This is a genomic window from Terriglobia bacterium, assembly GCA_035712365.1.
GTDB lineage: Bacteria > Acidobacteriota > Terriglobia > UBA7540 > UBA7540 > SCRD01.
This window is the reverse complement of sequence record DASTAW010000024.1, coordinates 1-44,236: the sequence shown is the minus strand read 5'-3', so window position 1 is coordinate 44,236 and position 44,236 is coordinate 1. Positions and strand designations below refer to the sequence as shown.

At 58.5% G+C, this 44,236-nt stretch carries 31 protein-coding genes and 1 CRISPR repeat array; of the genes, 11 read left to right on the top strand and 20 right to left on the bottom strand.

Going from position 1 to position 44,236, the window contains the following annotated elements; translation table 11 throughout:
• The 7 genes from VFQ24_06965 to VFQ24_06935 form a co-directional block, all read right to left on the bottom strand.
• Positions 1-591: sodium:solute symporter (locus VFQ24_06965; GenBank protein ID HET9178083.1), on the bottom strand; the 591-nt coding region annotated here is incomplete at its 3' end.
• A 124-nt stretch (positions 592-715) separates the two neighbouring features.
• Positions 716-2,398: a hypothetical protein gene (locus VFQ24_06960; GenBank protein HET9178082.1), complete on the bottom strand. Its 1,683-nt coding sequence runs from the start codon at positions 2,396-2,398 to the stop codon at positions 716-718.
• Between the two features lie 140 nt (positions 2,399-2,538).
• A complete protein-coding gene (locus tag VFQ24_06955; protein HET9178081.1) occupies positions 2,539-3,600 on the bottom strand; it encodes a glycosyltransferase in 1,062 nt (353 codons plus the stop codon).
• A gap of 82 nt (positions 3,601-3,682) precedes the next feature.
• Positions 3,683-4,753: a glycosyltransferase family A protein gene (locus VFQ24_06950; protein HET9178080.1), complete on the bottom strand. Its 1,071-nt coding sequence runs from the start codon at positions 4,751-4,753 to the stop codon at positions 3,683-3,685.
• Positions 4,753-6,582 (bottom strand): glycosyltransferase, encoded by a 1,830-nt coding sequence (locus tag VFQ24_06945; GenBank protein HET9178079.1) that lies wholly within the window; start codon positions 6,580-6,582, stop codon positions 4,753-4,755. Before VFQ24_06945 ends, VFQ24_06950 begins: the two co-directional genes overlap by 1 nt.
• A 167-nt stretch (positions 6,583-6,749) precedes the next feature.
• The gene (locus VFQ24_06940) at positions 6,750-7,931 is read right to left on the bottom strand and encodes a carboxypeptidase-like regulatory domain-containing protein (GenBank protein ID HET9178078.1); all 1,182 of its coding nucleotides are present in this window, start codon (positions 7,929-7,931) and stop codon (positions 6,750-6,752) included.
• A gap of 199 nt (positions 7,932-8,130) precedes the next feature.
• On the bottom strand, positions 8,131-9,297 hold the full coding sequence (locus VFQ24_06935) for a class I SAM-dependent rRNA methyltransferase (protein ID HET9178077.1): 1,167 nt from the start codon (positions 9,295-9,297) through the stop codon (positions 8,131-8,133).
• A 245-nt stretch (positions 9,298-9,542) separates the two neighbouring features.
• Between VFQ24_06935 and queA the strand changes: the two genes are divergently transcribed.
• Positions 9,543-10,628, top strand: a complete 1,086-nt coding sequence (gene queA, locus VFQ24_06930) for a tRNA preQ1(34) S-adenosylmethionine ribosyltransferase-isomerase QueA (GenBank protein ID HET9178076.1) — start codon at positions 9,543-9,545, stop codon at positions 10,626-10,628.
• 150 nt (positions 10,629-10,778) lie between these two features.
• Here the strand turns inward: queA and VFQ24_06925 are convergent, their stop codons facing one another.
• Both VFQ24_06925 and VFQ24_06920 read right to left on the bottom strand, forming a co-directional pair.
• Entirely contained in the window at positions 10,779-11,240 is a 462-nt protein-coding gene (locus VFQ24_06925) for a GNAT family N-acetyltransferase (GenBank protein HET9178075.1), read from the bottom strand.
• A 38-nt stretch (positions 11,241-11,278) separates the two neighbouring features.
• On the bottom strand, positions 11,279-12,724 hold the full coding sequence (locus VFQ24_06920; protein ID HET9178074.1) for a DUF4139 domain-containing protein: 1,446 nt from the start codon (positions 12,722-12,724) through the stop codon (positions 11,279-11,281).
• Positions 12,725-12,879: 155 nt separating this feature from the next.
• On the opposite strand from VFQ24_06920, the gene VFQ24_06915 reads away from it, so the two are divergent.
• Positions 12,880-13,872 carry a YncE family protein gene (locus VFQ24_06915; protein ID HET9178073.1) on the top strand — a complete coding sequence of 331 codons (993 nt, stop codon included), beginning with the start codon at positions 12,880-12,882 and terminating at the stop codon, positions 13,870-13,872.
• 144 nt (positions 13,873-14,016) lie between these two features.
• On the opposite strand, the gene VFQ24_06910 is transcribed toward VFQ24_06915, so the two are convergent.
• On the bottom strand, positions 14,017-14,706 hold the full coding sequence (locus VFQ24_06910; protein ID HET9178072.1) for an HAD family phosphatase: 690 nt from the start codon (positions 14,704-14,706) through the stop codon (positions 14,017-14,019).
• Positions 14,707-15,089: 383 nt separating this feature from the next.
• Here VFQ24_06910 and VFQ24_06905 point away from each other — a divergent pair, with 383 nt between their 5' ends.
• The 6 genes from VFQ24_06905 to VFQ24_06880 all read left to right on the top strand — a co-directional run bounded on the left by VFQ24_06905 (position 15,090) and on the right by VFQ24_06880 (position 21,324).
• Complete coding sequence (locus VFQ24_06905) at positions 15,090-15,815, top strand: cytochrome c biogenesis protein CcdA (GenBank protein ID HET9178071.1); 726 nt, start codon at positions 15,090-15,092, stop codon at positions 15,813-15,815.
• 94 nt (positions 15,816-15,909) lie between these two features.
• Complete coding sequence (gene lgt / locus VFQ24_06900) at positions 15,910-16,755, top strand: prolipoprotein diacylglyceryl transferase (GenBank protein ID HET9178070.1); 846 nt, start codon at positions 15,910-15,912, stop codon at positions 16,753-16,755.
• A gap of 76 nt (positions 16,756-16,831) precedes the next feature.
• Entirely contained in the window at positions 16,832-17,656 is an 825-nt protein-coding gene (locus VFQ24_06895) for a TlpA disulfide reductase family protein (GenBank protein HET9178069.1), read from the top strand.
• Between the two features lie 86 nt (positions 17,657-17,742).
• The gene (locus tag VFQ24_06890) at positions 17,743-18,279 is read left to right on the top strand and encodes a protein-disulfide reductase DsbD domain-containing protein (GenBank protein ID HET9178068.1); all 537 of its coding nucleotides are present in this window, start codon (positions 17,743-17,745) and stop codon (positions 18,277-18,279) included.
• 296 nt (positions 18,280-18,575) lie between these two features.
• Entirely contained in the window at positions 18,576-19,439 is an 864-nt protein-coding gene (locus VFQ24_06885; protein HET9178067.1) for an MIP/aquaporin family protein, read from the top strand.
• 103 nt (positions 19,440-19,542) lie between these two features.
• The gene (locus VFQ24_06880; protein ID HET9178066.1) at positions 19,543-21,324 is read left to right on the top strand and encodes a hypothetical protein; all 1,782 of its coding nucleotides are present in this window, start codon (positions 19,543-19,545) and stop codon (positions 21,322-21,324) included.
• Positions 21,325-21,438: 114 nt separating this feature from the next.
• On the opposite strand, the gene VFQ24_06875 is transcribed toward VFQ24_06880, so the two are convergent.
• Entirely contained in the window at positions 21,439-22,986 is a 1,548-nt protein-coding gene (locus VFQ24_06875) for a sulfatase (GenBank protein ID HET9178065.1), read from the bottom strand.
• Between the two features lie 405 nt (positions 22,987-23,391).
• Here VFQ24_06875 and VFQ24_06870 point away from each other — a divergent pair, with 405 nt between their 5' ends.
• Entirely contained in the window at positions 23,392-24,450 is a 1,059-nt protein-coding gene (locus VFQ24_06870; protein HET9178064.1) for a membrane dipeptidase, read from the top strand.
• Positions 24,451-24,698: 248 nt separating this feature from the next.
• Positions 24,699-26,845: a CRISPR direct-repeat array (repeat unit 36 nt; unit sequence GCTATGGTTTGCCGGGAACCGCTTCTGAGATACACT).
• A 52-nt stretch (positions 26,846-26,897) separates the two neighbouring features.
• Here the strand turns inward: VFQ24_06870 and cas2 are convergent.
• The 6 genes from cas2 to VFQ24_06840 form a co-directional block, all read right to left on the bottom strand.
• The gene (gene cas2 / locus VFQ24_06865) at positions 26,898-27,203 is read right to left on the bottom strand and encodes a CRISPR-associated endonuclease Cas2 (GenBank protein HET9178063.1); all 306 of its coding nucleotides are present in this window, start codon (positions 27,201-27,203) and stop codon (positions 26,898-26,900) included.
• 146 nt (positions 27,204-27,349) lie between these two features.
• Positions 27,350-28,324, bottom strand: a complete 975-nt coding sequence (gene cas1, locus VFQ24_06860) for a type II CRISPR-associated endonuclease Cas1 (protein ID HET9178062.1) — start codon at positions 28,322-28,324, stop codon at positions 27,350-27,352.
• Positions 28,317-28,805, bottom strand: a complete 489-nt coding sequence (locus VFQ24_06855; GenBank protein HET9178061.1) for a four helix bundle protein — start codon at positions 28,803-28,805, stop codon at positions 28,317-28,319. Before VFQ24_06855 ends, cas1 begins: the two co-directional genes overlap by 8 nt.
• 293 nt (positions 28,806-29,098) lie before the next feature.
• On the bottom strand, positions 29,099-32,617 hold the full coding sequence (cas9, locus tag VFQ24_06850; protein HET9178060.1) for a type II CRISPR RNA-guided endonuclease Cas9: 3,519 nt from the start codon (positions 32,615-32,617) through the stop codon (positions 29,099-29,101).
• Between the two features lie 993 nt (positions 32,618-33,610).
• Positions 33,611-35,515, bottom strand: a complete 1,905-nt coding sequence (locus tag VFQ24_06845) for an energy transducer TonB (protein ID HET9178059.1) — start codon at positions 35,513-35,515, stop codon at positions 33,611-33,613.
• Between the two features lie 421 nt (positions 35,516-35,936).
• On the bottom strand, positions 35,937-37,010 hold the full coding sequence (locus VFQ24_06840) for a polysaccharide biosynthesis/export family protein (GenBank protein HET9178058.1): 1,074 nt from the start codon (positions 37,008-37,010) through the stop codon (positions 35,937-35,939).
• A 595-nt stretch (positions 37,011-37,605) separates the two neighbouring features.
• On the opposite strand from VFQ24_06840, the gene VFQ24_06835 reads away from it, so the two are divergent.
• Positions 37,606-37,821 (top strand): hypothetical protein, encoded by a 216-nt coding sequence (locus VFQ24_06835; protein ID HET9178057.1) that lies wholly within the window; start codon positions 37,606-37,608, stop codon positions 37,819-37,821.
• Between the two features lie 137 nt (positions 37,822-37,958).
• On the opposite strand, the gene VFQ24_06830 is transcribed toward VFQ24_06835, so the two are convergent.
• The 3 genes from VFQ24_06830 to VFQ24_06820 form a co-directional block, all read right to left on the bottom strand.
• Complete coding sequence (locus VFQ24_06830) at positions 37,959-40,577, bottom strand: ABC transporter permease (GenBank protein HET9178056.1); 2,619 nt, start codon at positions 40,575-40,577, stop codon at positions 37,959-37,961.
• 189 nt (positions 40,578-40,766) lie between these two features.
• The gene (locus VFQ24_06825; protein ID HET9178055.1) at positions 40,767-41,102 is read right to left on the bottom strand and encodes a PadR family transcriptional regulator; all 336 of its coding nucleotides are present in this window, start codon (positions 41,100-41,102) and stop codon (positions 40,767-40,769) included.
• Between the two features lie 200 nt (positions 41,103-41,302).
• Entirely contained in the window at positions 41,303-43,351 is a 2,049-nt protein-coding gene (locus VFQ24_06820; protein HET9178054.1) for a sulfatase-like hydrolase/transferase, read from the bottom strand.
• 438 nt (positions 43,352-43,789) lie between these two features.
• Between VFQ24_06820 and VFQ24_06815 the strand changes: the two genes are divergently transcribed.
• Positions 43,790-44,236 (top strand): PIG-L family deacetylase (locus VFQ24_06815; GenBank protein HET9178053.1); only part of this gene is annotated, 447 nt, incomplete at its 3' end.

Below are 44,236 nucleotides of genomic sequence, written 5' to 3'. Positions count from 1 at the left end.
GGCCAGCAGCAGAGCAATGACAGTTCCGGCAATATAGATGGAAAGCTGCGTAACATCGGTCCAGATAACCGCCGTCAGCCCGCCTTTGAATGTGTAAAACAGCGTCAGCGCGGTGATAATCAGGACGGCGGTCAGGACCCCGGTCCTGAAAATCACTTCGATAACGATTGAGATCGCAAAGACCCTGACGCCTTCCGCAAGCGCACGGCTGCCAAGAAACAGTCCAGCGGTGAAGACCTTGAGCCCGCGCCCAAAGCGGCGCTCGATCAACTGATAAGCGGTGAAAAGCTCGCCTGCGAAGTATTTCGGAATCAGAATAAAGCTGACGACCACCCGCGCCACGACGTAGCCAAAGACGAGCTGGAGAAAACCCATGTCGCCGGTATAGGCGATCCCAGGAGTGCTGATGATGGTGAGGATGCTGGTCTCGGCGGAAACAACGGACAGGGCAATCGCCCACCACGGAAGCTGTCGCCCGCCCAGGAAGTAATCGTGCAGCGTCTTCTGGCGCTTGCCGAAACGGGCGCCCAGCAGCGTGACTGCTGCCAGGTAAACGACGACAACCACCAGGTCGATCCAACTGAATGCCAATCACGCCTCGCTGATTGTGAATTGATCGGCTGCCCGCAGCGCGCTCCTCCTTTTGGGCGTCAAACATGGGTCCGCCGGAAAGATCGGCACAAACAGAGACAGAGATGCAGAAGACACGGCGAGTCTAAGGAGCTTGTGCCGGGGTGTCAAGAGGAGGCGCCTGGGGGGCTTGCGACCCGCCGTTGCTGCCCGTGCCTCCTGGAGCTTCTCCGGCTGGTGCGGGAGGCGGGGACGCGATGCGGCGTCGAAGTGGACTCGGAGCCGACATGCCGACTTTTTCCCAGAAACTGCGGGCAAAGTCGTCGCCTTCAACGGTCCTGACAATCAGATAGTTCGATGCCAGATATTCGCGCAGAGGGCGCAGGTGATTGGCTCCTCCGCCGGCCTCGGGTGGCATGTCGAAAATGGACTCCCAATAAACATATTTCACCGGATGTTTCTTGAGGGCGGCTAGAGTTTCCTCGACCTGCTCGGGGCGGGTATAGTCGGATGGGGTCACGCTGGGGACGGGCGAGGGATTGCGCAGATCGAGCAGATAAGTGAGTTCCGGGCTTCCGAAGAAGTAATCGCCCGGTTTTGTGTGGTCAAGCAGGAAGCTGATTTCCTGGTACTGGACAGGATTGAACACCGCCATTTGGCCAATGGGCAACCTGACCACTTGATGAGGTACCGCCCATCGTTCACCAACCTCACCGAGGGCAAGCGCCAGGACGATGACCCAGGCGGCCCCGGTGCGGATGGAAATAAAGCGTCCGCGCGAGCTGAGGAACCAGACGAAAAGAATAATCCCGGGAGGGGCCGCAACGCACAACCGCAGCCATGTGGGGGCGGCTGCCACGCCGAGGAACAGCATCGCCCCCATGATGGCGATCAGTACCAGCCGGTCCCAGGGCTCCGAAGGCCTCTCGTCTTTCTCGTCCTTGTACCGCACGAACAACAGAATGTAAATGAGCGGCGCCAGCAGATAAACGGAAGCCCAGATGGCGAGCGCCGGCAATCGGTACCAGGGATGAAAGGTTGGCATATCGGTCATGTAGGCGTGAAACGTGTTCCATTGACCATAAGGCCAGTATCGAAAGCCAAACACGATGGTGTCATGCACGAAAGTCGAAAGTCCCGCGCGGATAATGAAGTAAGCATTGAACACAACAACCACGGTCCAAAAAGGAACCCAGATATACGATTGGGCCCTGCGAAAACTCGCCCAGTCCATCTGGTGTGTCCATGCCGCCCACAGCAAAAACAGAGCGAGGCCAATCTCCCCCGGCAGTCCGGTTGACTGCGTAAAGCACATCGCCACTCCGCAGAGCGCTCCGGCGCCCACCAGCCGCAGCGCAGAGGCATGTTCCACGAGCAGAGCGAGTGCCGCCATCACAAACAGAAGGCTGAACCAATGGTGCGTGGGGTCGAGCTGGCTGCGAAATGGGACCACAAGGAAGAGCGCAGCCGGTAAATAAGCTGCCCAGCCGTGAATAACCTGCTTCGAGATTACGATTAACAGCCATGCAATGCCGAGCCCTAGTCCAATCAGGACCACGTTGGGAATCCACGCCCGGATACCGGCGATTTTGAACAGTAGAAAGTAAAATACCTCGGTCGCCGGCGGGGTAAACTGGAAGAAATCGCGGTAAATCACCTCCCCGCGCAGCATGCGGCTGGCGTTTAACAGATAGGTTGGCGCGTCGCCCCCGACAAAGCGAAAAGGGGTCGCCGGCAATGAAAAGAGGCTGAGGTAGAGAAAAATATAACCGCCGAACAGAATGACGCCGGTTAGCAGAAAAGGATGGTCTTCGTTGAAAGGATCCATAGGGAGCTATTAACCCAACGACGTCAGCAAGCCATTCGCCCGAAGAAACTGCACACTTGTGACCGCCGCGCAAGCCGCCACGCGGACTACGAGATTCTAATGGATGCGAGCGTGTGCGATCAAGCTCCAAAGCGAAGCCGTCATGCGGGCTGGCGGCCTGAAGTTCTTCCCTCGGCGGCTGGTTTCACCAACCGATCATTCACCGCCGTAAAAACCGATTCGGAAGGCGAGATCAGATCAATCGCGAGTTTCTTTCGAAATGCGCCGCGCAAGAGCTGCCTGAACTGCTTGAGAATTTTCAGCAAGCTGACCAGTCCCAGATAAGTCCCGAAGTAATAGAGCGTGATCAAGGGTTCGCCATCCAGCGTCTCGATTGCGCGCTTCAGCAGAAGTCTGCCTTCGGAAGTTGAACACGTCGGCAGAAAGCGCAACGCCCGTGACCTGATCGCCCTTCGCGCCAGCGCCTCGATTCGCGGATCCTTCCGGCTTTGTTTCAGCGTTCCGGAATACAGCGCCAGCCACGAACGGAAAGAGTCACTGGCCTTTTCAGTCAGATTCCCGCCGTGGCGCCGGTAAAGGTAAAGCCTCTGTTTCAGGCAGACGCAAAATGCTCCCGCCTCGAGCGCCCGGAACACCCAGTCGATGTCTTCGGAGAACCATCCGAAGGTCTCCACATCGAAAGGGCCGGCACGGTTGTAGAGGTCCCGTGAGAACACCATGCCCGAGGGCGAGAATGCCTGAACAATGCCAAAGACTTCGCCGGGCGAACGGGCAAACCCGCACAGCGCAGGCAGGCCTCGATGCAAGACGGCCTCCGTGATCATCCCGTTCTCGCTACGGACAATAATCCCCTCGCACAGAATCAGGTCTGCCTGCGGATGGGCGCTGAGGACCTTGCCAATCTCGCACAGATAGTGCGGCGACCACAGATCGTCCGCGTCAAGAAAGGCGATGTGCGTGCCCCGGGCGGTGCGCACGCCGGCGTTCCTGCTGTCGGCGGGGCCTGAGTGAGTTTTCTTCAAATAGCGGAAGGCCTGAAATTGCGGGCGAAACTGTTCCGCCACCTCTTCGGTGTTGTCCGTCGATCCGTCGTCAATGATCACGAGTTCAAAGTCAGGCGCGGTCTGCGCGGCAAGCGTCCGCAATGTGTCCGGCAGAAGGTGCCCGTAGTTGTAGGTGCAGACCACCACTGACAGTTTCATATCGGTCGAACCGGCAAAAACTTGTGCTGTTCAGGCAATCCCGGTGAACGGCCGCCGCAGTAAACGAAGGCATTGCAGCTCTTCATAGACTCTGAAAGATTATTTCAGGCGGCGCAGTCAGATCAACCCGCTGCGCGGCGCGGCGCTTGCGCGTCATGCGTTTTGCCCATTTCAGCAGCCCCAAAGCATAGGTCAATCCGAAATATGTGAAGAAGTAAGCACAGCGGAGGATGAAGTCGCCGCGCAGGGTCTCAAGGGTCCGTGCAATCATCGAGCGGCCTGCCTCCAGCGGGTAATTCGCCACGAGTCGCAGAACATATTCGCGTGTAAAGCTTCTGGCTGCGACTCCATACGCCGGGCCAAGGGGTCCGCGATCTATGCGTTCGGTATAGATCCTTAGCCACGGTTCAAGAAAGTTCGCCGGGTTGGCCGTCAAGTTGCGGCCGTGGATTCGGTAGAGAAAAAGTTTCTGGTAGATGGGCAGACAAAAAGCGCCACTGATGACAGCCCGGATAAACCAGTCAACGTCGTCTCCCAGCCGGTCCTGATCAAACCGCGTGTCGAACGGGCCAATGCGGTCATAAAGTGATTTCCGGATCACCATTCCGGAAGGCAGGAAGTGGGTGCAGAGGAAAAGAAGGACCTTCGCGGCGTTCACCGGGCCTTCGGAGACTTCGATTCCCGGGGGGAAAACGGGGCCAAGAACGGCGCCGTCGTAGCGGATGCGCAGGCCATTTGAGAGCGCCATGTCGGTTTGCGGGCTTTTAATAAGCCTGTCTCGAACAGTCTGAAGATACAACGGCGACCACAGATCATCAGCATCGAGAAAAGCAATATGCGTGCCCTGCGCTTGCTGCACGCCAAAGTTTCTGGCATCTGCCGGGCCGCCGTTGGGCTTTTTCAAATAGCGGCAATCCTGAAATTGAGGGAGAAACCGCTCCACCACTTCTTCGGTATTGTCGGTCGAGCCGTCGTCAATGATCAGCAGTTCAAAATCCGGCAGTGTCTGCGCGGCAAGCGCGCGCAGCGCGTCGGGCAGCAGGTGAGCGTAATTGTACGTTGTGACAACCACCGTGAATTTCATGCCAGCCTGTGACGGCTCCGCCTTTGCGTTCCACCCGCGCCCGCTCACCATTTCCTCGTCAGCCAGCATCAACGTCCGGGGCCTGAGGCTCGTGGCATCACGACGCCGGCGGAATCCTCCGATGCTTTTGCCTCATCGCCGTGACGGCTGGCCGCTTTGTCCCGCTCGGTCTGTTCTGGCCTGCGGTAGAGCCCTTTTTTCACCAGGTATGCTTTGGCCATCTGGCGCACATCCCTGCCGGTTGCCAGTTTGAAGGCGAATTCCGGCAGCGTGTCAACTTCGGCCACATTGGTCCGCTTCAGCGCCAGCGGATCTTCCGACCAGTTCAGACCTTCCTGTGTCGTCAGCGCCGTCTTATACCCGGCACGCGCCACGGCGCCGCGGACGCGCATGTCGGCAACGCCCCAGGGATAGGCAAAGGATGACACCTCCGCACCCAGCAGGTCTTCCAGTTTGCGCTTCGAATCTCCCACTTCTCGCTCGAGATCATGGTCAGATGCGCTGGTGAGCCAGGCGTGCGTCAGCGTGTGCGACCCGAACTGCACTCCAAGGCGGTGCAGTTCGCGGACCTGGTCGAGCGAGAGCAGCCGCCGCGACTGGAAGCCCCTCGATTCATCCCACTCATTCGTTTTTCCAATGCGGTCAACCACCACAAAAACCGTTGCCGTAAAACCCAGGCGGACGAGAACGGGGAAAGCGTTGCTCATGAAGTCATCATAGGCGTCATCGAAGGTCAGAATCACGCGCCGCCTGTCGGCCGTGCGTTTATCCCAGTCAGTGGGGAAGGCGGAGGTGTAACCTGACTCTTTCAGCCACTCCATAAACCGTGCGAAGCGCCCGGGCGAAATATACAGCGATTTCAGGCGCCGTTCGGTTGGCGCGGAGACGCTGTGCAACATCAGGATCGGCGTTCGCGGAGGGTATAAATCGCGCAGGGAATCGATGGTTTCTCCCGCCGCGCGAAGGCCCTTCCAATACTCCGCCGCAGTCGCGCGGCGCCAAAGGCGAAAGCTGCGCCTGGAGCCGGTGAGGTCGGTAGTCTTCCTGGCGAGTGCATCCGCCAGTTGGAACGCCCACGGAAAATGCCAAGCCGCGCGGTGGACCAGCTTGCGTAAAGGGCTGCCGCAGTGCATCTGGGCCAGCAGTTGGAGCCGTCCGTTGCACTGCTTCTTTTCGCGCCTGCGATAAACGTCCAGCTTTCCGGCACTCCGCAGGATGGCATAGTGCTGCGCGACGGCGTCCTTTGTATCGTGGTGAATCACGAGCGCTTCGGGCTCAAATATGAACCGGACGCCGTGGTTGTACAGGCGGGCCCCGAAATCCGTATCCTCGTCAAGCGAGCTCAGCTTCGGATCGAAACCGCCGACGGCGAAAAACAGCCTGCGCGAAATTGAGGTGTTGAGACCGAAGGCCGCGACTTTGCCGAACTCGAGCGACTGGTTTTTCAGGCAGCCTTCGAATTCTGCTAGGACGGGATTGCGCCACTCGCGCAGATACTGCTCCGTGCGTGAGCGCGGCGGGTTGGCATGGAGGTCGGCCACTTTCCCCAGTACGCCAATCTCGCTCGCGGCAGTGTTGGCACGGTGATGCTTCAGGTGGTGGCGGGCCCAATCAGGGACGGGCTGAGTGTCATCGTCGAGAAAAATCAGGATTTCGGATTCTGCCTCGCCTGCGCCTGCATTCCGGGCCGAAGCCTGGCCCTGGTGTTCGGACACAAAAATCCAGCGCAGGGGGAAGGTTGCCTTGTAACCATCAGCCATCGCGCGGGTTTCCGGGTCCTCGCCGTCCACAACCACGATGACCTCGAATTCCTTGTCCGTTTGCCGGCAGAGCGGACCCAGTGTTTCGCGCAGTGGGCCGGCCCGATGCCGGGTGGGAATGATCACGCTGCATTTCACAGGTTAAAGACCACCCTGCATGAAAGTATCAATTGCGGCGGAAGCTCACGCACGCGCTTGTGTGGCGTCGTACGTTGTCATTCCGAGGGCCGGTGCTCTTCCGGCCCGAGGAATCTGCTTCTCAGCAAGCCAAAACCAGATTCCGTGCGGATTCTAGCCTGAGACCCTCAATTGCCGGAGCAGTCATAAGAGAATTTGAATCCGTCCACTCCGGGCCCGGGCGCCACGTCGGCCTGCCGCTCTTCTTTTTTGCATCCTGCCGTCTGGAGCGTCACATAAATTGTTCCGGGAATCAAGCTGAGGGTCGCAAACCCGTCGTCCCCCGTTTGCGCCTTCTGGTTTTCCACCACGTTTCCGGCCGAATACAAAACTTCAATCCTGCCATTTGCCAGAGGATGATCCTGGCTATCGACAATGTGGTATAGCACCGGCTTGTGCAGAAGGCGATCAGGTTTGTTGGGATCGAGCGGCAGCATCATGATGTCCGCCGCAGCGGGCGAACCACTCTCGTCCACTTCGACGCGGCGAAATACGGATGTATCGTGCTCAGAGGCGGGCGCGCGAACCGCCAGCCAGTAGCTGCCTGGCGACAGGTGAGTGAACGAGAAGCGGCCTTGGCCATCCGTGAAGGCTTGATCGAGCGAGTTTTCGTTGTCGTCGCTCAGAGTCACCAGCGCGTCGCCATAAGGACGCTGGAAGGAGTCAACCGCCGTTCCCTCGATCGATCCCTTGCCCGCCGGCGGCCGCAGCTCCAGAGTTACCGTGTTGCTGCTTGCCTGGCCATGCCAGAGGTTGACGCCGATATTGCGGGCCAATGAGTCTGCGTTCGAGTAGTCCGCGGAATAGACCACTGAAAATTGATACGGTCCCCAGACCGGCTGATTGCCCGCTCCTGCCTTAGTCTCGGCGGGCTCAATATGGATGCCGACTTTTTCTTCGTAGTCTCCTCCCGGCGCCAGGCGCACCAGTCTGGGATGGGGCAGAGCGTCAGGGGCCAGGGCGAACCCGCTGCCCGCCGCTGCGGTTTGGTTGCTTCCCTGGGCCGGCCCGCTTTGTGGCACGAGGTGGACTTCAAGCCGCGACCCGCCCCAAGTCTCTCCCGGACGGAGCCCTTCTGGCCGGGGCGCAACCGAGCCGAGGCGGTCACCTGGAATTTCGCTGACCACCGGCCGGTAAAGCCAGAGCGCCTGACTGCCCGAATTGTGGAAATGCAAAGTGGCTCGCACCGGATTGGCCACAACGATGCTCTGTTGCTCGACCGAGACCAGTAGCTTGAGGTCCTCAGCGCGGCCGGACACCGCGCCTAAAGTGAATAAGAGGATTGCCGTAAAGGCACGAGAGCGATTCACAGGTTGTATTTTACTCGAATTCACGGCCTGCCCGGCCGCTTTGCGGAACGCTGAAACCTCCTCGCCTGTCATTCCGAGGGCCGATGTTCTAAATCGGCCCGAGGAATCTGCTGTGTTGTCAGCGCACCGATCAAAAGCAGGGTCCTCTCCCGTTCTGCGGGATCGGAATGACGGGTCCCATGCATCGTTCAGCACCCTGTTATAGCGCCCGGAGGATGAGACACTTCAGATAGAGCGTCTCTGGGACAGTCAGCAGGATGGGATGGTCGCGGCCCTGCGTGCGGCGCTCAACCACGGTGACCGTCCGGTGTGCATCCACGGCCGCGCTGGCGATGGCCTCCAGGAAATCCGCCTCTGTGACGTGGTAAGAGCAACTGCAAGTGATGAGGTAACCTCCGGGGTTCAGGATTTTCAGGCCGCGCAGGTTAAGTTCCTTGTAACCGCGCAGAGCGGAGTCGAGATTTGACCGTTGGCGCGCGAAGGCTGGAGGGTCGAGCACCACAACGTCAAAGCGCTCGCCGGCCTGGTCGGCGGCCTTGAGGAAATCAAAACAGTTGGCTTCCTTCCACTCAATGTTCGAGACCCCATTCAATTCCGCGTTGCGCTGGGCGAGGCGCAGTGCGTCCTGAGAAGAGTCGATGCCCAGAACAGACTCGCAGCAGCGGCTGACGTGGAGCGCGAAGCCGCCGGCGTACGTGAAGCAATCAAGCGCGCGCCCGAAAGCATAACTCTGCGCCGCCCGCTGGTTTTCCCGCTGGTCAAGAAAGCCGCCGGTCTTCTGGCCTTCCAGCAGGTTAAACGCAAAGCGCAGACCGTTCATCGAAACGATGACTTCTTCGGGCACGTCGCCGGCGAGGATGCCTTTGGCCTGTTCCAGCGCCTCCAGCGCGCGGACGGCAACGTCATTCCGCTCCACGATGCCGCGCGGCGAAAACTTTTCCTGCAGGACGTCGATGATGATGGGCTTCAGCTTTTCCATTCCCTGGCTGAGCGTCTGCACGGCGAGATATTCGCCGTAACGATCAATCACCAGTGACGGCAGAACGTCGCCCTCAGAGGCAACCAGGCGGAAGGCCTCGGAATCCTGGACGACCTGCCGGCGGTAATCCGCGGCCGTCTGGATTCGCTCGGCCAGAAACGCGCGGTCAACGCAGCGCTTCTCGCGGGTGATGAAACGCAGGGCGATTTGTGATCTGTTGCTGTAAAGGGCCTGCCCGAGAAACCGCTGGCGCCGGTCGTGGACGCCCACAACACTTCCCGGTTCAATATCCGGGGAGGCGGAAACGTCGCTCCGGTAGATCCACGGATGGCCGGCGAAAATTCTCTCGACCCCGCGCGAGGAAACAGTTACGGTGGCTTCGGGCATGAAGTGACTCTATCACACCGCGAGTAGCGGCGGCTTTACGCCGCCACCGGGCAATCCCGCGTTGGCGCGCGATCTTCGAAAGGCGGTCCGACGTTTAGCAGGTTGCTGAAAAACTCCCAGCGTGACGTCATCCTGAGCGCAGCGAAGGATCTGTTTTGTTCATTTTCAGTAAGATACTGCAGATGCTTCGCTCAGCATGACGGGCGGCCTTTTTCAGCAACCTGTTAGCGTAGAATAATTTCTGCATGCTGCTTGAAGAATTTGCTTATGAACTGCCGAAGGAATTGATCGCCCAGCGGCCCTTGAAGGAACGCGATGCCTCGCGCATGATGCTGCTGGACCGCGCCGCGCAATCATTCAGCGATCGCGCGTTTCGTTCGTTGCCTGAGCTCCTCGATCCGGGCGACGTGCTGGTGGTGAACAACACGCGGGTGTTTCCCGCGCGGCTGCTGGGAAAGAGGCGAGGCGCGCGGGCGCAGGCCATTGGCAAAGGCAACCCGGCGGCGCGGGAGTATCTGACCGCCGAAGTCGAACTTCTGCTGACGCGAAATGAATCGGGCGACGTCTGGCAGGGCCTCGTGCATCCAGGGCGCAAAGTCCGCACAGGCGAGGTGCTGGTTTTTGGCGGCGGCGGGCTTGAGGCGGAAGTCCTGGGGCGCGGTGAATACGGTGTGCGCAGGGTGCTGCTGCGGGCGCGCGAAGGCAGCGTGGCGGGCGCCATCGACCGCCTGGGGCACGTTCCTTTGCCGCCCTACGTGGGCCGGCCCGACGAAGCCTCGGACCGCGAGACCTATCAGACGATATACGCCAGAGCACGCGGCGCGGTTGCCGCGCCCACGGCAGGCCTTCATTTCACGCAGCGAATCTTTGACGCACTGCGGGCGCGAGAGATTGAAGTCTGCGAGATTACGCTTCACGTGGGGCCGGGAACGTTTCGTCCCGTCCAGACGGAGCGCGTGGAAGACCACAAAATGGAATCGGAACAGTTCGAAATTTCAGAGGCAGCGGCCTCGACCCTCAACCGCGCTCTGGCCGAGAGACGCCGCGTGATCGCGGTAGGCACCACCAGCGTGCGCACACTCGAATCCGTGGCACTAGAGAACGATGGCAAGATTGTTCCCTGGCGAGGGGAAACGGGGCTGTTCATCATGCCGGGATTCAGGTTTCAGGTGGTTCGCGGACTGCTGACCAATTTTCACCTGCCGAAATCGACGCTGCTGATGCTGGTTTCGGCGTTTGCTGGGCGTGACCTGATCTTCCGCGCCTACCGGCACGCCATCGAGCAGCGGTATCGCTTCTACAGCTATGGCGATTGCATGCTGATTGTCTAGCGCGGCGTTATTCGTTACTGTCTGCCACCGTCATTCCGAGCCCGCAAGGCGGGAGAGGAATCTGCTTTTGCTATGGAGTAAAAGCAGATTCCTCGGGCCGGAAGAGCACGGCCCTCGGAATGACTGGTAAACAATTACTGGGATGCCACACTAACAAAGCTCCTTCCGGAAAGCGTGCTGAGTCTTGATGATTTTGTAACCCAGCTTCTGGTAGAACGCGTGCGCTTCTTTACGGATGATATTTGAGCGCGCGTAAACGGAAACGAGCCGCCTGGATTTTGCCCAGCGTTCGGCCCGCCCGACAAGCGCTTTGCCCGCGCCGTGGCCGCGAAAGTTTTCGTCGATCACCAGACCGCCGATTTCCGCCTGGCGGTCGCTCTCCAGCAGCGCATGGACGAAAACGTGGATCCAGCCTGCGACGCTCCCTCCGCTGTTTTCCGCCACCCAGATGGCATGATCGGGCTTCCCGAGCAGATCGCGCAGGCGGCGCCGCACGCTGGCGGCAGAGCTGGGATAGCCCAACTGGCCGGAAAGATCGGCGATGGCGCCGGCGTCTTCGAGCCGTGCAGTTCGGACCCGCACCTCCCGCGTTTTCCCGGACATGGCTCGCATGATTCTCCTTCGATGTTGGGCGGCGGCATTGCCAACCATTATCGGTGGACGCGCACGCGATAATTCAGAACGGATTGGCCATCGGCTTCCACCGGCACCCGAAATCTGATCGAAAACGCCGAGGTCTTTTCATACTTAAAATTGGATTGCAGCACGGACCATGTCCCGTTGACCGGCTCGTTGACATCAACCGTGACGGCGGCTTTCTTGTGGTTGCGAATGGTGATCTGGAATGCCGACTCATAAACGTCGCGGCCAAGATTTTGAAAATCCGTCTGCCTCCTTTCCGCGGTGACATCGAAGGCGTTGCCGATGTAGAGGTTCAGGTCTTCGTCTTTCGGCGTGTGGGAGATGCTGTCTTCGCCCACGAATTGCACCCTGCCGTTGGAGTCCGCCTGGTAGACGCGAACGGTCCCCGCCGGCAGAGGAACTCCCAGCGAATTACTCTCAGAATTCTTGAACTTCAGGTGTGCCTCCACGGGTTGTTTCGCGGACTCGCCGCCCTGATAAGGACTGTAAAAGTAGAACTGCTGGCCGGTGATCTCATAGGTCTTCTGCACCTTGATGCCGCTGGCGCGCACAAAGGCAATCTGCTTGCTGCTGTTGTCCGGCAGCGTCACAGGGCGCTCAATGGTGTATAGATGATATTCGGAGAGCCCTTCTTCCGAAACTCCCGGAGCCGCGGCTTTAGCTTCCATCGCCACCATGCGCCCTGCCATGGGCATGATGTTTTGCACGGCCTGGTGCACCTGCCCTGCGACAAGCTGCAGCCGGGTGTTGCGAAAATCGGCGCCGCTGCTGTTGCTCACTGTCACCCACGAACTCAGGTCGGCCGCCGCATCTTCGCCAGGCAAGGTGAGAACATAATCCGCATTCCAGTTGACGGCCTTGGTCATGTAATCGGCTTCAAGTTTCTGCTCTCCCGCACTCTTGTTCTCCAGACGCCAAACCAGCGTTGGCTTGCTGTAGAGGCCGGGCGGCAGAGCGGGGAAGACAAAGCGGTCGGCTGACATGCCGGTAACAATCTCATTGCCCACCTGCCAGACGGGGCCATTATTGTCTGAGAGCAATGTGGCCTTCGTTGAGACTTCCCTGGTTGAATTGTTTTCCGTGATGTGGCGGACCAGCGTCACCTGCTTCCCCACGTAGTATTGGAACAGCTTCTGCGGGTCGAGCAGGTCATAGCGGTAATTCTGTTCCAGCACCGTCAATTGCCTGGGCCCGCTGAGCGAAATGATGCGAACAGTTTCCGGCTGGATCTGCGAAGCGACATCGGCGAACTGCAGTTCGACGTTGCCGGCGGGCAAACGCACGGTGCGAACGTCTCTCACCAGGGCAGCGTTCGAGTTGTAAATGGTGAGGCTCAGCGCCTGCTGGTCGCTTTCCGTTGAAGTTGCTTTTGTCTGCGCGCGCGCGACATTTGCCGCAGCCAGAGCCGCGGCGAGCATCGCCAGCATCTGCACGCGCCGTTGTCGGATCAACATCCTTAACACCTCCAGGTATCGGTAGCATTCGCTCGATCTTTCCGAACAGGAAGGACGAAATCCCGCCCCAGACAGAAGAGTACACCGGGAAGAGCCGGAAGCGATATGATTTGAACGGGTGGCCTTTTTCAGCAACCTGCTCATACGAGGGTGTGATGAAAAGCTGCGCGCGGTTTTTGTTTATCTGCTGGCTGGCGTGGGTCCCGGGCCTCTGTGCGCAGGTGCCCGCGCCGCTTAAACTGGCCGCAAACATTCCCATGCCCGAGGTGCGCGGCCGCATTGATCATCTGAGCGTTGATGTAAAGGGCCACCGGCTGTTTGTTTCCGCTCTTGGCAACGATACCGTGGAAGTCATCGATCTTGACGCGGGCAAAGACATTCACTCGATCACCGGAATGCAGGAGCCGCAAGGAGTGTTTTACGTGCCGGAGTCGAACCGTATTTTCGTTGCCAATGGCGGCGACGGCTCCGTCCATGTTCTCGATGGCACGAACTACAGCCTGCTCTCAACCGTGCAGTTTCCTTCGGACGCCGATGACATCCGCTATGACGCCGCACACGAGCGGATCTACGTCGGATACGGAAGCGGCGGCCTGGGCGTTCTGGACGCCATGACCGGGAAAGAATTGGGGACCATACCGCTGCGGGCGCATCCGGAAGCCTTTGAGGTGGCAGGTGGCGGGTCGAGGATTTACGTGAACGTTCCCACCGAAAATGAAATCGCCGCTGCGGACTGGAACCGTCGGTCTGTGGTTCTGCGATGGCCCATGGAAAATTATCGGGACAATTTCCCCATGGCATATGACCAGTCACGGCAGCGGTTGTTTGTGGTTTGCCGCAGCCCGGCGCAACTCCTGGTGCTCGATTCGGAGTCGGGCAAAATGGTTGCGCACCTCGATGTGGCGGGCGACGCCGATGACGTTTACTACGACGCAGCCCGGCGAAGGATCTATGTTTCCGGCGGGCAGGGCTTCATCAGCGTCGTGCATCAGTTGGATGCCGATCACTACCGGCTGCAATCGACGCTCCCCACCGCTTCCGGCGCCCGCACCTCACTTTTTGTTCCCGCATTGGACCGCCTCTATCTGGCCATTCCGCGCCGCGGCTCGGCAATCGCTGAAATTGGCGTTTACGAGGTCCGTAACTGAGGGGCCTTCTTGCGGCAACCCGGCCCGGCGTAGCGGCGGGTTCACACCGCCATCAGGTCAATTCGCTCGGGGCAGATGGCGGCGTAAAGCCGCCGCTACGGTAAGATCCATCATGACGTGGCAGACAGTCTTTTCAGCGACGTGTTAACGCTCGAATGCGCGGCTGATCGCCTCTAGATCCAGATCTTCAAAACCGCTGAAAGCCCAGTCGGCGTGGAGCAGGTTTTCCTGCGTGCGGCTGTGCGCAAGGCCAATGCAGCGGATTCCTGCGGCGTGCGCAGCATCAATCCCGCCGGGAGCGTCCTCAATGGCCACGCATTCAGTCGCGCGCAGAGGCTTATCGCCGAATTCGGGGAGAGCCTCGAGGCCGGCGAGAGCTTTCAGGTAAACCTCCGGGTCAGGCTTTGACCTTTCGCAATCGTCGGCGCTCGAGATGGTCCGAAAACAGTCGCGGAGCTGGACCCTGCCTAGCAGATGTTCGATTTCACTGCGGGCGCTGCCGCTGGCGATGGCCAGAGGATAGCTTTTGGCGACTTGGCGGACAAATTCAACCGCGCCGGGCATGGCGGGCAGGCCCTCGGCGATCATATCTCCGTAAACGCGCGACTTCCAGCTCACCAGTTCTTCCACGCGAGCACGATCGACAGCGCGGCCGTGGCTGATAAAGAGGTGTTCCACGATGCCGCGATCGTCAAGCGCCAGGTAATTCCGGTAGTATTCCTCCTCGGAGACCACCCAGCCTTCCTTGGCCGCCATCTCCTGCGTCAGCCTCATGATGATCGGCTCGGAATCGACAATGACGCCGTCAAAATCGAAGATGATCGCTCGCAGCAATTCAAGTCCTCCGAATCATAAATGGAAACCGCACCCACCGTCATTCCGAGGGACGGCGCTGTTGCGGCCCGAGGAATCTGCTTCTCGGCCAGCCAAAAGCGGATTCCTCGTCGCCCTTCGGCTCCTCGGAATGACAGTGCCCGAGGCTCGAAATGCCAAATGTCGCTTTAGCCGCACAGGAATCTGCGAGAGCCGCCCCACTATCCTCACCTGCCGACATACCAAACAGCAAGGCGGGGTATGATACACTCTTAGGGTGTGCGCCGCAAGGCTGGGCTGCTGTCGGATTCTGGCCCGTATGAACGTTCCAGAAATTGCGTGTTGTGGGGCTGTTTCTGGGACATCCAAAAAGTGAAAGCTGTACTTAAAGAAACTGATTCAAAATGACTCATAATCTGAGCATTCCTGTTGCTTTCGTTGCCGGTCTGGTGTCGTTTTTGTCGCCCTGCGTCCTGCCGCTGATTCCAGGATACATTTCCATGCTGTCCGGGCTGTCCATGGAGGACCTGCGCGGCGAGGCAGATGAAAAGGTGACGGCGCTGATCCTTCGCAACTCCGTAGCGTTCGTCATCGGCTTTTCGGTGGTGTTTATCGTACTCGGCGCTTCGGCAACCGCCGTCGGCAAGTTCCTGCTGTCACGCCAGGGCACGTTTGACATTGCGGCGGGCGTGGTGATCATCATTTTTGGCCTGCACCTTACGGGACTGGTGAAGATTCCTTTTCTTTACCGCGAGGCCCGGATGAACACTCTGGCGCCCAAGCGGGGAATCGCCGGGTCGTTTGTGCTGGGGTTTGCATTCGCTTTTGGATGGACCCCCTGCATCGGCCCGATTCTGACCGGGATTCTGGCGCTGGCGGCCATCAAAGACACGGTATTCCAGGGCATGTTTCTGTTGGCCATCTATTCGGCGGGGCTGGCTGTGCCATTCCTGCTGACGGCTTTGGGCGTGGGAAGGTTCATCAAATTTTACAGCCGCTTTCGAAAGCACATGCAGGCCGTGGAAGTTGCTTCCGGTGTGCTGCTGATCTGCATCGGAGTGTTGATGGCAACTCATAAAATGACGATGCTCTCAGGCTATCTTTCTTTTCTCAATCGGTTTACCCTGTAATTATGGAGGATTGTGGGGCTGCATACCGCGCTCCAGAAATGGCGCGGCCGCATGCCCGATGCTCAAGACGTGGCCCCGAGGTTAGGATAACAGCTTGCATCCGATTCTCTTCAAGATAGGTTCTTTTCAACTGCCAACTTATGGCGTCCTGCTGGCCACGGCGCTGCTTGTGGCCCTCTACACGGTGGTGCGGCTGGGGCGGCGCGAGGGCCTGGACACGGGCCGCCTGGTGGACCTGAGCACCTGGATCATTGTTACGGCGCTGCTGGGGGCGAAAATCCTGATGATCCTGACGGAGTGGACGTTCTACAGCCATAATCCGGGCCAGATATTCTCCATGTCCACTTTGGAAGCTGGCGGAGTTTTTTACGGCGGATTCATCGCCGCCACGGTGTTTGCCGCCTGGTACATTCGGAGCTACAAGCTGCCGTTCTGGAGGGTTTTCGACGTTTATGCTCCCGCCATCGCGCTGGGGCAATCGATTGGAAGGCTGGGGTGTTTTTCAGCCGGGTGCGATTACGGTGTGGCCAGCCATTCCTTCCTGGCGGTGACGTTTACCAATGAGTTTAGCCACCAGATGACTGGAGTGCCTCTTGGGATTCCACTCTTTCCATGGCAGATTGTTGAATCCGTCACGCTGCTTGGCATTTTCGTGATCCTGATGTGGCGATACAAGCACAAAACGCGCGACGGAGAAATTTTTCTGCTTTATATCGGGCTTTATGGGGTAGAAAGGTTTTTGCTGGAGTTCCTGCGAGGCGATCCCGACCGCGGCTTTGTGTTTAACCATCTGCTCTCAACTTCGCAGTTTATCGCGCTGCTGGTGCTGGGGTTTGCGGCGGTGCTGGCATACCGATGGTACGGTCCGGGGCGCAAGGCCGGAAGCTTCGCAGGCAGCGTGAGCGCCAAGGTCCATTTGCAGTCCAAAGTGAAGGGATGAGAATCGGGAATCGGCACAGGAGAGGATCCGGGCAGGTCCGCAAGATGCGAAGAGTTTTCGAGGAAGGGAGATACTTGTGAAGAAAGGCAAAGTTCTTCTCGGCGTGGCTCTGGGGATTGTGGTTGCCGTCGGCCTGTTCTTTGTCAACAAGTACTGGATTGCGCCCGCCGCCACCAAGGCCGCCGCTAAAGCCAGCGGTGACTTTCCGCAGGCCCCAGGGTTTACACTTACCTCGCTTTCGGGCGACAAGATCGACCTGCAGAATTACAAGGGCAAGGTGGTGCTGCTGGATTTCTGGGCCACCTGGTGCGGGCCCTGCCGCATTGAAATTCCCGGTTTCGTACAGCTTCAAAACCAGTACGGAAGCCAGGGGCTGTCGATTATCGGCGTCTCGATGGACGATGGTCCGGAGCCGGTCCGAAAATTCTATCAGGAATTTCACATGAATTATCCGGTCGTCATGGGTTCTGACAACCTGGGCGAGCTTTATGGGGGAATTCTGGGGCTGCCCACCAGCTTTTTGATCGGACGCGACGGCAGGATTTATGCCAAGCACGTCGGCTTGACGGACGCATCCATTTTTGAATCCGAAATCAAGGAACTGCTGGCCGCGGCCCCGGACCGCAAGCTGGCGGACTTCAAGACGGTGGGGTACACGGCTTCCAAAGACATCCGCACCAGCACGCCGGCAGAGGTAAGCTCGGTGGTGCCCGGGGTTGACGTTTCAAAGCTGACTCCGTCCGAACTGACGGCGTTTCAGAAGCACCTGGGGCAACAGAAGTGTACCTGCGGTTGCGGTTTCACGCTGCTGAAATGCAGGCAGGTGGACTCGTCCTGCCAGGTCAGCCTGCAGCAGGCGAAAGACGAGTACGCCAAATTCCTGAAAGATCACCACGGATAGCGTTGCTCGAGGCGCGGCTTTGGCATTTGATTGCCGGGCCGAAGCACGATCGAGATCGGCCATTCGAGCAACGGCAGGGCGGCCCGATGATGCGATGGATCGCGGCTTCATTACTGGTTTTGCTGTCGGCCGGCGCGGCAACCGCCGCAGGCCCGCCCGCCGTGGTATCTGCCCGCACCGTGCTTGCAACCAACGCGGTCCATCCCGGCCAGTCAGCAAAACTGGCAGTGCTGGCGCGAATTGAGCCCGGTTACCATATCAACGACCACAAGCCTTCGCTCGATTATCTGATTCCCACCAAAGTCGAGTTTGATGCTTCTCCCAACTTGCAGGTTGAGAAAGTTGTTTACCCGCGCGGTAAGATGGTGAAGTTTGATTTCCTGGATTCTCCGATTTCGGTCTACGAAGGTGAAATCCATCTGGGTTCGCTTCTGAAGGTCGGTAGCTCAGTGAAGCCGGGAAACTATCCGTTGCGCGGAAAATTCATGTATCAGGCCTGCAACGATCATGCCTGCCTGCCGCCCACCAGTGTTCCGTTTGAGGTTTCAGTGCGCGTGGCGCCGCCCTCGGTTCCGCTGAAATCCGTCAATTCCGAGATCTTTAGCACCATCAACTTCAAGTAGCACAGCCACTCCTGGCTGTGGGCGCGGGTAACGTAGCACAGCCACTCCTGGCTGTGGTGAAGCGACCCCAACACCGGCAAGAGTGCCGGTGCTACGGAAGGAACGTAGCACAGCCACTCCTGGCTGTGGGCACTTGATCTTACGCTTGGATTCAGGCAGTATCCGTGGCAGAATCCAACGGGTCGCCGATTGCGGTCCTCAGCAAGGGGCTGCGAGGGGCCGCTCGGGTTCACAGAGCTGCAGAACAGAAAGATTAGGCGGGGCAGGTTGTCAACAGCCACCGGTGCGGAGCGGACATGAAGAGACTGCAAGGTTCCCTGATGGGAGAATGCCTGGGTGAATTTATCGGTACCTTTGTTCTGATCCTGATCGGAGATGGCGCCGTTGCCGTGGCGGTGTTTACCAATGCCTTCGATCTCACGGGCGTCGCCATTCTGTGGGGCCTCGCCGTTCTGTTGGCCATCTACATTTCAGGCGGCGTCTCGGGGGCCCACCTGAATCCGGCCGTGACTGCCTGCTTCGCCGCCTTCCGCAAGTTTCCGGGCCGCAAAATCGTGCCCTACGTGCTGGCGCAGGTGGCAGGGGCTTTCACTGCGTGCGTTGTTTTGTTCTTCTTCTGGTACGGTTTTTGGACGCCCACCGCACAGAAACTGGGTGTGAGCATCGGACAGCCCGGAAGCCAGAAACTGATGATGATCTTCAGTTGCTTCTATCCCAATCCCGGCATCGTGGGCGTAACGCCGGCGGATTTTGCCAAGGTAACGGGCGGCGCGGCATTTCTGGTGGAAGCCGTGCTGACCATGCTCCTCCTGCTCGCCATTCTTGCCCTGATCGATTCGCGCAACACAGCGGCGCCCGGCAGCAATCTGGCGGCGACCTTCATCGGCCTGACGGTAACCATCATCGTTGGCATTGGCGCTCCCCTGACGATGGACGCTGTGAATCCCGCGCGGGACTTCGGGCCCAGGCTCTTCGGTTATCTCGCGGGATACGGCTCGATTGCTTTTCCCGGGCCAAGGGGAAACGAGTGGTGGATTTATATTCTGGCGCCGCTTGTCGGGGGGATTGCAGGCGGACTGGTGTATGACGGCCTCGTGCGCCCCTTCCTGATCCGGGCGCCTGAGCAGGTTCCCGCCGGCCGCCATCCGGAGGCTTCGTGAACGGAGAAGAGGACGAGTACCGGTGGATGCAAATTCGCATTTAGAAATGGTGTTTCTGATGAACAGCCTGCTTCGACTTAAGGAACGGTTGACGAGGAAGAGTTTGGGGTTGCGAGAACTTGAGTCGCTAACCTGCTATTGGATTGCTGCTGCAATCCTGTTATGCGGAGCAAGTGGACCAAGCTTGCTTGCGGAGACGCCCGTACGCTTGCCCGCCCAATATTTTCGCCTGATGGTCTCCGGCATTGCGCAAGTTCAAGAACACATGAGCCAGCAGCCCGGAGCGGACCTGCCAGCGCTGGAGAAAGAGCCTGCGTGGAGGCATCTCCCATATTCCATCCTGGCGCCGGCAGTGCTTTACTCCAAACGCGATCCGGCCAACCATCATTATCACGATGCGAAAATGCTGGCTGAGGCCATCAAGCTGGGCGATTACCTTGCTGACCAGAACGAAAAAGGGATTTTTACGCCGCGGCTGGACAGTGATTGGGACACCTACATGTGGCTGGAAGCCTACCGCCTGCTTCAACCGGAGCTGGGCGCCGAGCGCAGCGCGCGATGGAAGAAGGCCATCCTTCAGAATGCTACGCCGTTCTATGCGTCAGCCATGAAGATGGTGGATTTCCCGTGGTACAACACGCCCTATATCGGAACCTCGCCCAACCACTACGCGCAATGGGCCAGCCTGCTGATGCTTTCCGGCAAGGTCTTTGGAAAATCCGACTGGCTCGAACTGGGCAACAAGATCCTGCACCGATATTCGGCTGTCGAGCAGACCGCTGACGGCTACTGGGGCGAGTTCAGCCGCATGGGCCCGACCACAGGCTATGACTACATCACCATGACCCAGGTGGCGCTTTATTGGGAGTACAGCCACGATCCGGCGGCACTGAAGGCCTTGCGCCGCTCAACCGATTTTCACAAGTACTTTACCTATTTGGACGGGACCCCGGTTGATGTGGTCAATAATCGGAATCGTTATTGGACTGTCCCGGCCTGGGGTCAATTTGGGTTTTCCAATTTTCCCGATGGGCGCCGGTACGATGAATTCCTGGTGGGCTTTTTCAAGCCAGGGCGCCTGACGATGGACGAACTCGGACGCCTTTCGCAAGATGCCCTCTATTATCACGCCGGACCCACGGCGCCCATCCCGCAAGACATGGAGAGCTTTTCGCACCGGCTGCTGGTTCCTGCCGGGATGCGCAAGGCCGGTCCGTGGGAAGTGGGCCTCTCCGGCATCGTCGAACCCGCCGCAGTGAGGAACCAGTTCTACATTGACCGGCAATCGAACGTGAGCGTTTTTCATCAGAAACTGGGCCTGATTATTTCCGGCGCCAATTCCAAGCGCCAGCCGGAACTGGGAACGTTCATGGAGAGATTTGACGGCACCACGAACGCCATGCCTCTCAGCAGCCGCCTGCAAATGGGCAAAGATATAGACAGGCTCTCTCTTGCTTACAACACATTCTTTGTTGACCTGTACGTTCCAGCACCGACCGCCCATTCCGTCACGCTCCGGTTTGAGATCACCGGGCACGGCTCGGCTCCGGACGAAGCGGACCTGAACCTGCAGTTGGTGCTGAAGCCAGGCCAGGTGCTCGAAACGGGCGCAGGAAAGAAAATCACGCTGGGAAGCGATCAAGTTGACCTGGGACCGGATGACCTTGGCGGCTGGATTCGCCAGGGCGGGTGGACGCTTAAGGTCGATCCTGCAGCAAGTCTGCGATGGCCCATATATCCCTACAACCCGTACGCCGACGCGCCTGAGAAAACGCTGGACCACGCCGTCGGAAGGCTTACCGTCCCGCTAAACTTGAAGTCGGAGCATGAATACGTCCGTCCCCATCAGCAGGAAATTTTGTTGACGTTGTCCGCCGAACAATAGACTCGGGTGGCGCATACATTCCGCAGTTTGGAATGTATGCGATCACAAAGGGTCGCGCATACGTCGCCGGCTTTGCGATGTATGCGATTCAGCGGTTTCTGCCGCTGCACGATCTTACAATTTCTGCTTCTCGTATTCAAACGCGTTCGGCATCTGGTACTCATACTCGTCGCCGGTTTCTTTTCTGAGCTGGTCGATGCGGTTGCGGAGCTCTGCGACGAGTTTCGCATGGCGTGGATCACCGTAGAGGTTGTGAAGCTCACCAGGGTCTTCCTCGAGATCGTAGAGTTCAAATTCCTGCGGCGGCAGGAAATAATGGATGAGCTTGTAACGCTCAGTTCTAACTCCCCGATGGGGCCTCACCTCTTCGTTGCCGGGATATTCGTAGTATTCGTAGAGCCAATCCTTGCGCCAGTCCGTGGGCGGAGTGCCCTTCATAAACGGGACGAGGCTCCGTCCTTGCACCCAGTCTTTCCAGTTTGGCTCCTTGATGCCGGCAAGCTCCAGAATTGTGGGAGGGATGTCAAGGTTGAGGGCCATTTCATCGCGTGCGATGCCGGCCTTCAGCAAGCGAGGGTAACGGATGGAGAGCGGCACGCGGATGGAAGGTTCGTGCATGAAGCGCTTGTCATAAAAGCGCCATTCGCCCAGGAAGAAGCCGTGGTCGGAACTTAGAACGACCGCCGTGTCGTCGAGTTTGCCGGCTTTCTCAAGAAGGCCCATGATCTTGCCCACGATTTCGTCGTTGCTCACCACACCGGCGAAATGGTCCTTCACCAGCTCTTCGAGTGATCGAGGGTCGTCATTCCCGAGGACCGTGGTCCCAATTTTGTTTAAGGCATTCTTAAAGGCCAGCGGTTTGCCAGGATACCCTTTCAGGTCTTCGTCAAACGTGGACGGTTTGGGGATGGGCACGCCGTTATAGAGGTCGAGCAGGTGGCGAGGCCGGTAGAAAGGAGCGTGCGGCGCCACGAACCAGAAGAACAGGCAGAATGGCTTTTCACCCCTTTGGCTCAACCATTCAACCGCCCGCCCGGTGATGATGGTATCGACATAGCCGCGGTATTCTTTTGGAGGCTCGACGGCTCCATGGTGGCTTTCGGTCAACACTGGCCGGTAGTAGTCTGCCCCGGCCGCCTCGACTCCAAAGAATGTGTCCCAATTCTGCTTGCTCAGATCATGGATGTGGGCCTTGCCGAAAAAGGCCACGTCGTAACCCGCGTCGCGGAGCATGTCGGCAATGGTGGGAACACCCTCGGGGATCGCCCGGCCGCGGTTGTCGATGACTCCGCTGCTGTGAGGATAGAGGCCGGTGAGGATGGACGCGCGGGATGGCAGGCACAGAGCGTAAGTCACAAACGCATTGCGGAAGGTGGCGCCCTCACGAATGATGCGGTCCTGGTTCGGCGTTGAAATGATTTTGCTGCCCGTCGCGCTCAGGCCGTTTCCGTTCCAGCCCTGCGGAGTGCTGGCGCTGAACTCGTCCGGCCGCACCCCTTCGCACAGAAAGAAAACAAAATTGGGCCTCGCTTGGGAACTGGAGCCCTGGCCACGGGCTGCCCCCAGGGAATTGCCGGCCGCTCCGAATGCCCCGAGCGCTCCGGCGCCCGCTTTCAGAAATTCCCGCCTGCTCTGCCTGCTGCCGCTGTTGTCCTGGTCCATTGGTTCTCTCCGGTTAGAAGGTCGGGCGCATTGATCAAAGGCGATTTCTTGCTTGCATCCGGAAAACCGCGCTTCCCCACATTCACAACTGAAATTGCACCTTGAAAAAATATTCCTGCTGCACTGCTATGTCAACACCGGATTCGTGTGGCGGGAGTGTGGGATTAATCACCCGCGGCAAGGCCCATCGAATTCAGCGGGGGGCGGGGCGGGGGATTTGTCCGGGGGCAGAGCAATCGTGTTGCCACGCGCCGTGCCGGTCGCAACGGCGGCACCAAGTTTTCCCAAAATTGAACTATGATATTCGAACGCTGCCATTGGATTCGGGTAGCGAAGAGTCTCTGTTCCTTAGAGACTCTGCGGCTTGTCGCAGCGCCCGAGAAATCATTATCAAAGGAGATCCGCATGATAGTTGTTGATTCGCATCTTGACCTGGCCTGGAACGCGCTCACTTGGAACCGTGATCTCACGCTGCCCGTCGAGGAGATTCGCCGCGCCGAAGCCGGAGTGTCCGAACACCGCCGCGGAGCAAACACCGTCTGCTTTCCGGAAATGCGCAAGGGCAACGTAGCCATTTGCCTGGCCACCGTTCTGGCGCGTTGCACCCCGCTCAATGATCCACAGCTTGACTGGCGCACTCAGGAGGCAGCTTCCGCCATGGGCCATGGCCAGCGGACGTTCTATCGCATCATGGAAATGAAAGGGCATCTTCGCATGCTGCGGCATCCCGCCGACATTACGAGCCATCTTGAGGAGTGGCTTTCCGGCAATCGCGCGTCCATCGGGTACATCCTCAGCATGGAAGGCGCCGACCCCATCCTCTCGCCCGATGACGCCGCGACCTGGTGGGAGAAGGGCCTGCGCGTGGTCGGCCTCACCCATTACGGCAGCGGCGTTTACGGCGATGGAACATCAGGAAAGGACGGCCTCACGCCCAAAGGCTTTGAGCTGCTGAAGGCGTTCGAGCAGCTCGGCATGATTGTGGACACAACGCATCTGACGGACAAGGGCTTCTGGCAGGTGATGGAATCGTTCCACGGCAGGGTGCTGGCCAGCCACAACAACTGCCGCGCGCTCGTTCCCGGCGACCGCCAATATTCAGATGAACAGATCAAGGCGCTCATCGACCGAGGCGCCGTGATTGGCGGAGTGCTCGATTCCTGGATGCTCTGGCCGGGCTACGTTCCCGGAGAAACGGACAACAGCCAGATCAAGCTCCGCAGGGTCACCGACCACATGGACCACATCTGCCAGCTCGCCGGCAATGCCGCGCACATCGCAATTGGCAGCGACCTCGACGGCGGATTCGGCAAAGAACAGTCTCCCGACGACCTCGACACCATCGCCGACCTCCAGAATGTCCCGGCCATGCTCAAGGAAAAGGGATACGCGGAATCGGACATCGAGGGCGTCATGCACGCCAACTGGGTGAAGTTCTTTACCACCGCCTGGCAACACCTTTGAAATTTCCAAACAGTGCAGTGGCACCGGCGCTCTCGCCGGTGTCTTCAGCCCACCCCCGCTCCCGGCACGTGAGGAACATGTCATCCTGATCCCGCAGAGCGGGAGAAGGATCTGCTTTTCGGTTTGCCCCCGTGCCCTTGGCATAACACTATCCACTAACCGCTAATCACCGCCTTTAATTGGAGAGAGGGTGATGGAGGTACGACGCCGGGTGAGGGTTTCGTAGCGCGGTCCCTTCACAGGTCCCGGCGGTTCCCGGCAAACCATAGCTGCTGAGATACACAGCGTCACGCTGCCTGAACCATCGCAGAGCGGCTATGGTTTGCCGGGAACCGCTTCTGAGATACACTGTGCGCGGCTGTGAATGTCGAGTTGGCCGAGCTATGGTTTGCCGGGAACCGCTTCTGAGATACACTCGTCAGGGTTGCCGGCATACCGGGTTCCCCGCTATGGTTTGCCGGGAGCCGCTTCTGAGATACACTTTGCTCGATGGTCGGCTCCAGGCCGTATCCGCTATGGTTTGCCGGGAACCGCTTCTGAGATACACTGGCTGGTGTCAGGATCGAGCAGCTCCCTCGGCTATGGTTTGCCGGGAACCGCTTCTGAGATACACTCTCGGATCGAGTTTTGCCTGCGCGGTCGAGGCTATGGTTTGCCGGGAACCGCTTCTGAGATACACTTTCAGCAATTGATGAGTGTGGCTGGAGTATGCTATGGTTTGCCGGGAACCGCTTCTGAGATACACTTCAGAAGGGTCGAGTAAACCATCGTTCTCCGCTATGGTTTGCCGGGAACCGCTTCTGAGATACACTCCAGCAGGCACCGGTCCGGCAGTTCAGCGCGCTATGGTTTGCCGGGAACCGCTTCTGAGATACACTGACACGAGTGCGGGGCATCATGGGGGAGCGGCTATGGTTTGCCGGGAACCGCTTCTGAGATACACTCGCCATCCCGAGGCTCAATACTGATGATGCGCTATGGTTTGCCGGGAACCGCTTCTGAGATACACTCGAAGTTATTTTCGAGGTTCTGCCAGTTGGGCTATGGTTTGCCGGGAACCGCTTCTGAGATACACTCTCAGTCGCTTCGGCGTTCTGGCTGGCGGGCTATGGTTTGCCGGGAACCGCTTCTGAGATACACTCTTACCAGTTCCGGGTGGTCCGATGAAGAGGCTATGGTTTGCCGGGAACCGCTTCTGAGATACACTCGATGCAGATCGCTCTGCCGCCAGGTCGGCGCTATGGTTTGCCGGGAACCGCTTCTGAGATACACTTGAAAGCGCTGCATGCGGAGTGGAGAAAGCGCTATGGTTTGCCGGGAACCGCTTCTGAGATACACTCATCGAGCGCTGCTGATACTCGCGGATGGGCTATGGTTTGCCGGGAACCGCTTCTGAGATACACTTTCGACCTGCGCGTGAATGTCCATCATGACGCTATGGTTTGCCGGGAACCGCTTCTGAGATACACTTTAACCGGCTATGAAGTGGGCGATTGCCATGCTATGGTTTGCCGGGAACCGCTTCTGAGATACACTGGATTTTATCATCTCCGTCAAGTGGCTGGCGCTATGGTTTGCCGGGAACCGCTTCTGAGATACACTTGGCTTCGGCGCCGCCGCGCAGCGGATTCGGCTATGGTTTGCCGGGAACCGCTTCTGAGATACACTGATAAACACGATAAAGCCAATGACGAGCGCGCTATGGTTTGCCGGGAACCGCTTCTGAGATACACTGCTGGTGATTGACTTATCGTGAAGGATGTAGCTATGGTTTGCCGGGAACCGCTTCTGAGATACACTGAGTTACCTTTCGAGCAATCAGCACTTCACGCTATGGTTTGCCGGGAACCGCTTCTGAGATACACTAGAACAAGGTGGTGTACGCATTGCCCGCGGGCTATGGTTTGCCGGGAACCGCTTCTGAGATACACTCGAATTGCCGCTCGCCCTGGAGCCTAACCTGCTATGGTTTGCCGGGAACCGCTTCTGAGATACACTGCTAGCGACTTGCTAGCGACCACACGGCGTGGCTATGGTTTGCCGGGAACCGCTTCTGAGATACACTCTGACTTCCACTGCGAGCTGGCGTAGATAAGCTATGGTTTGCCGGGAACCGCTTCTGAGATACACTGGTCGGTTTCTGCGCCAGCAAACGCATTGCGCTATGGTTTGCCGGGAACCGCTTCTGAGATACACTAATTGACTTGCGCGTTGCCTGTGTTTTGTGGCTATGGTTTGCCGGGAACCGCTTCTGAGATACACTGATACGTATGGACGGAATATCGCAAGAGCGGCTATGGTTTGCCGGGAACCGCTTCTGAGATACACTGAGCGGTGGCGCGGGTAACAGGCGGGAACGGCTATGGTTTGCCGGGAACCGCTTCTGAGATACACTACATCCCCCCGGATATTGCTGTAATCCGGGGGGGATAACTCTCTCCAGAATTTCAAAAAAGGCCCATCTGCATGGGAGGGTCTTCCACGGACGCGCGTTTTTTCCCGACGTAAATCTCCATCTTTTCAAACTGCCGGTCGGTGATCGAGATGATCCTCACCTGGCCGTGGCTGGGCAGGGCTGCGTGGACTCTTCGGCGCAGGGCTTCATCGCTGTCTTCGCTGGCCACATAATGGACATACACGGAATACTGCAGCATGGTGAAGCCCTGTTTCAGAAGCGCGGCGCGGAATTGCGTATACTCCCGACGCAAGTCGGGCTTATCGACCGGCAGGTCGAACATGGCGAATAACCACATGGCTCGGTATCCTGAGAGCGCAACTTGATGGCGCGGCATTAGGTGAATCCAGGAGTCTATTGAAAAGTGTGTAGCGGCGGTCCCGCCGAGGCGGGACCGCCAGCCTTGCGTTCACAACGTAGGCTGATGGCGAGATAAACTCGCCGCTACAGTAACGGAATCTCCAGTTTCTTATCGCCGCTTTCGATTGCTGCGGCGAGCGACTGGGCGGTCCTGCTGACCCAGTCAAAGAGCGTTCTGGATTCCCCATCGGCAGTGAAGCGCGCGAGCAGGGATTCCAGAAGGGCGCGCTTGGTTTCGCGGTCAAGCTCCGGGTCTCCATCGCGCTGTTCCCGGAGAGCGGCCACGGCGCGGTCTACAATGGGGCGGAAAGGCTCCATCACATCGTCGGCCAGGCAGAAGGCGTCATAGCGGTTGTGGTGGTGGATGCCGAGCGAAGGATGGAGACCGGCGGCGCACAGGGCCCGCGCAGTCACGGCCCGCAGGATGGCATAGCCGTAGTTGAGAAGTGGGTTCAGCCCCTCGCCGTCGGGATTGCGGCGGAAGTCGTCCTCTCCGAAAAGATTTTTCCAGTAGATGCGGGCGGCGCGGGCTTCGATGTTCTGCGGGTCGCCGGAGCGGACGCTTGCCGCCAGCATTTCAAGGCCCCAGTCCTGTTCGGTCTGTTCTTTCAACAGCCGTGCCTGGGCCAGGATTTTGGCCTTCACAATCTGCTGCCACAGGCGTTTGCGGTTGGGCAGCGGCAGGTTGGCCTGCGCATGGAATCGCTCGGTTTGCGTCGAGTGGTTTTCGAGCGGCAGCAGCATGGCGCAGGGCATGCGTTTCTGGTTGCAGGCGATGAACATTCCTCCGGCTTCAGCGAGACCGGAAAGGACGGCGTGTGAAAAGGAGATCTGCGGGTGCGCGGCGATCAGGACGGCAATGTCGGCAAGGGGAATGGTTTGTTCCTGCGCGACGCGGGCCCGCAGGCCGCTCTCCGGGTCGCGGCCATCTGTCTCGTAGGGGAGGGCTTCGCCCTCCCGCGGGAGCGCAGAGCGCTCCCCTACATCAATCACCAGCAGACCGTTGCGTACATTCAGCCGCGCCGGACGCTCCGAGAAATCAAGGATTCGATCATTCATGGGCTTTTCCCCTCTGCCGAATCTCTTCGAGCTGGTTTAGAAATTCATCCCGGTCTTTCCTATGCTCGTCGGCGCGGCGGGTCTTTTCGTTCAAGTATCGCTGGCCGGTGATTTTGGTGTTCTGGAGCGAGTCGGCCCAGCCGCGCAATTGCCTGGAAACTCCCTCCGCCCGAGATTTCAAATCTGAGATTTCAGATTTGAGATTGTCGAAACCTTCCAGCGCCTCCAGCAGGCAGAGCATGGAGCGCACTTCGCCCGCTGAGCCTCGCGCGATGTAGAGGAAAGTGAGCAGCTCCTGCGTGGTCCCGCGCTCAAAGCCTTCCGCAATATTGTTGGAGATGGAGACAGCCGCCCGCTCGATCTGGTCACGCAGGCTGCGCTGGCCGCGAAACGGAGGCTTGCCGGTGAGGGCGTAAACCCGCCTCGCCAGTTCAATGGCCGCCTGCCAGACAGGCAATTGCTCGAACCGCTCGTACTTCATCGGCCCTCCTGTGCTGCGCAAATTTGAAATCTATTTCAAAACTCGAATTTCGTATCTCAAATTCTAAATCTCAAGTTTGAAATCTGAAATATCAGCGCCTGGCCTTCACACCTGAGATTTGCAACACCTTTAATCATCTGTCTCGGTAACTTCCCAAACGGGCCGCGTCTCAAATTTGCGATCGGAGATTGCGTCAGTCATGCGCCTCCGTATCTTCTCTAATCGGGCTGCGTCTCAAATTTTAGATCTGAGATATCAGCCTCTGGCCCTTACACCTGAGGTTCGCAATGACCTTAATCATGCGCTTCCGTCACCTCCCCAAGCGGGCTGACTACAACTTTGCGCGCATGCCATTTAAATAGCTCCGCGGGTGATTTGGTGACCCAGTCGGCAGACTTTACTTTTGATCGCTTTCCTTCTTCGTTTACTCTTCTTGGACGCGCATCGTTGACGTGAACCATCTCGATCTTCTTGCCGCCGTCCTGTTGTTGGCTTATTGACCTGACAACCAGCCTGACCCGCCCGGAATTCCGTTCTTCGGTAGTCAAGCGGACCCTGTCTGACAGCAAAGGCTTACCTTTAATCTGCCGGTCGAGTTCGAGGATTTCCCCCTGTGAAACGGAGAACTTGAACGCGGTATGTTCTCCGAACCCAGCTTTCTTGATGATCGGCTTCTTTCCCCTTATTCTCCGCTGCACCTCGAGCAATGTGACTACATCATCGCTCTCCCACCCCAACTCCTTCTCCGGATTTTTCGGATCAAGGACCGCAAAAATCTCGAAGTGATGGTTCGCCCCTGGCTTTCCTGGCTCGACAAGCCTGCGCCGAAAGCCTCTCCCCACGTGAGTAGTTTTCACGACCTGCGTGACTCTTACTCGCTTGATCGGAACAGAGTTGCCGTGCCGTCCCCGGAGCTGGGGTAGTTTGTCGATATTTTCCGGCCTGCGAGGGTCGGGCAGGTTGGCGGGATCGTCCGTCCCGAGTTCCCGCAGTTTGTCCTCGATTGCCTCCCTTACCTTCCCCTTCTTCCCTGACTTTCTGGGCGGTTCTGCGATATGCTCAATGTCCTTCGCCTTCTTCGAGAGCTCGTTGATCCACTTCCGCACGCGCGGGAGGCGCGCGGGATTGTTCTCACGAGGAGCGTTCGGGTCAAATGCGGAATAAATCGTGTCCTTGTGGAGCGAGCCGGAGATTTTCTTGGAAGCTCGGTGCGACACGACGGTTCCGTCAACTTCCGTGCGGACGGAATCTACGAAATCGTTCCAGGGAGATTCCAGTACAGCGTGACGTAGCCACCTGGCTGCGGTAAGGGCCTGGATGGTTCCTTGACCGGTGAGCGCAACAGCGATGGCGTCAACGGCATGGTGGCGGTGGTCGTTTCGGTTCTTCTTAACCGCACCACCGTTGGAAGTGGGCCCATCGTTGAGGACACTATACAAGCCCCAGGCTTTCATGAGTTCCGCGGTCGCTTCACCTGACGTGCAAATGACCCGCTGTTCTTTGCTCGCGTCGTAGACTCCGCCGTAAAGGTATCCCAGGTATTTTGCGGCCACCTTTGATGCGTAGGCGGAATCTCGAAGCTGGCGTTCGGAGAATCTTTCAAGAAATTCTTTCAGCTTTTCGTCGTTCATGAGGATCCGAGCCAGCTTGCGCCGCGCCGTCCTCCCGAAAATCGCCTTGGCGTTCATTTCCAACTTCACAAAGTCATCGCCCTTGAAGGCTTGAAAGGGGGTTCTGGCCCCTTTTTCGTTGTTACAGCGGGTGTGGCAAAGGACGAGGTTAATGAATGTGTTGTCCGGGCAAAGGCTGCGGGGGACGATGTGGTCGATGTGGACGTCCTGCCCGCCCCGATATATGCCGTCACCTGAAAATCCCTGCCCGCAGTATACGCAACGATCCTTGCATTCATCGAACAGAAGGACTCTCCTTGTGTCTTCGTCGCTCGGGTGCTCGTCGCCGGTTTTGACCTTAATCCTTTTTTCCGCATTATCCCGCGCGGTGCGGTTTCTCTTGCTCGCCTCATCGATGCGTTGGCGAACGCTTTTGGGATTCTTAAGCTCGCGGAGTAGTTCAATGTGAACCTCCACAGGCTTGCCGAAACGAGAGATCAACTCGTTTATGACCTTCCGAAGCTCCGTTAGACTGCGCATGACGGCGGGGTTGCGGATTTGGCCAAGGGCGGGCGGCAAGGGCCCCCCTTCAGGAAGCGCGCCCGTTTTCCTGAGCCAATTGCGATAGCGCTTTTCGTGAAAGGTGGGATCGGCGGCAAACTCGACGGGCGGAAGGAGCTTGAGGGACGGATACGGCTGGAACTTTTCCGGGTAAATCTCACGCTTAGCCTCTGCGTAGAACCTTCCATTTTCCAGAAGCGGAAGCAGTTTCTTCATTGCCTTTCGAGAATGACCTGCCGGCCGCGTTTCGAATGAAATTTCCGAAAGCTTCTTTGCCTTCCCATCTTCAAGGCCCCACTTTTGCTTCGCCGCTTCCCTCAGCTTCTCGGGCTTCTCGAACGCGTAAACGTATTCGACGGTGCGGTCCCGCTCTTCGGGCAACATGGCAAGCCAGCGTTTGCCGAAGACTTTGTAGAAGGCCGCGTTGGTTCGGTTTCCCTTCAGCTTGGCCTTCCCGGACCTCTTGTCTTCTTCATCCACGTCGGGTGGAGGAGGGTCGCCCTTCTTCTTTTTCGTTCGCTTTCGCGGCTCCAGGTTGAATTTGTGCTCTTCGGGAAGCGCCAGGACCTTACGGATCTGGTCGAAGGTTCGGTCCCCCTTCAACTCAAGTTCATCGATCACCTTCTGCCGCTCGTCCGGTGTGAGCGGCCGGTCCAACTCACCGGGCTGGAGGACACGGAGGTTGTTCACCTGTTGAAGCAGGCGGAAACGCTGGGAGATGAGCAGGTACATCGGGGCGCGGCGCTGGCTCGGTTCAAGATCGCAACGGCCGATGGTGTTGGGATCGAACCATGAGGGGCGTTGATCAAAGACGAGCACTCGCAGCCGCCTGTAATTATCCGCGCTGAAAATGTCCGGATGGTGCCGGGACTGCTCCTGCCAGATTTGCTTTAACTCTGGCTCATACATCTCCTCTCGCGAGGTCCAGTGCCCCCGGATGCGCTCGCGGTCGGGCGTAACGTGGCGGCCGAAATAGACCCCTAGGGTAGGTGCATCCACCGTCTTCATAGCGCGGACCAATTCGCTGATTCCTCTCTTTACCGTGCCGACCTTGTCTTCTTTCCTCGACGCGACCTTGGAATTTGCTAGAAAACCCCGGCGCTGGGCGAGATGGTAGAGCGCCCGGCCAAGATGATGTTTTTCGAGCTTCTCTTCCAACGCGGACGCCCTCAGCGAATAGGGCATGACCTCACGCAGTCGGTGGCATTGAGCACAACGCTTGACACGCTGCGGATGGCCGTGTTCGGAACCGATCTTCTTGAACCACTCAGAGTTGAGGATGCTGACGTCCAAGTCTTCCAGAATCTTCTGGCGTTCTATGCGAACTCTGGCATTGCCTAAGGGCAAGAGGTCCCAGGATTGCAGAAGCAGAAATACATCCCTTAGCCGCTGGGCGCGGCGGCGCGTCTGGCGGGTTTGGTGCCGCATTTGGCGGCGATTGACGTTGCGGGTCTTCTCTTGTCCCGACTGGCGATCTCCCTCTGTGGCTGCCTCGAAGACACGTGACCCGAGGGCGGGTACGCTGCCAGTGCGATAAAGTCCCTGCGGGCTTCCGTTCCGCCGTTCGATGGTGGCCCAGCCGAGAGAGTTGCTGCCCAGGTCGATGCCAAGTACGTATTCCTGCGGAATTTGATCAGTCATATATCACCTCTTGACAATAAATAAATTGGCGGTATTATACACCCGTGTATCTCAGCAGCGGTTCCCGTACCTTACCTTAGTAAGCCAGACGGGATTCCGTCTGCGTCGCGGGCACCGTCTCGAAAGAGCGATCCCAAGGCGCCGTGCGCGGCCCAAAGCCCCACGGCGCTTTTTATTTCACGGCCGCGTCCGGTGCGGGGCTGCCATTTTTTCAAGCGTGCGAGAGGCGCAGCTCGCCGTTCGTGCAGGGGTGTGATCGAGGCGAGAATGCGCGGTCCAGGCGAAGAAAACACTCGCCGGCGGGAGCGCGTTCTTCCTGCCATTGTCATTTTTCTTACTTCCAAGCCGCCGCCCAAAACATAGTCCCCAGCCCTCTACCTCCGGGAGAGGGTGAAGGTGTTTCTCATTTTTCAGGCCCGCCGCTCATCACTAACCCCAATCTTGAATCTCAAATCTGAAACCTTGAATCGCTCCCCCGTTTTCACTCGCCACTCATCACTAAGCACTCTTCACTGCCTTTGGGCCGCGCGAGGGGTCCTTTCAGGGGAACGCAGCTTTAACTGTGTCATCATGACGCCTCCGCAAAAATGGCTTCAGCCGCTGAATCTCCCGCCCCTGCTCGTCACTTGCCGCGCGCAGTTTCGTTCTTCACCCTCGCTCGTGAGACCTTGCAAGCTGCCGGGAGCTGACAGCGGCAGGACAATCTGCTTTCCGGGATCCCGACGGATGCGCCACGCTTGGCGCATGGGCGCGCGCGGCCCTGGGCGTTCTAGGCTTGTTAAATAGGCTACTCTAACGGCAAGGGTCAAAAATGGGACAAATGGGATTTTCGTCCCATCAATTCCATAATTTTGTATCTTATTGATAACAATTAATATGCTCGAAATTTGAGTGAGCTAAATTTCGTTCCCGAGCAAATTGTGTCTGTTTACGGTACAGCGGGTAAAAATTGCACTGCCACAGGATTGTTAAGATTTTCGCCGCGCGGCGTGCTCAGCTCAGCGGAATTCCCAGGAGGATTTCAATTAGGATCGGTTTGCCGCTCCAGACGGCCGGCTGGAACTTCCATTTCTCAAACGCAGCGCGGGCGGCCCGGTCCGCGAGGCTTTCAACTCCACGATAGACCGTCACCCGTTCCACCGAGCCGTCCGCGGCGATGAATCCGTGCAGGATGATCATTTTTTGTTTCTGCTCGGCGGTGAGAGCAGGGCGGTGGAAATCGAAGCGCTCTTCCACGGCGGGCGGCACAACGCCGAAGTCCACCTGTAGCGTGACGCCGTTGTGCTGGGGCTTTTGCTGTGCGTTCGGATCATTGATCATCGAGTATTGAAGGATCCAGTTCCGCTGCGGCATCGGCAAAAAAATGGTATAGATCTTTTCACCCTTGAGGACACCGAACACGTGCAGGCCGCCGCCGCCCTGCGGTCCGGCGGTCACCACCATGGCGAAGCGGTTCTTCAGCGGGGCGCGCAGGATGGGGTAGATGAGTTTTGCCACGGCAGCCGCGGAAAGAGCGGCATCGCCGGCGGCGCCCGCGGTGCCTGGATTACCGGTTGTCGAAGCTCCCAGTCCGTTCACTACTCCGGCGCCGCCACCACCGCCGCCCGCCGTACCTGATCCCACGCCGGTGCTGGCATCGCCTCCGCTGCCCGGGCCTCCGGAGCCGCCTGTGGCGCTGCCGCCGGAGTTCCCATTGGGCGCTCCGGCATGATTGCCTTCAGGAGAGATGGTGAAGGCCCCATAGCGATTTCCAGCAGGGATTTTAAGCTGGTCCGTCGGCGGACCGGGATTTAGGCTGAGCGACAGCAGGCTGGTGACTGACCCGTTTGATGTGGCCTCCATCCCCTGGGTTGCGATGGCGGTAAGATCAAGGTTCTTCGGTAAATCCTTTCTCTGCGCCAGCGGCGGCAGAGGCGGCGGAGGAACTGGAATTGCCGGCATGTTGGGCATGTCCGCTGCCGGGATGGTGAGGTCCGGCGGCGTGACAGAAACCACCGTAGTCTTGGGAATCGTCAGAGATTTCAGCGTTGGCGGCACGGTCAGCTTCATCGGAGGTGGAGGCGGCACAGCCGGAGGGGCGGGAACCGGCAGCGAGCCTCCGAGCACCACGTTGGGCAGACGAAGCTTGAGTTTGATGTCGAGCTTCTGGGCCGGGTTTACATGCGGCTGAATGATCGTCTGGAAATTATTGTCGGGGTTGGGCGGGTTTGAGACCACCGTGGCGCTGTGGTGAAAAGCGCTGCTGCCTTTCGCTGGAGCCTTCTCGGGGTGGGTCCCCCTTCCCGGCTGGCCGCCCGGGCCCGGCGGCTTTACAGACGGGAGGTCCTTCGGTAATTCAATCTCATGAAACTCGTAGACAATTTGGGGCAGCTTGATTGTCTGGGCAGGACGCGGCAGCAGGAAAAAGAAGGGCACCTCGAGGAGGAAAAACACAATCGAAAAGTGCATCATGCACGAGGTGAGAAAGGCAGTGAATTTCGGGCCGCCTTTCCCCACCTCCTGCCGGCCAACAACCAGCTCCTGGGGTGGCGGATCCTTCAAGAACAGGGACTTGAACCCGCTACGGATAGCCTGCCGGCGCGGTTCGTGAGTCAACAGCCGGAATCCCGGTACGCGGTGGCCGTTGACTGAGGCGCCCTCGTGAAAGTCCGCCAAACTCACGGGGTGTTTGCGGAGCAGCGCGGCCAGGCCGCCGGTAATGACCTTGCGGCGAGGTTCATGCGCCAGCAGACTGATTTGAGGCGGCTTATGGATGGCGCCATTGCCGTTGTGGCCGTTTAGGGGGGTGCTTTTTAGCGACGGGGCCCTGCTGAACAGAGTGGCGAGGCCACCCCGTAGCGCCTGGCGGCGGGGTTCGTGCGACAACAGTTGGATCTGTGGCGCTTTTTCTGGCGCCATTATTCTTTCGTCCCCAGTTGATTTTACCTGGACCGGTCGCGCACGCTCGGCAGGCCCCCCTCCCGCACCGGCGCTTCAGCCATATTGCAACTGACGTGCCGTTCGTTGCCAAATTGGTTGCTGACCGCTTAATAACCAGTCTGCTCTATAACTTGGCGGGAAAACCCGCTTTCCGCCTGTCATAGAAGTGTCTCCTCTTTGGGACACAAGGGGATAACCCGCGAGTGTTTTAAGGAACAGGCTGTCACAAACTGTGCACAAACTTGTCGGAATCGAGTTATCCTTTGCACGAGTTTACCGGGAAAGAGTAGAGTGAAGATCGTCCCGCCCATACTCGCCCGCGCCCGGTATTTAGTCGCCTGATTTCTAAAGGGAACAGCATGTTGGAGCCTTGGCGCACGCTCGCAGCCCGGAATTGAGATTACGGATGGAAAATCAGGAACCCGCTGACCGTTTGGACGATTGCCTCGGCGGTCTTTTTTGCTGCTGCTTTGCTCGCGCTGTTGGGTACGTACAGGATGTCATTCGCCGCCAATTCCGGGTCACGGGCCTTTTCCTTCATGATCTTTTCGAGGTCTACGGGGATTTCAACCCGGGTGCCGTCAGCTTTCGTGTGGATGATCCGGGCCTTATGCCTGGCGGCATTCGGGTCGAGACCCTCTGCCATGGCCAGCGCCTGCACAACCGTGATGGAGTCGCGATCTTCCAGCAGAAAACCACCTGGCTTGCGCACTCCGCTGCCTGCCACATAGATGACGTCAGCCTTGGAGACCGCGATAATGTCGTGCGGTTCGACAGGGATATTCAGGCCCTCAGCTTGAGTGTAAAGCAGGTCCTTCAGATCAATGGCAATCTTGTCCGGCGCCACTTCCTTCATGCCGGGAACGACGGTCAGGCCTTTGAATCCCCCTGGCCTGGTGACATAGACGGTCTTGCCGGCCGGCGCGGTGCTGCGCTTGGCCAGGCCTCCCGCGAGTGACAGCATTTCGATCAGCGTGCGCGGCCCCGTGATCTGGTAAAGTCCGGGTTTCTCGACCGCGCCCATAATGGAGACAGGGCGCGCCTGAAATAGCTTGACGAACACGCCGACCTGAGGGTTCTGAACAAGATTCTTCGCCAGGGCTGCTTCAAGCCGGTCGCGCAACTGATCAGCGGTGAGCCCGGAAGCAACCATGCGGCCGAGCAGCGGCAGCGCGATGGTTCCGTCGTTGGCAACGCGCACGGTTTGATTAAGGTCTGGGACATCGAACACCGCGATGTCGAGCACATCTTCGGGTCCAATCACGTAATCCAACGGGGCGCTGGTTGCCGCGTTGGCCGTGGCCGAGCTCTGCGGCGCAGCCGGCGTTTGCCGGGCGCCCGTCTCGGTTGCGGTGGAGGAGGGAACGGGACCTACTCGTTCCAGGTCCTGCGCGCGTAGCTGCGCGGCTCCCGCCACCGCCAGCCAAAAGGCAAACGTACCGGCGGCTGCACAGGTTCTAAAACGCTTTTTCATCGCACCTCTCGTACCGGTCCACATGCCCGGAAAATTATGCCCTATCACTGCTTCTGGCGGGCTCCGGAACAACATCGCCTGCAAGCGTATCAAAGCCCGTTTTCCAATGTCAACCGGCAGCGGCGTGGGTAGCGAGGACCTCCGGTTTTGAGGTCCGCGGTTCTTCTCCGTCAAAATCCCGCAGACTGCACAGGCGACGGGCGCACGATTTGGGGTCCGCATACATCGCAAAAGCAGCGACGTATGATGCGCGACCAGCTCAGGTCGTTCCTATTTTGTGGCACGGCCATCTTGGCCGTGTCATTTGACCGAAGCATGGGGGAGGATGCCCGGGCCACAAGTCAAACTTACGCCACTGCTCAAATCGTAGTGGTTGGCGGGCTTGGTGGTTCCGAAGTGTTTGATTGTCAGCACGTCATCCTTAAGTTCCATTGACACCGTTCAAGCCCGCACCTTACAGTGGACACCAGAAATGGAAGGTGGCCGGTCGATGGCAACATGCCCCGTTTGCAATCACAGTGTGCGGACGCCGTTCTTTCTCAACCTGGATGCCTGGACTCACCTCGCGTGCCCTCATTGCCATGCAAGGCTGGAAATGAAGCCTCCGCGGTCTGTCCTGCTTGCTCCAATCATGGCGCCCCTGTTCGTGCTCGCCCGGCAAGGCCGCGCTTTCGAGATCATCGCCTTCGTCTATATGTTCACCACGTTCTTCCTTCTGCTTTTGGAATGCCTCAATCCCAAGGTGCGGCTGCGGAAGAAGCCCCCGGCCACGCCGTCCGTCCGGCTGAACCTCGACGGCCGCTCCGAGTAGCCAGCAAGAGCGGAAATGGGCAGTAGGAAGTAGGAAATGGGTTTGCTCCGCCCCGACTTCCTAATTCCAATTTCCGACTTCCGCCGTTGGCCCGGCACCTGCTACTCGCCACTCATCACTAACCACTAACCACTGCCTTACTCGTATCTCAAGGCCACCATCGGCTCGACTTTTGTCGCGCGGCGGGCAGGGATATAGCAGGCCACGAGCGCCACGGCGATCAGGATCAGCGAGACCGCAACGAAGGTGAGCGGGTCGGTGGGCTTGACGCCATAGAGCATGCTCGATAAGAAGCGCGTCACCGCCAGCGCCGCGGCAATGCCAATCGCCACGCCGATCAGAGCCAGCCGGAGCCCCTGCCCCACGACCATCGTCAGCACGTCGCTCTTCTGCGCCCCCAGCGCCATGCGAATGCCGATTTCGTGCGTGCGGCGAATGACCGAATAGGAAATGACACCAGAAATCCCAACTGCTGACAACGTTAGGCCAAGAATGGCAAAAACACCCAGGAGCACGGTGGAATAGCGGCGGCGCGCGAGGGACGTGGAAAGCCTCTGCTGCATCGTCATTACGTCAGATACCGGCACCGATTTATCGAGTTTTGTAATTAGTCTCCGAACGGGTTCAGAGTAGCTCAGTGGACTGGAAGCTATCTTTACGACCAAATACATTTCCGCATTTGACCCGCAGAAATACAGCGCGTATTTAGGGCGGCCAGCCAAGCCGAACTCTTTTATGTCACCGATTACCCCGATGACCCTTACCCAGCTCGGCGCGGGTCCCTCGGGGCCGGCGTTGATCTTTTTCCCTACTGGGTCCTCGCCGTGGAAGAATCGATCCGCCAGGCGGCGGTTGATGATCACTGGCGGCGCCGAAGAGCGAGCGAAATCCGCGTTTGTGAAGACTCGCCCTTGAATCAGAGGAATGCGCAGTGCCTTGAAATAGCCAGGATACACAATACGCAATTCCGCTGCGGGGTAAGTTTCGCCTGGACTGAGTGCGTGGACCTCAACAGCAAATCGCGTCTTGAAATTCGATTCTTCGCTTAGCGGCAACACGTCGGTGAATCCTGCGGCCTCCACACCCGGAAGTTCCTTAACCTTGTTTAGCAATTGGCGATAGAAGATTTCCCGTTGCCCAGCCGCAGAGTATTGAGGGTCAAGTAAAGTTACCCTGGCCGTCAGAACATTGTGGACATCGAACCCCGGATCAACATTTAGAAGGAATTGAAAGGTCCTTAAGAGCAAACCTGACCCTATCAATACAACCAGTGCCAATCCTACCTCGGTGACTACGAAAAGGTTCCGGATAAAGTCTGACCGAAAACCCGCAGTCGAACCTTCACTTGTCGCTTTGAGACTCGAAACCAAATTCAACCTGCCCGATCTCAAAGCCGGTGCTAACCCGAAGAGAATCCCTGCCATTAACGCCGTGATCAGCGTAAAGGCCAATACCTTGGCATCGAGTTGAATCGGGAGAAGCTGTGGGATGGCCCCCTGTCCCAACGCGGGGAGCAGTTTCAGTCCGCCTTCTGCCAGAGCCAGCCCCAACGCACCCCCGGCGAGCGCCAGTACAATGCTTTCGCTGAGCATCTGCCGGATAAGGCGAGATCTGCTTGCACCGAGGGCTTTACGGACAGCCACTTCTTTCTGGCGCTCAGCAGCGCGAGCCAGTAGCAGATTAGCTACATTGGCGCACGCGATCAGCAGCACAAAGCCGGTTGCTGCCAGCAGAATCAACAATGCTTCCTGTGCAGTTCCGACTAGTTGCTCGTGAAGCGAAACAACCTGCACGCCCCATCCCTCGTCCGTCTTGGGGTATTGGAGTTGGTCCCGGGAATTAATAGTTGTCATTTCCATCTGCGCCCGTAGTATGTTCACGCCTGATTTCAGGCGAGCAATCACATTCAAGGGATGGTAGACGCGGCTGGTCAGCTCGTCTTTGCCCATCTGGCCCAAGGGCAGCCAAAAGTCGGTCCAACTTGGAAAGCGAAAACCCGTGGGCATGATCCCTAACACGGTGTAACCTCTTCCATCGAGATCGATGATCTTTCCGACAATGCCTGGGTCTGAGTGGAAGACCCCGGCCCAGAGGGCGTGGGTTAGAATAACCTCCGGCCGAGCTACAGGTTGGTCTTCGCTGCTGTCAAACCCGCGGCCCAAAAGAGGTTCTACACCTAGCGTCCCAAAGAAGTTTGCGGTGACGTACGTTCCCTGAAGCCACTGAGCTTCGCCCTGGCCCGCTAGTGTGAAACTCCTTTGAACTCGATAGGCAGCAATCTCCTCGAAAACACGGTTCTGAGTTCGCCAGGAATCGACATTGGGAGTGGATACCGGAACGTCTGTATAACCTTGGTAGCTTTGCCAGATGGAAACCAGCCGTTCGGGATCATGGTACGGGAGCGGTTGCAAAAGAACGCTATTCACCACACTAAAGACGGCCGTGTTCGCGCCGATGCCGAGCGCAAGGGTGAGCACGGCAATCGCGGTAAAGCCCGGATTGCGGCGAAGCTGGCGCAGGCCGTAGCGAATGTCCTGGATGAACGCTTCGATGATATGTGAACCGCCGACATCGCGGCATTCTTCTTTCACCTGGTCGAGTCCTCCCAATTCCAGTCGCGCCTGGCGACGCGCTTCCTCCCGAGCCATGCCCGAGCCGACGAGATCGGCGATCCTTTGCTCGAGGTGGAATCGCAGCTCGGCGTCGAGACGCTTTTCGGTGAGCTTTCTTTGGAAAAACCGTTCGTACCAGCGCATGAATCAGCCCTCAGCTTTCAGCCGTCAGCGATCAGCAGGCGTGTGGCATGTGGTATGCGGCAGGTTGCGTGACGTTCTCTAGGCCATGCCCGTTTGCCGTATCTTCCGCCCTCTCACTCCCGGCTCCTGACTCCTGTCTCCTGTCTTCTCGTCTCTGACCACTAACCACTGACCACTAACCACTGCTCTTCATTCTGCCGTGCGAAGTATCAACGCGACCGCGTCGGTCATCTGCTCCCAATTCCTGACTTCGGCCTCGAGCTGTTTCCGGCCCCTGGGAGTGAGCGCATAAAATTTTGCTTCACGACCGGTCTCTGTGGCCTTCCACTGCGCGCGCAGCCAGCCGCGGTCCTCCAGCCGGTGGAGCGCGGGGTAGAGCGAGCCTTGCTGGAGTTGGAAAAAGTCGCGGGAGATCTGCTGAATCCGCTGAGCAATGGCGTAGCCGTGGATCGGGCCCAGCGCCACAACCTTCAGGACCAGCATGTCCAGCGTTCCCTTCAGGAGTTCCGTTTTTTCTTCAGCCATCATGAACACCTAGAATCTCTACATATACTGCCGGGGCGCTCGAATGTCAAGCGGGTTTTAGGCCGATTCTCGATCCGGCTTGAAGTCCGGGCCGAAGCGCATGCCATTCCACCTCTCCTTCTGTGGAGCGGACGACAAGGAATGTGCTTTGGTGTCGGGCTTGCGGCTGCGTTCCCGGCGGCTGACGCACGTGCTCGTCTTCAGGCGCCGCTTTGCAACTGCCGGATTGTTTCGCGCACCATTGGGAACAGCTTCCCGTACCGGCCACGCGGCGCCTTGCGCAGAAACGTCTGGAAGCAATGCAGGGCCTGTTGTTTCTGTCCCGACCTCTGGTAGAGAAAGCCGAGGTTCAACAGCGGCTCCATCTCCGAGGGATCGGCGTTGACGGCCTTCATAAAATTGCGCATGGCTGCCGCCGAATCTCCCTGAGAAATGGCGAGAAGCCCCAGCCCGTTGAAGGCCGGCGCGTAACTGTCGCTCTGGGCAGTGATGGCTTCAAACGCCTTGCGGGCTTCCTGCGGGCGCCTGAGTTGCAGATTGGCCGCGCCCAGGTTGCTAAGGTTGTCAAGGTCCGTGGGATTCAGCTCCGCAGCGCGCTGCATCGCCTGCACCGCCTTCTCAAGCTGGTGCGTCCGCAGGTAGTCTTTCCCCAGCCTGGAATAGATCTGGTCCGTCTCCACGTGCAAGCCAATGGCTTTCTCGTAAACCTGGATCGCCCGAGGAAAATTCCCCAGATTTTCAAACGAGGACGCCAGATAGGTGATGCCAAGTGGGTTGGTGGGGTCCTGCTTGAGCCCTTTTTCCATCAATCGGGCCGCGCCCCCAAACTCCCTTCGTTCCATCAGGCGTTCAACCTCGCCAAGAATTTTCAGCACCCCGGTCTCATCCTTGGGATCGGGCGCTTTGCTCCCGAGCTGGATCACCCTCGGCGTTCCGCCGCTCACATATCCCAGTGAAGCCAGGTCTTCGCGGGTCTGCTCGGTCATGGGGCTCGAAACCACTTTTTCGTTCCGCTTGTCCTGGCCGATAATCGACCAGATCTGCGCGTCCAGACGCGAGGCGATGACCGGCTCGCGCGACTCCACATTGGTTGCCTCGCGGGGATCGTCCGTCAGGTTGTAAAGCTCGGACCGCGGCGCCAGGATGAACTTCCACTGGTTGGTGCGAACGGCGCGAAGCTCTGACCATCCCATATAGGTGCGCGGATAAAGGGTCTCGAGATATGCCGTGTCGGTCGCCAGGGGCTGGCCCTTCTGGATCAGCGGAAGCAGGTCCAGGCCTTGCGCCTCCTTGCCGGGCGAAAGATGGAGGAAGGCCAGGATGGTGGGCATGATGTCGATGGAACGGACCTGCTGCGCAATCGCTTTGCCCGCCGGAATTCCAGGGCCGGCAATAATCAGGGGCACGTGCACGGTGGCGTCGTAAAGGAAAACCCCGTGGGTCTCTTCGCCGTGCTCGCCCAGGCTTTCTCCATGGTCCGCCGTCGCCACGATCAAAGTCCGATCCAGAAGGCCCTGCGCTTTGAGGTAATCCAACAGCCGCCCGACCTGGCTGTCGGTGTAGGCAATTTCTCCCGAATAGGGGTCCTTGGAATAGAGATGTTTGTAGGGCTCCGGAGGCTCATAGGGCGCGTGTGGGTCGTAAAAGTGGCACCAGAGGAAGAAGTTTTTATTGCCGTTCGATTTCAGCCAGTCAATGGCGTGGTCTGTCACCACGCTCGCGCGACGCTCCAGATGCACCCCCGTTTGGTTCGATTCCACGATGCTCCGGCCCATATCGTCGTCGTAGATTTCGAACCCGGTCGAAAAGCCAAAGCGGCGGCCCAGCACGCTCGATCCAACGAAGGCCGCCGTGGCGTATCCAGCCGCTCGGCTGACCGATGCAATGGTGGGATGGGCATCGGAAAGCGTAAACCCGGCCATGCCGCGCACGCCGTTAACTTCCGGGTACGAGCCTGTCATGATGCAGGCGTGCGAGGGCAGGGTGAGCGGGACCTGGGCGATGGCGTGTTCAAAACGCACGCCCCGCGCCGCCAGCGCGTCAAGATTCGAGGTTTTGGCAAAGCCCGTCCCATAGCAACTCAGATGATCAGCCCGCGTGGTATCCAGTGTGATCAGAAGAACGCTGGCGTTCCGCGGCTGGGGATTGGGAATTTCGGCTTTCCTGCCTCGACAGGAAATGAGTCCGGCAATCGCAAGCCCTGCTGCCAGCAGGACCGCCAGGCGGGGCTTCCACCGCCCTCCGCTCATGGTTCCTCCTTCGAAGCGTGACCTGCGGATGCCAATCAGGCTACCTCAGCCTCGCGGCCCTTCGCAACTTCATCTCTAAGTGCGGGGTCCCGCGCTGAGTGTGCCCAGGAGGTAGGCTGCGGCCTGCCAAAGCCCGAGTGGATGGCGCAAATGAAGCGGAGAAGTTGTGGATAACAAGGGTTTGTGCTGAATAACCAAACGGGAAAACGAAGCCACTGATTTTGTTGAAAATAGACGGCAGCTCAAAAATGAACCTAAACGGACCGGAGCTTTTCCCGCCGACTGTAACGGTAGCTGGTGGCGCGGCCGCATTCAAAGCCGAAATCGTTATCGCAGTTCGCACTCCCAGTTGCCAGATTTTTGCCGGTCCCCGAATTTCGAGACAAATCACCCTGTCCAGTGTATGATGCCTGCTCAACTAATCAGCAGATCGTTCACTTGAGGTACAGCGAAAAGGGGGTAGCGGCTGTGAACACGATGAAGATGAAGGTTGGGTATTTGCTTTTTTGTTTCTTCCTGATCAGCAGTGTTTGCTTCGGACAATTGCCGGAGGCCCCGCCGAGCCCGGGCCCGGACGCGCGTTACAAGGCGGACATCCTGGTGATGGTGGCGCATCCGGACGACGAGAGCGAGATCGCCAGCTTCCTGGCGCGCGAGGCTATTGACGGTCACAAGCGGATTGCCGTGACCTACGGGACCTGCGGCAACTCCGGAGGCAACACGGTTGGATATGAACAGGCCGCGTCGCTTTGCGCCGTGCGGGAAATTGAGGTGCGGCGCGCGCTCGAATCGCTGGGCATCATGAACGTCTGGTTTCTGGGCGGCGAAGACACTGCCAGCCAGAGTCCTTTGATTTCGCTGGAAACCTGGAACCACGGTGCGGCG

Bases quoted from the DNA above. Each gene is read 5' to 3' on its own strand.
- VFQ24_06960 (HET9178082.1), bottom strand. From the start codon at position 2,398: ATGGATCCTTTCAACGAAGACCATCCTTTTCTGCTAACCGGCGTCATT.
- VFQ24_06955 (HET9178081.1), bottom strand. From the start codon at position 3,600: ATGAAACTGTCAGTGGTGGTCTGCACCTACAACTACGGGCACCTTCTG.
- VFQ24_06950 (HET9178080.1), bottom strand. From the start codon at position 4,753: ATGCTGGCTGACGAGGAAATGGTGAGCGGGCGCGGGTGGAACGCAAAG.
- VFQ24_06935 (HET9178077.1), bottom strand. From the start codon at position 9,297: ATGCCCGAAGCCACCGTAACTGTTTCCTCGCGCGGGGTCGAGAGAATT.
- queA (HET9178076.1), top strand. From the start codon at position 9,543: ATGCTGCTTGAAGAATTTGCTTATGAACTGCCGAAGGAATTGATCGCC.
- VFQ24_06925 (HET9178075.1), bottom strand. From the start codon at position 11,240: ATGCGAGCCATGTCCGGGAAAACGCGGGAGGTGCGGGTCCGAACTGCA.
- VFQ24_06920 (HET9178074.1), bottom strand. From the start codon at position 12,724: ATGTTGATCCGACAACGGCGCGTGCAGATGCTGGCGATGCTCGCCGCG.
- VFQ24_06915 (HET9178073.1), top strand. From the start codon at position 12,880: ATGAAAAGCTGCGCGCGGTTTTTGTTTATCTGCTGGCTGGCGTGGGTC.
- VFQ24_06905 (HET9178071.1), top strand. From the start codon at position 15,090: ATGACTCATAATCTGAGCATTCCTGTTGCTTTCGTTGCCGGTCTGGTG.
- VFQ24_06890 (HET9178068.1), top strand. From the start codon at position 17,743: ATGATGCGATGGATCGCGGCTTCATTACTGGTTTTGCTGTCGGCCGGC.
- VFQ24_06885 (HET9178067.1), top strand. From the start codon at position 18,576: ATGAAGAGACTGCAAGGTTCCCTGATGGGAGAATGCCTGGGTGAATTT.
- VFQ24_06875 (HET9178065.1), bottom strand. From the start codon at position 22,986: ATGGACCAGGACAACAGCGGCAGCAGGCAGAGCAGGCGGGAATTTCTG.
- VFQ24_06870 (HET9178064.1), top strand. From the start codon at position 23,392: ATGATAGTTGTTGATTCGCATCTTGACCTGGCCTGGAACGCGCTCACT.
- cas2 (HET9178063.1), bottom strand. From the start codon at position 27,203: ATGTGGTTATTCGCCATGTTCGACCTGCCGGTCGATAAGCCCGACTTG.
- cas1 (HET9178062.1), bottom strand. From the start codon at position 28,324: ATGAATGATCGAATCCTTGATTTCTCGGAGCGTCCGGCGCGGCTGAAT.
- VFQ24_06855 (HET9178061.1), bottom strand. From the start codon at position 28,805: ATGAAGTACGAGCGGTTCGAGCAATTGCCTGTCTGGCAGGCGGCCATT.
- cas9 (HET9178060.1), bottom strand. From the start codon at position 32,617: ATGACTGATCAAATTCCGCAGGAATACGTACTTGGCATCGACCTGGGC.
- VFQ24_06845 (HET9178059.1), bottom strand. From the start codon at position 35,515: ATGGCGCCAGAAAAAGCGCCACAGATCCAACTGTTGTCGCACGAACCC.
- VFQ24_06840 (HET9178058.1), bottom strand. From the start codon at position 37,010: ATGAAAAAGCGTTTTAGAACCTGTGCAGCCGCCGGTACGTTTGCCTTT.
- VFQ24_06835 (HET9178057.1), top strand. From the start codon at position 37,606: ATGAAGCCTCCGCGGTCTGTCCTGCTTGCTCCAATCATGGCGCCCCTG.
- VFQ24_06830 (HET9178056.1), bottom strand. From the start codon at position 40,577: ATGCGCTGGTACGAACGGTTTTTCCAAAGAAAGCTCACCGAAAAGCGT.
- VFQ24_06825 (HET9178055.1), bottom strand. From the start codon at position 41,102: ATGGCTGAAGAAAAAACGGAACTCCTGAAGGGAACGCTGGACATGCTG.
- VFQ24_06820 (HET9178054.1), bottom strand. From the start codon at position 43,351: ATGAGCGGAGGGCGGTGGAAGCCCCGCCTGGCGGTCCTGCTGGCAGCA.